Source organism: Devosia sp., assembly GCF_028290625.1.
In the GTDB taxonomy this organism is placed as follows: Bacteria; Pseudomonadota; Alphaproteobacteria; order Rhizobiales; family Devosiaceae; genus Devosia.
In genome coordinates this window covers 56,107-112,780 of record NZ_JAQGJM010000014.1, presented here as the reverse complement: position 1 = coordinate 112,780, position 56,674 = coordinate 56,107, and the positions used below count along the sequence as shown (strand labels likewise).

54 protein-coding genes and 3 tRNA genes (1 of these 57 cut by a window edge) are annotated in these 56,674 nt (G+C 62.7%); 31 read left to right on the top strand and 26 right to left on the bottom strand.

Going from position 1 to position 56,674, the window contains the following annotated elements; translation table 11 throughout:
* Positions 1-1,294: the 5' portion of a hypothetical protein gene (locus JWR51_RS08075; protein ID WP_299746082.1), read on the bottom strand. 509 nt of this gene lie to the left of the window's left edge; 1,294 of the gene's 1,803 nt are visible here — the first part of the coding sequence; the start codon lies at positions 1,292-1,294; its stop codon lies beyond the left edge, outside the window.
* Positions 1,295-1,488: 194 nt separating this feature from the next.
* Between JWR51_RS08075 and JWR51_RS08070 the strand changes: the two genes are divergently transcribed.
* Positions 1,489-2,265, top strand: coding sequence for an LCCL domain-containing protein (locus JWR51_RS08070; RefSeq protein WP_299746079.1), 777 nt, complete (start codon positions 1,489-1,491; stop codon positions 2,263-2,265).
* A 12-nt stretch (positions 2,266-2,277) separates the two neighbouring features.
* Here the strand turns inward: JWR51_RS08070 and JWR51_RS08065 are convergent, their stop codons facing one another.
* Positions 2,278-3,249, bottom strand: a complete 972-nt coding sequence (locus JWR51_RS08065) for a hypothetical protein (protein WP_299746076.1) — start codon at positions 3,247-3,249, stop codon at positions 2,278-2,280.
* 218 nt (positions 3,250-3,467) lie between these two features.
* Between JWR51_RS08065 and JWR51_RS08060 the strand changes: the two genes are divergently transcribed.
* From JWR51_RS08060 to JWR51_RS08045, 4 genes are all read left to right on the top strand, one after another.
* The gene (locus JWR51_RS08060; RefSeq protein WP_299746074.1) at positions 3,468-4,052 is read left to right on the top strand and encodes a nitroreductase; all 585 of its coding nucleotides are present in this window, start codon (positions 3,468-3,470) and stop codon (positions 4,050-4,052) included.
* Between the two features lie 51 nt (positions 4,053-4,103).
* On the top strand, positions 4,104-4,352 hold the full coding sequence (locus JWR51_RS08055; RefSeq protein ID WP_299746071.1) for a DUF2188 domain-containing protein: 249 nt from the start codon (positions 4,104-4,106) through the stop codon (positions 4,350-4,352).
* A gap of 67 nt (positions 4,353-4,419) precedes the next feature.
* The gene (locus JWR51_RS08050; RefSeq protein ID WP_299746068.1) at positions 4,420-5,226 is read left to right on the top strand and encodes a transglycosylase SLT domain-containing protein; all 807 of its coding nucleotides are present in this window, start codon (positions 4,420-4,422) and stop codon (positions 5,224-5,226) included.
* Positions 5,227-5,609: 383 nt separating this feature from the next.
* Complete coding sequence (locus JWR51_RS08045; protein WP_299746066.1) at positions 5,610-6,809, top strand: DUF2336 domain-containing protein; 1,200 nt, start codon at positions 5,610-5,612, stop codon at positions 6,807-6,809.
* Here JWR51_RS08045 and JWR51_RS08040 read toward each other — a convergent pair.
* Entirely contained in the window at positions 6,806-7,582 is a 777-nt protein-coding gene (locus JWR51_RS08040) for an NAD kinase (protein ID WP_299746064.1), read from the bottom strand. The two genes, JWR51_RS08045 and JWR51_RS08040, sit on opposite strands and share 4 nt — an antisense overlap.
* A 397-nt stretch (positions 7,583-7,979) precedes the next feature.
* Here JWR51_RS08040 and JWR51_RS08035 point away from each other — a divergent pair, with 397 nt between their 5' ends.
* From JWR51_RS08035 to JWR51_RS07990, 10 genes are all read left to right on the top strand, one after another.
* Positions 7,980-8,549 (top strand): sugar transferase, encoded by a 570-nt coding sequence (locus JWR51_RS08035; RefSeq protein ID WP_299746062.1) that lies wholly within the window; start codon positions 7,980-7,982, stop codon positions 8,547-8,549.
* Positions 8,550-8,589: 40 nt separating this feature from the next.
* The gene (locus JWR51_RS08030; protein ID WP_299746060.1) at positions 8,590-9,933 is read left to right on the top strand and encodes a UDP-glucose/GDP-mannose dehydrogenase family protein; all 1,344 of its coding nucleotides are present in this window, start codon (positions 8,590-8,592) and stop codon (positions 9,931-9,933) included.
* Positions 9,934-10,014: 81 nt separating this feature from the next.
* On the top strand, positions 10,015-11,004 hold the full coding sequence (locus JWR51_RS08025) for a UDP-glucuronic acid decarboxylase family protein (RefSeq protein ID WP_299746057.1): 990 nt from the start codon (positions 10,015-10,017) through the stop codon (positions 11,002-11,004).
* A complete protein-coding gene (gene gmd, locus JWR51_RS08020) occupies positions 11,001-12,074 on the top strand; it encodes a GDP-mannose 4,6-dehydratase (protein ID WP_299746054.1) in 1,074 nt (357 codons plus the stop codon). The genes JWR51_RS08025 and gmd overlap by 4 nt, the downstream gene beginning before the upstream one ends.
* Positions 12,074-13,018 carry a GDP-L-fucose synthase gene (locus JWR51_RS08015; protein WP_299746216.1) on the top strand — a complete coding sequence of 315 codons (945 nt, stop codon included), beginning with the start codon at positions 12,074-12,076 and terminating at the stop codon, positions 13,016-13,018. Before gmd ends, JWR51_RS08015 begins: the two co-directional genes overlap by 1 nt.
* Positions 13,018-13,980, top strand: coding sequence for an NAD-dependent epimerase/dehydratase family protein (locus JWR51_RS08010; RefSeq protein ID WP_299746051.1), 963 nt, complete (start codon positions 13,018-13,020; stop codon positions 13,978-13,980). The genes JWR51_RS08015 and JWR51_RS08010 overlap by 1 nt, the downstream gene beginning before the upstream one ends.
* A gap of 19 nt (positions 13,981-13,999) precedes the next feature.
* On the top strand, positions 14,000-15,259 hold the full coding sequence (locus JWR51_RS08005; RefSeq protein WP_299746048.1) for a glycosyltransferase family 4 protein: 1,260 nt from the start codon (positions 14,000-14,002) through the stop codon (positions 15,257-15,259).
* Entirely contained in the window at positions 15,256-16,014 is a 759-nt protein-coding gene (locus JWR51_RS08000) for a glycosyltransferase family 2 protein (protein ID WP_299746045.1), read from the top strand. The genes JWR51_RS08005 and JWR51_RS08000 overlap by 4 nt, the downstream gene beginning before the upstream one ends.
* Entirely contained in the window at positions 16,011-17,306 is a 1,296-nt protein-coding gene (locus JWR51_RS07995; protein ID WP_299746042.1) for a hypothetical protein, read from the top strand. The genes JWR51_RS08000 and JWR51_RS07995 overlap by 4 nt, the downstream gene beginning before the upstream one ends.
* Positions 17,307-17,316: 10 nt before the next feature.
* Positions 17,317-18,489 (top strand): hypothetical protein, encoded by a 1,173-nt coding sequence (locus JWR51_RS07990; RefSeq protein WP_299746040.1) that lies wholly within the window; start codon positions 17,317-17,319, stop codon positions 18,487-18,489.
* Here JWR51_RS07990 and JWR51_RS07985 read toward each other — a convergent pair.
* The 4 genes from JWR51_RS07985 to JWR51_RS07970 form a co-directional block, all read right to left on the bottom strand.
* Positions 18,486-19,430 carry a hypothetical protein gene (locus JWR51_RS07985; RefSeq protein WP_299746038.1) on the bottom strand — a complete coding sequence of 315 codons (945 nt, stop codon included), beginning with the start codon at positions 19,428-19,430 and terminating at the stop codon, positions 18,486-18,488. The genes JWR51_RS07990 and JWR51_RS07985 overlap by 4 nt on opposite strands.
* Before the next feature lie 17 nt (positions 19,431-19,447).
* On the bottom strand, positions 19,448-19,711 hold the full coding sequence (locus tag JWR51_RS07980) for a hypothetical protein (protein ID WP_299746037.1): 264 nt from the start codon (positions 19,709-19,711) through the stop codon (positions 19,448-19,450).
* Between the two features lie 111 nt (positions 19,712-19,822).
* Entirely contained in the window at positions 19,823-21,883 is a 2,061-nt protein-coding gene (locus JWR51_RS07975; protein ID WP_299746035.1) for a Wzz/FepE/Etk N-terminal domain-containing protein, read from the bottom strand.
* A gap of 92 nt (positions 21,884-21,975) precedes the next feature.
* The gene (locus JWR51_RS07970) at positions 21,976-22,761 is read right to left on the bottom strand and encodes a metallophosphoesterase family protein (RefSeq protein ID WP_299746033.1); all 786 of its coding nucleotides are present in this window, start codon (positions 22,759-22,761) and stop codon (positions 21,976-21,978) included.
* Between the two features lie 71 nt (positions 22,762-22,832).
* Here JWR51_RS07970 and JWR51_RS07965 point away from each other — a divergent pair.
* A tRNA-Thr gene (locus tag JWR51_RS07965) sits at positions 22,833-22,908 on the top strand.
* A 36-nt stretch (positions 22,909-22,944) separates the two neighbouring features.
* Here JWR51_RS07965 and JWR51_RS07960 read toward each other — a convergent pair.
* The 6 genes from JWR51_RS07960 to JWR51_RS07935 are packed head-to-tail and all read right to left on the bottom strand — an operon-like array spanning position 22,945 to position 29,046.
* Entirely contained in the window at positions 22,945-23,646 is a 702-nt protein-coding gene (locus JWR51_RS07960) for a GntR family transcriptional regulator (RefSeq protein ID WP_299746031.1), read from the bottom strand.
* 11 nt (positions 23,647-23,657) lie between these two features.
* Positions 23,658-24,533 (bottom strand): isocitrate lyase/phosphoenolpyruvate mutase family protein, encoded by an 876-nt coding sequence (locus JWR51_RS07955; RefSeq protein ID WP_299746029.1) that lies wholly within the window; start codon positions 24,531-24,533, stop codon positions 23,658-23,660.
* Between the two features lie 4 nt (positions 24,534-24,537).
* Entirely contained in the window at positions 24,538-26,061 is a 1,524-nt protein-coding gene (locus tag JWR51_RS07950; RefSeq protein ID WP_299746027.1) for an MmgE/PrpD family protein, read from the bottom strand.
* A 55-nt stretch (positions 26,062-26,116) separates the two neighbouring features.
* The gene (locus tag JWR51_RS07945; RefSeq protein WP_299746025.1) at positions 26,117-27,604 is read right to left on the bottom strand and encodes a tripartite tricarboxylate transporter permease; all 1,488 of its coding nucleotides are present in this window, start codon (positions 27,602-27,604) and stop codon (positions 26,117-26,119) included.
* Between the two features lies 1 nt (position 27,605).
* Entirely contained in the window at positions 27,606-28,136 is a 531-nt protein-coding gene (locus JWR51_RS07940; protein WP_299746023.1) for a tripartite tricarboxylate transporter TctB family protein, read from the bottom strand.
* Positions 28,126-29,046: a tripartite tricarboxylate transporter substrate-binding protein gene (locus JWR51_RS07935; protein WP_299746214.1), complete on the bottom strand. Its 921-nt coding sequence runs from the start codon at positions 29,044-29,046 to the stop codon at positions 28,126-28,128. Before JWR51_RS07935 ends, JWR51_RS07940 begins: the two co-directional genes overlap by 11 nt.
* 727 nt (positions 29,047-29,773) lie before the next feature.
* On the opposite strand from JWR51_RS07935, the gene cysD reads away from it, so the two are divergent.
* Both cysD and cysN read left to right on the top strand, forming a co-directional pair.
* Entirely contained in the window at positions 29,774-30,682 is a 909-nt protein-coding gene (gene cysD / locus JWR51_RS07930) for a sulfate adenylyltransferase subunit CysD (RefSeq protein WP_299746020.1), read from the top strand.
* A gap of 13 nt (positions 30,683-30,695) precedes the next feature.
* Entirely contained in the window at positions 30,696-32,576 is a 1,881-nt protein-coding gene (gene cysN, locus JWR51_RS07925) for a sulfate adenylyltransferase subunit CysN (RefSeq protein ID WP_299746017.1), read from the top strand.
* A 137-nt stretch (positions 32,577-32,713) separates the two neighbouring features.
* Here cysN and JWR51_RS07920 read toward each other — a convergent pair whose 3' ends face one another.
* On the bottom strand, positions 32,714-34,141 hold the full coding sequence (locus JWR51_RS07920) for a mannose-1-phosphate guanylyltransferase/mannose-6-phosphate isomerase (protein WP_299746013.1): 1,428 nt from the start codon (positions 34,139-34,141) through the stop codon (positions 32,714-32,716).
* Between the two features lie 130 nt (positions 34,142-34,271).
* Positions 34,272-35,522: an ROK family protein gene (locus tag JWR51_RS07915; RefSeq protein ID WP_299746010.1), complete on the bottom strand. Its 1,251-nt coding sequence runs from the start codon at positions 35,520-35,522 to the stop codon at positions 34,272-34,274.
* A 206-nt stretch (positions 35,523-35,728) separates the two neighbouring features.
* On the opposite strand from JWR51_RS07915, the gene xylF reads away from it, so the two are divergent.
* The 11 genes from xylF to JWR51_RS07860 all read left to right on the top strand — a co-directional run bounded on the left by xylF (position 35,729) and on the right by JWR51_RS07860 (position 44,448).
* On the top strand, positions 35,729-36,772 hold the full coding sequence (gene xylF / locus JWR51_RS07910) for a D-xylose ABC transporter substrate-binding protein (protein WP_299746007.1): 1,044 nt from the start codon (positions 35,729-35,731) through the stop codon (positions 36,770-36,772).
* 76 nt (positions 36,773-36,848) lie between these two features.
* Complete coding sequence (locus JWR51_RS07905) at positions 36,849-38,168, top strand: sugar ABC transporter permease (RefSeq protein WP_299746005.1); 1,320 nt, start codon at positions 36,849-36,851, stop codon at positions 38,166-38,168.
* 13 nt (positions 38,169-38,181) lie between these two features.
* The gene (locus tag JWR51_RS07900; protein WP_299746003.1) at positions 38,182-38,964 is read left to right on the top strand and encodes an ATP-binding cassette domain-containing protein; all 783 of its coding nucleotides are present in this window, start codon (positions 38,182-38,184) and stop codon (positions 38,962-38,964) included.
* 115 nt (positions 38,965-39,079) lie between these two features.
* Complete coding sequence (locus JWR51_RS07895; protein WP_299746000.1) at positions 39,080-39,745, top strand: DUF1345 domain-containing protein; 666 nt, start codon at positions 39,080-39,082, stop codon at positions 39,743-39,745.
* 1 nt (position 39,746) lies between these two features.
* Positions 39,747-40,178 (top strand): hypothetical protein, encoded by a 432-nt coding sequence (locus JWR51_RS07890; protein ID WP_299745998.1) that lies wholly within the window; start codon positions 39,747-39,749, stop codon positions 40,176-40,178.
* A gap of 114 nt (positions 40,179-40,292) precedes the next feature.
* Entirely contained in the window at positions 40,293-41,420 is a 1,128-nt protein-coding gene (locus JWR51_RS07885; RefSeq protein ID WP_299745996.1) for an S-(hydroxymethyl)glutathione dehydrogenase/class III alcohol dehydrogenase, read from the top strand.
* Between the two features lie 3 nt (positions 41,421-41,423).
* The gene (locus tag JWR51_RS07880; protein ID WP_299745994.1) at positions 41,424-41,966 is read left to right on the top strand and encodes an MOSC domain-containing protein; all 543 of its coding nucleotides are present in this window, start codon (positions 41,424-41,426) and stop codon (positions 41,964-41,966) included.
* 57 nt (positions 41,967-42,023) lie between these two features.
* The gene (locus tag JWR51_RS07875) at positions 42,024-42,518 is read left to right on the top strand and encodes an antitoxin Xre/MbcA/ParS toxin-binding domain-containing protein (protein WP_299745992.1); all 495 of its coding nucleotides are present in this window, start codon (positions 42,024-42,026) and stop codon (positions 42,516-42,518) included.
* Entirely contained in the window at positions 42,515-43,024 is a 510-nt protein-coding gene (locus JWR51_RS07870) for an RES domain-containing protein (protein ID WP_299745990.1), read from the top strand. Before JWR51_RS07875 ends, JWR51_RS07870 begins: the two co-directional genes overlap by 4 nt.
* A gap of 9 nt (positions 43,025-43,033) precedes the next feature.
* Complete coding sequence (locus JWR51_RS07865; RefSeq protein WP_299745988.1) at positions 43,034-43,513, top strand: YaiI/YqxD family protein; 480 nt, start codon at positions 43,034-43,036, stop codon at positions 43,511-43,513.
* A 59-nt stretch (positions 43,514-43,572) separates the two neighbouring features.
* On the top strand, positions 43,573-44,448 hold the full coding sequence (locus tag JWR51_RS07860; RefSeq protein WP_299745986.1) for a polysaccharide deacetylase family protein: 876 nt from the start codon (positions 43,573-43,575) through the stop codon (positions 44,446-44,448).
* Here JWR51_RS07860 and JWR51_RS07855 read toward each other — a convergent pair.
* The gene (locus JWR51_RS07855) at positions 44,445-44,834 is read right to left on the bottom strand and encodes a hypothetical protein (RefSeq protein WP_299745984.1); all 390 of its coding nucleotides are present in this window, start codon (positions 44,832-44,834) and stop codon (positions 44,445-44,447) included. The genes JWR51_RS07860 and JWR51_RS07855 overlap by 4 nt on opposite strands.
* On the bottom strand, positions 44,834-45,586 hold the full coding sequence (gene rlmB / locus JWR51_RS07850; RefSeq protein WP_299745982.1) for a 23S rRNA (guanosine(2251)-2'-O)-methyltransferase RlmB: 753 nt from the start codon (positions 45,584-45,586) through the stop codon (positions 44,834-44,836). Before rlmB ends, JWR51_RS07855 begins: the two co-directional genes overlap by 1 nt.
* A 182-nt stretch (positions 45,587-45,768) precedes the next feature.
* Here rlmB and JWR51_RS07845 point away from each other — a divergent pair.
* Both JWR51_RS07845 and JWR51_RS07840 read left to right on the top strand, forming a co-directional pair.
* A tRNA-Tyr gene (locus JWR51_RS07845) sits at positions 45,769-45,853 on the top strand.
* Between the two features lie 87 nt (positions 45,854-45,940).
* Positions 45,941-46,014 (top strand) — tRNA-Gly (locus tag JWR51_RS07840).
* A 259-nt stretch (positions 46,015-46,273) separates the two neighbouring features.
* Here the strand turns inward: JWR51_RS07840 and JWR51_RS07835 are convergent.
* From JWR51_RS07835 to JWR51_RS07795, 9 genes are all read right to left on the bottom strand, one after another.
* A complete protein-coding gene (locus JWR51_RS07835; RefSeq protein ID WP_299745980.1) occupies positions 46,274-47,542 on the bottom strand; it encodes an MFS transporter in 1,269 nt (422 codons plus the stop codon).
* A 61-nt stretch (positions 47,543-47,603) separates the two neighbouring features.
* A complete protein-coding gene (locus JWR51_RS07830) occupies positions 47,604-48,326 on the bottom strand; it encodes an isochorismatase family protein (protein WP_299745978.1) in 723 nt (240 codons plus the stop codon).
* Between the two features lie 49 nt (positions 48,327-48,375).
* Positions 48,376-49,137 carry an isochorismatase family protein gene (locus JWR51_RS07825; RefSeq protein WP_299745976.1) on the bottom strand — a complete coding sequence of 254 codons (762 nt, stop codon included), beginning with the start codon at positions 49,135-49,137 and terminating at the stop codon, positions 48,376-48,378.
* The gene (locus JWR51_RS07820) at positions 49,134-50,408 is read right to left on the bottom strand and encodes an MFS transporter (protein ID WP_299745974.1); all 1,275 of its coding nucleotides are present in this window, start codon (positions 50,406-50,408) and stop codon (positions 49,134-49,136) included. Before JWR51_RS07820 ends, JWR51_RS07825 begins: the two co-directional genes overlap by 4 nt.
* A complete protein-coding gene (locus JWR51_RS07815; protein ID WP_299745972.1) occupies positions 50,398-52,392 on the bottom strand; it encodes an ABC transporter ATP-binding protein in 1,995 nt (664 codons plus the stop codon). The genes JWR51_RS07820 and JWR51_RS07815 overlap by 11 nt, the downstream gene beginning before the upstream one ends.
* Before the next feature lie 24 nt (positions 52,393-52,416).
* Positions 52,417-53,304 carry an ABC transporter permease gene (locus JWR51_RS07810; protein WP_299745970.1) on the bottom strand — a complete coding sequence of 296 codons (888 nt, stop codon included), beginning with the start codon at positions 53,302-53,304 and terminating at the stop codon, positions 52,417-52,419.
* A 15-nt stretch (positions 53,305-53,319) separates the two neighbouring features.
* The gene (locus JWR51_RS07805; protein WP_299745968.1) at positions 53,320-54,267 is read right to left on the bottom strand and encodes an ABC transporter permease; all 948 of its coding nucleotides are present in this window, start codon (positions 54,265-54,267) and stop codon (positions 53,320-53,322) included.
* A 20-nt stretch (positions 54,268-54,287) separates the two neighbouring features.
* Positions 54,288-55,826, bottom strand: coding sequence for an ABC transporter substrate-binding protein (locus JWR51_RS07800; RefSeq protein ID WP_299745966.1), 1,539 nt, complete (start codon positions 55,824-55,826; stop codon positions 54,288-54,290).
* A gap of 98 nt (positions 55,827-55,924) precedes the next feature.
* Positions 55,925-56,635 carry an isochorismatase family protein gene (locus JWR51_RS07795; RefSeq protein WP_299745964.1) on the bottom strand — a complete coding sequence of 237 codons (711 nt, stop codon included), beginning with the start codon at positions 56,633-56,635 and terminating at the stop codon, positions 55,925-55,927.
* Positions 56,636-56,674: the final 39 nt, after the last annotated feature.

Here is a 56,674-nt window from a genome sequence, read left to right as displayed (position 1 = left end):
CGACATCGATCGAGGTGATGCCCAGGTCGATCAACTGCTGGAACTGCTCGTCACCGGAATCCTTGGGCACATCGACGACGATGCTGTCGCCGGTGGTCGAAATGTTGGTGGGAATGCCGTTGAGATAGTCGCTCAGCGACAGATCGAAGGCGCCGATATCGGCCTTGACGCGCTGGTCGGCGGCGTCGGGATTAGGAATGTCCATCTTGAAGCCGTCGAACGAGAACCCGGCAAAAGCGGGGATCAGCGAGCGGGCATTGGCATCGAGCCAGGCTTGGTCGATGGCTTCGGGCGCGGCTTCGACGGTGGCGATCGGGCCGCTGAGGTCCATCGCCTTGAAGGCGATATTGCTCATGCTCATTTCACCATCGCCTTCGACGGCGATGCGGAAATCCTGCATGGCGATGGCGGGATAGGTGCCGGGAGCCATGCCATCCATGGTCATGCCGCCCATGGCGAAGTCCAATGGCGTGCCGTTCTCGTCGGTGCCCTTACAATCGAAGCCGCCGAAGGTGACCGGGGAGGATTCAAAGGCGGTGAAGATATCGGCATAGATGTGCAGTGCCTTGCCAATGGTCTCGGGCGAGGGGGTCTCGCCTTCGGCTTCCATTGTCTGGGACATGGCCATGATGTCGGCAAATGAGAATTTCAGCGGGCGGCCCTTGAATTCGGCCGTTTCGATCGCGCCCACATTGCAGGCGACGTCCTTGACGGCCAACGAGCCGCCTGCGGACTTGAAATCGCTGTAGAGGGTGGTGAGCTCGGTCTGGCCGGCGGCGTCGACCAGGCCATAGACGGCGAGCATGCCGCCGATATCGAAATTGGTGGCCGAGACGGCGCCGAAGCTGCCCGACACATCTTCATCGGCGGTCAGTTCAGCACCACCGAGCGACACGCTGGCGGCAACGCCATCCTCGACGTTGTCGAGAGCGACGTCCTTGAAGGTGACTGTCCCGGACTTGTCGGTGCCATCCACGGTGGACGTGAAGCTGAGGATGATCTCGGGAATGGTGATGCTGGTGGCGGTGAGGCCGGCCAGCGCATCGGCGTTCTCGACCAGGTCGCCGCTGAAAATGGCGCGCAGCGTGGTGTCGTCGACATTGGACCCCACGGCGTTGACACTGGGGATTTCGACGGTGAATTCGGGAGGCGTGGTGACGACCGGCGTGCTCTGCTCTGCGGGCGCCTTGATCTTTTCCTTGGCGATTGCGGTCCCGGTTGGCAGGGCCACGGTCAGCAGGCAGGCAGCGGCAAAAGCAGCCAGTTTGGGGCGAGACAGGATATCAAAGGTCACGGCTAACTCTCCGGGCTTGTTCGGTGCGCAATTTGTGCCATCGCGCGGTTACCAGCAATAGGCAAAGAGCGTCGTCGCGCATAGGGTTGGTCAAATGTTAAGGCGCCGTGGCTGGGCGCGCGCAAATGCTTGTCAGTCGAGCGGCGGTAAGCAATATAACGGGCACCAGACGAGACGACCGGGGCTTGATAATTTTGGCGACCAAAGTTCAGCACACCATAGTGACCGGCGCGTTTATAGCGTTGCTTTGCGTCAGTTCTGCGTCGGCCGAGTCAAACCAGCCCTCGACCGCCAAGCTCGGCACGCCGCAGGTGGCTATTACGGGCGCCGTAATCGAGGCCGATCCGGGGAGCCTGTTCAACTATGCGGGCGAGGTCGGCCAGACCTTGAAATTCAACGTTGTCGGCAGCGATGCTGGCGCGATCTGGGGCGACGGCACCTATACCAGTGACTCCGCCCTGGCTGTCGCCGCAGTGCATGCCGGGGCCTTGAAGGTGGGGCAGGCGGGCGTGGTCACCGTGGAAATCGTGCCGGGGCTCGATAGTTACGCCGGGGTCGCGCGCAATGGCGTGGTGAGCATCAGCTATGGTCCCTGGCAGGTCAGCTACCGCATTGTCGGGGCGGAGGCGACCAGTGCGGCGCAGGTGCAGCGGGCGCCGGAAAACCTGACTGTGTATCGCGGGCAGAACGGCACTTTGCTGGAATTCGAAGTCACGGGATCGACGACGGAGTCCGTCTGGGGCGACGACATCTATACCGACGATTCCTCGATAGCCGCGGCAGCGGTGCATGCCGGCGCGCTGCAGCCGGGGCAAACCGGCATCGTCGTCATCGAGGTCATGCCGGGGCAGGCCAGCTATAGCGGCTCGCAAGCCAATGGCGTGGCCTCGCGCAACTACGGCCCGTGGGATGGCAGTTTCAAGTTCGTGTTGAACGTCGATGCCAAAGTTCAGAGCAAGCTCAGCAACTAGGGCGCGACAGCCCTAGTGCGCCGTCGTCAGCACTTCGATTTCCTGGCTGGAGCCGGCCTGGACTTCGAAGTCGCGGTTGACGACCGTTTCGCCCTGCTTGGCCAGGACGGTGTATTCACCTTCGGCCAGCACGGTCGCGGGGAAGGCGCCGAGATCGGTGAAGACGGTGGTGCCGTCGGCGGTCTTGACTGTCCATTCGACGTCGGCAATCGCCTCGCCGCCGACCTCGGAGGCCAGCTTGAAGGTGACTTGGCTGGCCTTCTGGTAGAGCGTCGCGTCGGTGAGCTGGCCGGGCTCGACCCGCAGATCGGCCCGCACGATCGCGTTCACGTCGCCAAAATGGGAAACGATGTGGTAGGTGCCGGCATTGAGGGTGACGATCTCGTTGGGCCGCAGGCCTTCGGCCACAATGGTGCGGTTGGCTTCGTCGCCGGCAGTGAGAATGTCGAATTTCAGCAGGTTGGCGGGTATGGCGATATCGCCGGTGATCGCCGAATTGAGGCGCAGCGCGCCGGCGCCGATGACGAAGCTCTTTTCATTGGCGCCTTCGGTGACTGTCAGCGTATCGCTGGCTTGGGCACGGCCATAGGCGACATGCACGACGTATTCGCCGGGCGGCAACTCCACTGAGGCGATCGCTTCGTCGGACTTGGCCACCAAAGCCAGTTCGCCGCTGGCATCGGGCGTGGTGCCGAAAATGCGCCAGACCAGGCCTTCGGGAATGGTGGTGCCGTCTTCGGTGATGCGGGCCGTCAGCGAGACGGGTTGTGGCACCGTGGTCAGGGCGCTGATGGCCTCGGTGGCGGGGGTCTGCGTATCAGCAGGCACCGGTGGTGGAGGCGTCTCATCGCGATTGGGGCGCGGACGCGGCATGGGGGGCATTTCGGCGGCGGCGTCCTGCGCGAATGCCGGAGGCGCTATAGCCGCAGGCGCTAATGGCGCCAGCAAGAGCAGCAAGAGGGCAAAGACTAGTCCCGAACGCATATGTTTTCCCGGCCCCGGTAGGTACGCCCAAAATTGGCGTCGTGTGTGGAGAGTCGCGACGCAATAGGCGGCGATTGGGGAAAAGCTGTGTCATAGACGCTGACACTTTGGAACAGCCCTGTGCGCCAGCGCAGACGATTTTATGTGAATAGCCACTGGGGACTATCGTGATCGCGGCAGTCTGATTATTGGATGGCCTCAGTGAGAAGGAGATGATGATGCCGGCCAATGCAGCGATGCGCGATTATCTGATGAGCCGCAGGTCGGTAGGGCAGGCTTTTCTCAAGGAGCCAGGGCCCAATGCCGAGGAGCTGGAGCAGATCCTGACCATCGGTACGCGCGTGCCCGATCATGGCAAGCTCAATCCGTGGCGGCTGGTGCTTTACACCGGCGATGACCGGGCGCTGATCGGCGAAAAGCTGGCGGCAATGGCCAAGGCGAAGAACCCCAATCTGGAGGAGGCGGAGCTGGAGCGCGAGCTGATGCGGTTCCTGCCGCCGCCGCTGACCATCGGCGTGCTGTCGTCGCCCAAGGCCCATCCGACGGTGCCGGAATGGGAGCAGTTCCTGTCGGCCGGCAATGTGGCCTTCAATCTGGTCAATGCGGCCTTCGCGCTGGGCTACGCGGCCAATTGGGTGAGCCGGTGGTATTCGATGGACGCCGAAGCCGCCCGCATGCTGGGCGCGCGCGAGGGCGAGCGGTTTGTGGCCTTCGTGCAGATCGGCACGCCGAGCGCGGTGATCGAGGACCGGCCGCGGCCGAAACTGGACTCTATCGTATCGCGTTGGCAATCGCCGGAGTAGGATGCAACATCACGCTGGCGTCTGCGTTATGCCGGCGCAAGGGAGGCATTCATGGTTGCAGATCATTTCATCGTCGCGCGCTGCGATAGTCACTGGAAAGTGAGCTTTCACGGCTCCGACCAGAGCCCGTTTGAAACCAAGGAAGACGCCATCGTGGCGGCGGTCGCGGAAGCAAAGCTGCAATCGGCAAGGGGCCGTGAGGTTGAGGTGCTGGTGCAGGACATCGACTCGACGTTCCATAGCGCGTGGCGGTCGGGTGCCGATGACGATAGTGACGAGGAACTGGCGACGCGCGAATAGAAAGTTAACGCACGGTTAACTGATGTTAGTGTTTCATTAACCGAAACGATTCTTTCGAGACGGATTAATGGGCGTCCAGCCAATCGCGATACCGCAAAGTCTTGCCTATGTCCTGACTTCGGCGGGCGATCGCAACGGCGTGGACTTTAACTACCTGCTGCAAACCGCGATCCGCGAGAGCAGCCTTAATCCGCAGGCGAAGGCGCAGACCTCTTCCGCTACCGGTCTGTTCCAGTTTCTCGACACGACCTGGCTGCAGACCATGAAGGAGCAGGGGCCGCGGCTGGGCTACGGGCAATATGCCGACCAGATCGAAAAGACCGCCAATGGCTATACGGTGCGCGACCCCGATGCCCGGGCGCAAATCCTCAAGCTGCGCGAGGACCCCCAGATTGCCTCCGATCTGGCGGCGGCGTTCACCAAATCGAATGGCGACTATCTGAGCGCCAAATTCGGCCGGCAGCCGAGCGCCGGGGAGCTTTATATCGCGCATTTCCTGGGCGCACAGGGGGCGGAGCGGATGTTCAACGCGGGGCTACAAAACCCCGACCAGATCGCCGCCGACCTGTTTCCCCGCCAGGCGCAGGCCAACCGGACCATTTTTTACGACGAGGGACAGCCGCGCACGATCCGGCAGGTCTATCGCGCGCTGGTCGCCAAGCACGAGGGCGGGCCGTCGGCGGGCTTTGCGGCCCAGCAGTTAGCGAGCCAGCCGGTCGCCAGCGCTGCGCCCGTGGTGGCGTCGCGCTTCTCGCCGGCCAATATGTCGTTCACAGGCCTGTTCAAGAATGAGGAGCAGATCGGACCGGAATCGCCGCTGAACCCGGTCGGGGCGGGTGGTAGCGCGTTTTTCACGCAGCTTTACGCAAAATAGGAACGCGAGCCTCAATAAGGCGTTTACCCATGATCGAGGAAATTGAATAGGGCGCGAATAGTTTGAGTAAAGACGAAACCAAGTGAGCGAATTGACGGCCTGTTAAAGGTGTTCACGCAGTAATCGCCGTGTCCGTCCAGCTCTGAGGAGAGTGCCATGCGTCGTGCTTTTGCCGTAGCTGATCGATTGATCTCACTGCCAAGGGGATGGCCTGTCCTCGGGCTGGCATTGGCATCCTGGGTTCTGCTGGTTCTGGCAATCCAGATCGTGTCGAGCGTCTTCCACTATGTGGCGGCAAGCCTCTAGGCGATCACCTAAAATCATCGTGAACCGTTCCTTAAACCTTCGCGGCTAATTTCATCTCCGGGTATCCGGAGAGTAAAATGGTTGCGTACAAGGACTTCGTCCGGCTGTCTCAATCCAGCGATAGCGAAGAACGCGGTAGCGCTGCGCACCTTGCGGCCATGGCCTATCTCAACCATCAGGGTCCGGCCGACGAGCAGGCGGCTTTGTATGCCTCGCTGATCAATTTCCTCGATGATCCCTCGGTCAAGGTGCGGGCGGCGCTGGCCTATGGCCTGCTGCATGCCGACATCGCGCCGCGTCCGATCATGCTGGCGCTGCTGCATGACAGCTCGATCATTTCGCGCGCCGTGCTACAATATTCACCAGTGCTGATCGATGCCGACATTATGGGGCTCGTGCGCGGTTTCGATCTGTCGATGCTGGTGGCGGTCTGCCAGCGCGTTCGGATCAGCGAGCGCCTCGCGGCCGCGCTGATCGGGCGGCAGGAACGGCCGGTGACGTTGCGGCTGCTCAAGCGGGCGGATGTGCCGGTGGGCGCCGGGTTGTTGCAGATGCTCGCGCAAAGCGATGGACATGACGCTGAAATGCGCGGGGCGCTGCTCGGCCGCCGTGACCTGCCGGCGGCTATCCGCGCCTTGCTGGTGCAGAAAGTCGCCGTGGCGCTGGGCAATGCCCGCATCGTCAAAGGCGCGCTGGCCAGCGACCGGCTCGAGCGCCTGCTGCGCAATAGCGGCGATACCGCGCTATCGTCGATCGGCGAGCGCGAGGCGGTCAAGGCGCAAACAGGTTTTGCCGCCGGGCTGATCGGGGCCGACCAGTTGAATACGCGGTTGCTGCTGCATGCGGTGGTGACGGGGCATGTGATGTTCTTCGCCGATTGCCTGGCCGAACTGGGCCAGACGCCGCGCGACAAGGTGTTTTCCCTGCTCGAGAGCGGCAGCCGGCCGGCGCTCAATGCGCTGCTGGTGCGTTGCGGGCTGGGCGAGGGGATGCGCAACCTGTTCGCCAAGCTGGTGATGCATGCCCGCGCCGCGGACCTTGCCGATGATGCGGCCGCCCGCCACTATGTCGTGACGGCGTTGACCGAGGAATTGATCGTCGACCACGGCGGCGTCATTCCCGAGGAGCTGGAAGAGGCTTTCGCCTATCTCAGCGAGCAGAATGTGCAACTGGCCCGCAAGGCAGCGCGCGGCGTGATGGCGGCGTTCGCGGGGATTGCCAATGCGCCGATGGCCCTGCCGATGCTGGACGAGCGGCTGGCGCTGCCGGCGGCTTAATAGCGGAATTGCTCGCTGAGCACGCGTTCTTCCAGGCTGGTGCCGGGATCGAACAACAGCGTCACGCCATGCGAGCGATCTTCGCGCACGGTGACCTCCAGCACATTCTGGAACTCGATATTGTCGGCCACGGCGCTGACCGGGCGCTTGGGCGCTTCGCGCGTGATGAACTTGACCACGGCGCGATTGCCCAGGATGGCGCCGCGCCAGCGGCGGGGGCGGAACGGCGAGATCGGTGTCAGCGCCAGTAGCGGCGCCTCGATCGGCAGGATCGGGCCATGGGCCGACAGGTTGTAGGCGGTGGAGCCCGCGGGCGTGGAGAGCAGCACGCCGTCGCAGATCAGCTCCTCCAGGCGGGTCTCGCCATCGATGACGATCTGGATTTTGGCGGCCTGGTAGGTGGAGCGGAACAGCGACACCTCATTGAGCGCCAGAGCGGTCTGCGAGCGGCCGGTGGTATCGACCACCTGCATCGAGAGCGGATAGATCCGCGTCTGCTGCGCCGCCGCCAGGCGTTCGCCCAGGTCATCCTCGGAGAAGGCGTTCATCATGAAGCCCACCGAGCCGAAATTCATGCCATAGACCGGCACGCTGGTGCGCATGACGCGGTGCAAGGTCTGCAGCATCAGGCCGTCGCCGCCCAGGGCAACGACCACCTCGGCGGACTCGAAGGCGATATTGCCATAGCGCTGCTGCAGGCGCTGGGCCGCGACATCGGCCTCCGGCGTGCCATTGGTGACGAAACTGATGCGCTCGGTGGGTCGGCTGGCCACGGCATTCCCCAAAAAGACTCTAGAGCCTGATGCGGCGACTGCTATCACGCGGGCCGCCAGCGTGCCAGCGGGCAGGGGCAACGACACCGGCCGGTGGTAATTTGCACCGCGCCTGATTTGCTATTGGCATTTCTTAATATCTTGGTAACGTACGTAGAGAGACGGAAGTAATCACGCTGAAGCTGGGCAGGAGCGGGCGGCGATGCAAGTTTTGTCGTCCTATAATACTGCGCGTAAGAACGTCGATCTGACGTTGGGCGCGGCAGATTTCAGCTTTTCCTCGACTTCAACTACGGCTCGGAACCCACATCTGGTCGCAGTGCGTTATGCGAGCGGATTGTCGCTGAAATTTTCTGGCGGCGTGCCGGCTGCCGCGCAGCCGACTAGGTCGCGGACAGTGCAGATCGTGCTCAAGCGCGGCATGGATGTGGTTTTGGCGGTATTTGCCTTGGTGATACTGGCGCCAGCGCTGGTTTTGCTTGGGATCGCCATCTGCCTGACCAGCAGGGGGCCGGCGCTGTTCTGTCAGGACCGCGACGGGCTGAATGGCACGGTCATTTCAGTTTATAAATTTCGCTCCATGTATGTCGACCGCAGCGATGCCGCGGTCACGCCAGTCGGCCGGTTTATCCGCCGGACCAGTATCGACGAGCTACCGCAATTGTTGAACGTGATCCGGGGGGACATGAGCCTGATCGGGCCGCGTCCACACCCGGTGGGATTGCGGGCCGCCGGCGGCTCCTATGAAGTGCTGGTGCCCTACTACTGTGCACGTCATGTCATGAAGCCGGGGATTTCGGGTTGGGCGCAGGCCAACGGCCTGCGGGGGTCGACCGAGGATGCCGCGGCGGCCGAGGCGCGCATCGAGCACGACATCGCCTATATTCAGAATTTCAACATCCTGCTGGATATCCGGATCATGATCCGGACGGTTCTGCGCGAATTCGTCACGGGAACGGGCTATTAATCGATCCTGAGACGTCAACGCTCAGTGGGAGGTCAGTCAGATGCGCATCGCTGTTGTTGGTTCAGGGTATGTCGGCCTGGTAAGCGGCGCGTGCTTTGCCGATTTTGGCCATTCGGTCGCCTGCGTCGACCTGGATGAGAGCAAGATTGCGGCTTTGCAGGCCGGCGAAATTCCGATTTTCGAGCCGGGGCTCAACTCTTTGGTGGTCGATAATGCCAGGGCCGGCCGCCTGACTTTCTCGACCAATATTGATGAAGCGGTCGCGGGGGCCGAGGTCGTTTTCATCGCCGTGGGCACGCCGTCGCGGCGCGGGGATGGCCATGCCGACCTGTCCTATGTGTATGACGCGGCGCGCACGATCGGCCGGTCGATCAAGCAGTTCACGGTCGTGGTGACCAAGTCCACCGTGCCGGTGGGCACCGGCGATGAGGTAGAGCGGCTGATCCGTGAGGTCAATCCCGAGGCCGATTTCGCGGTCGTGTCCAACCCGGAGTTCCTGCGCGAGGGCGCAGCGATCCAGGATTTCAAACATCCAGACCGCATCGTGGTGGGGCTGGACAATGATCGCGCCAAGCAGGTGATGAAGGAAGTCTACCGGCCGCTGTTTCTCAACCAGTCGCCGCTGTTCTTCGTGACGCGGCGGACGGCGGAGCTGATCAAATATGCCGGGAATGCGTTCCTCGCCATGAAGATCACCTTCATCAACGAGATGGCCGATCTTTGCGAAGCGGTGGACGCCAATGTGCAGGATGTGGCGCGCGGCATTGGCCTCGACAACCGGATCGGCTCGAAATTTCTCAATGCCGGGCCTGGCTATGGCGGTTCGTGCTTTCCCAAGGATACGCTGGCGCTGGTCAAGACTGCCCGCGACCATGGCAGCCCGATCAATCTGATCGAGACCACGGTCGCCATCAATGATAACCGCAAGCGGGCGATGGCCCGCAAGGTCATCGCGGCCTGTGGCGGCAGCGTGCGCGGCAAGACCATCGCGATCCTCGGGCTGACCTTCAAGCCCAATACCGACGACACGCGCGACTCTCCGGCGATCACCATCATCCAGGCGCTGCAGGACGGTGGCGCGATCATCCGCGCCTTCGATCCCGAAGGCATGAAACCGGCCGCCAAGCTGCTGGACAATGTGCAGTTCGGCACCGACGCTTACGACGTTGCCAAGGGGGCGCATGCAACGGTGATCGTGACCGAATGGAACCAGTTCCGCTCGCTCGATCTGGCCCATTTGAGCACCATCATGGCCGAGCCGGTGCTGGTGGATTTGCGCAACATCTACAATCGGGCCGATGCGGTGGCGCATGGGCTGATCTATTCGAGCATCGGCCGACCGGAAGGCGCGGCGGCGGGGCACTTGGCGGAAGCGGCGGAATAAGCCGATACGTCGAGGATTTCGAGGCGACTGAGTATAGGCGCCGCCTCCGGCGGCGCTGTCGAGTATGAGTGGGGGCTCATGATGGGGAAGCGGATACTCGTGACTGGGGGCGCCGGATTTATCGGCTCCCATCTCTGCGACCGGCTGGTTCGGGGCGGCAATGACGTGCTGTGCGTCGACAATTTCCTGACCGGTAGCCAGGCCAATGTGGTGCACCTGCTCGACAGCCGGCATTTCGAGGTCATGCGTCATGATGTGACCACGCCGCTCGATGTGGAAGTCGATCAGATCTACAATCTGGCCTGTCCCGCCTCGCCGTTGCATTACCAGGCTGATCCGGTGCGGACGACCAAGACCAGCGTTTTGGGCGCGATCAACCTGCTCGATCTGGCCAGGCAGTTGGGTGTGCCGATCCTGCAGGCTTCGACGTCGGAGGTCTATGGCGATCCCGAAGTGCATCCGCAGCCCGAAAGCTATCTGGGCCACGTCAACGCCATCGGTCTGCGCGCCTGCTACGACGAGGGCAAGCGGTGTGCCGAAGCACTATTTTTCGATTATCACCGGCAGCACCAGGTGCAGATCAAGGTCATCCGCATCTTCAATACCTACGGCCCCAACATGCATCCCGAAGATGGACGGGCGGTGTCCAATTTCATCGTGCAGGCGCTGCGCGGCGAGGACATCACGGTTTATGGCGATGGCCACCAGACGCGGTCGTTCTGCTACATCGACGACTTGGTGAAGGCCATGGTCACGATGATGAATACCGATGGATCGGTGACCGGACCGATCAATATCGGCAATCCCGACGAAATCCATATCGCGCAATTGGCCAAGCTGGTGATCGAGATGACCCGGTCGCGCTCCAAACTGGTCCACAAGGCCCTGCCGGTCGATGACCCACGACAGCGCAGGCCCGATATCGCGCTGGCGCGCGAGGTTTTGGGATGGGAGCCGAGCGTGCACTTGCGCGCCGGACTGGCCCGGACCATCCGCTATTTCGATGAACTGCTGCAGGTCGACGGCACCGTCAAGGCGCGTGTTCTTGCCGGCATCGGGACAGGACTTTGAGTTCGCCCAAGGTTGCGCTGATCACCGGCGTCACGGGACAGGACGGCGCCTACTTGTCGCAACTGCTGCTGGACAAGGGGTATATTGTCCACGGCGTGAAGCGTCGGTCTTCGTCGTTCAACACCGGGCGCATCGAGCACATTTATCAGGACCCGCACGAAGCCGACCCGCGCTTCGTGCTGCATTATGGCGATATGAGCGACGCTACCAACCTGATCCGCATCGTGCAGGAAACCCAGCCGGACGAAATTTACAATCTGGCGGCGCAAAGCCATGTCCAGGTGTCGTTCGAGACGCCCGAATATACGGCCAATGTCGATGGCCTGGGGACGCTGCGCCTGCTTGAGGCGATCCGCATTCTCGGTCTAGGGCGGAAATGCAAATTCTACCAGGCCTCGACGTCCGAGCTTTATGGCCAGGCTCGGGAGGTGCCGCAGCGCGAAACCACGCCGTTCTATCCGCGGTCGCCCTATGGGGTGGCCAAGCTCTATGCCTATTGGATCGTGGTCAACTACCGCGAAGCCTATGGGCTCCATGCCTCTAACGGCATCCTGTTCAACCATGAAAGCCCGTTGCGCGGCGAGACTTTCGTCACCCGCAAGATCACGCGAGCGGCCGCCGCCATCCATTTGGGGGTCCAGGATAAATTGTATCTCGGCAATCTCGATGCGCAGCGCGATTGGGGCCATGCGCGGGACTATGTGCGCGGCATGTGGCTGATGCTGCAGCAGGAGAAGGCGGACGATTACGTGCTGGCCACCGGCCGGACCACTTCGGTGCGCCAATTCGCCGAATTGGCATTCGAAGATGTTGGTATTGCGGTGGAATGGACGGGCCAGGGGGTCGATGAAAAGGGCCGAGACACGAGGACTGGCCGGGTCGTGATCGAAGTCGATCCGCGCTATTTCCGGCCCACCGAGGCGGATCTGCTGCTCGGCGACCCCGCTAAGGCCTATGAGAAATTGGGCTGGACGCACGAAATATCGGTGCGCGCGCTGATCGCCGAAATGGTGCGCGAAGATCTCAGGGGCATGCAAACTGCGCCCGCTATGGCGCGAGAGGACGCGTGATGTATGCGCTGTCCGGCAAGAAGGTCTGGGTGGCGGGCCATGGGGGCATGGTGGGCGGCGCCACGGTGCGGCGCCTGCGGTCCGAAGGGGTGCAGTTGATCACGGCCGATCGGCGCGAGGTCGACCTCAGGCGCCAGTCGGAAACCGAGGCGTTCGTCGCCAGAACCCGGCCCGATGCCATTGTGCTGGCGGCGGCCAAGGTCGGCGGCATTCTGGCCAATGACAGCTTTCCGGCCGATTTCCTCTATGACAACCTGATGATCGAGGCCAATGTCATCCATGCGGCCCATTCGAGCGGCGTGGAAAAACTGCTGTTGCTGGGGTCGTCCTGCATTTATCCGCGGCTGGCGCCCCAGCCGATCCCGGAAGATGCGCTGCTGAGCGGGCCGCTGGAGCCGACCAATGAATGGTACGCGATCGCAAAGATCGCCGGGATCAGACTGGTCCAATCCTACCGCAAGCAGCATGGCCATGATTTCGTCTCGGCTATGCCCACCAACCTTTATGGCCCCGGCGACAACTTCGATCTGAGGTCCGGCCATGTGCTGCCGGCCCTGATCCGCAAGGCGCATGAGGCCAAGCTCCGGGGCGACACGGAAATCACAGTGTGGGGCACGGGAACGCCGCGCCGCGAATTCCTGCATGTCGATGATTGCGCCGATGCGCTGGTGTTTTTGCTGAAGAATTATTCGGAGTTCGAGCACATCAATGTGGGGTCGGGCACGGAGATCAGCATCCTGGACCTGACGCGGATCGTCTGCCGCGTGGTCGGTTTTACCGGCACGATTGTGCAAGATCTGTCCAAGCCGGACGGCACACCGCGCAAGCTGATGAGCAGCGACAAGCTGCGCGCCATGGGTTGGACGCCGCGCATTGGATTGGAGCAGGGGATTGCCGACACCTATCGTTGGTTCCTCGACCATGCGATTCTGGAATCGGCGTGATGGGCAAAACGGCGGTCATCACCGGTGGCTGTGGGTTTTTCGGGACGCATCTGATGCGGGCGCTAACCTCCGATCCGGCCTATGAGCGCATTATTCTGGCCGACATAAACCAGCCGCGTGAGTTGTCGGCAAAGGCCGAATATGTCCGCGTCGATGTCTGCGAGGAGATCGATCTACCGGTGTCCGGCGAGGTCGAGGTCTACAATTTTGCCGCCGTGCATACGACGCCAGGGCATGAGGATTGGGAATATTACTGGACCAACGTGGCGGGGGCCACCAACGCTTGCCGGTTCGCCACACGGGTCGGCGCGCGGCGCGTGGTTTTTGCCAGCACCATGTCGGTCTATGGACCGCAGGAAGTGCAGGTTGATGAGGCCACGGTGCCGAGGCCGGTCAACGCCTATGGCCGCTCCAAGCTGCTGGCGGAGCATATCCATCGCGATTGGCAGGCTGGCGACGCTGCCAACCGGCTGCTGATTGTGCGGCCGGCCGTGATTTTTGGCGAGGGTGAACGGGGCAATTTCAGTCGGCTGGCCGGGCTGTTGCGGCGGGGCCTGTTCGTCTACCCGGGCCGAACCGACACGATCAAGGCCTGCGCTCCGGTGGAAGATTTTCCGCGCAGCGTCGCCTTCATGAGCGCGTTCGACGAGCCCGTCCTCACCTATATCTACGCCTACCCGGAGCGCACGACGACCGAGATGATCAACCGGAGTTTCGCGGTGGCCGGCGGCTTCAAGGCGCCGAGCCTGGTCATTCCCGCCGGCCTGATGATGGCCGGGGCGCTTGCCTTTGAGGTGCTGGCAAAAATCGGGCTCAGAACCTCGATCAACCGCGTCCGCATGGGCAAACTGCTGCATTCGACCAACGTGTATCCCCGTCAATTGCTCGATCGCGGGTGGACGTTCCGCTATTCACTGACCGAGGCCTTGGCACGCTGGAAAACCATCAGCGATTTCAATTGATGATGGAGCTCGGCCGCGCATGAAGCTCCTGCTGCATGATTATAGCGGCCACGCGTTCACCGCCCAGTTGGGGCGGGCATTGGCCTGCCGGGGCATCGAGGTCGTCTATGCCTCGTTCGAGGGGTTCGAGACGCCCAAGGGGCGAGTGGCCGGCATGACGGATGATCCGGCCAGTTTTCGCGCGGTGCAGGTCAGCATTTCCGGAAAATTCGACAAGGACAATCTGCTGAAACGGCATCGTCAGCAGCTCGAATACGCGCGGCGAATACGCGAGCTTGTATTGGCTGAGCGGCCGGATGTGGTGCTGTCTGCCAATGCGCCAATCGAGGTCCAGGAGCACGTGATGGTCGCGTGCCGGTTGCTCGGCGCGGCGTTCGTATTCTGGGTGCAGGACATTCATGCCGAGGCGATCGAGCGGATCATCGGGAAGGCGAATGGCGTTCTGGGCTGGCTGGTGGGAGCCTATTATCGGGGCAAGGAAGCGCGGCTGCTGCGGAATAGCGACGCGGTGGTGGTGATTGCAGAGGCGTTCCGCGAGGTGCTGGCCGGTCCGCGCTGGGGCCTGGACGTTGCGGACATGGTGGTTATCGAGAATTGGGCCAATATCGCCGACATGCCGGTGGCGTCGCGCGACAATGCCTGGGTCCGCCAGAACATGCGGGAAGGGCGACGCGTGGTCTATTCCGGAACGCTGGCCCGCAAGCACAATCCAGACCTGCTGCTGGAGCTGGCGCGCCAACTGGATGCCGATGTGTATCTGTTCGCCCAGGGATCGGGAGCCGATATCGTGCGCGATACCGCGGCGGCGGAGGGACTGGACAATGTCATCGTCAGGCCCTGGGTTTCGGTCGACGATTTGCCGAGCATGCTGGCAGGCGCCGATATCGTGGTGGCGATCATCGAGGCGGAGGCGGGCGTATTCTCCGTGCCGTCCAAGGTGTTGAGCTATCTGGCGGCGGGAAAACCCATATTGGCATCGATTCCGCTGGAGAATCTGGCGGCGGTCAACATGATGCGGGAGGGGGCTGGGTTGGTTGCGGCGCCGGGTGACAAGGCGGCGCTGATACGGCATGGGCACACCTTGTTGGAGCAACCGGAGCTGCGGGCGAGGATGGGGCAGGCCGGTCGGGCCTATGCGGAAAAGGCATTCGATATCGAGGCGATCGCGGCCCGTTTCGAACACATCCTGCGCCGCGCCGCGCGCTCATCCAAACTGGAGACCGTGCCGGTTGAGGCCGGCGAGACGATTTCTGATCTTGGGATCGGAGAGCGGGTGTGAGATTTTCGATCGTCACCATCGTCTGGAACAATCTAGACGGGTTGCGGAAGACAGCGCAGAGTCTGCGGGGACAGCAGCGCGATCTGTTTGAGTGGATCGTCGTGGACGGCGGATCGACCGATGGCACGCTTGAGGCGCTCGGTGAATTCTCCGGCCTGATCGATCATTTCCAATCGGAGCCCGATCGTGGGATTTACGATGCCATGAACAAGGGCATTGCCCGGGCCAGCGGGCTATATGTGTTGTTTCTCAATGGCGACGATATCCTGTTGCCCGATGTTTTGGCGCGAACCGAGCAGCGGCTTTCCGACGGGCCTGGCTATAGCCTGATTTTCGGGGAAGTAGCGCTTCTGTTCAGCAATGGCCGGATCCGGCATCGCAAGGTGCTGCCGCCCGAAATCCATCTTTGGCACCGCATGCCCACCTCGCATCAGGCGACGTTCATCAGCCTGGCCGAGCACCGGCTCATTCCGCACGACCTGAGCTATCGCGTCAGCTCGGACTATTACACGATTGCCAAAATCTACCAGAACCGGCGCAACGAAGTCCTGCTGCTGGACTATGAGGTGGCACAGACGCCGATCGGCGGGGCATCGTTCACCGCCCGGCATCCGATGCGCATGCTGCGCGACCATTACCGAATTCAGACTGATGTGCTGAATGTGCCAGTCTTCGTCAAATGGGCAAGCCTTGTGCGCAAGGCGGCGACCATCGGTGCCATCAGGATAATCCAGATCTTGCCGGGGCGGGCATGATGGGCGAGGGGCGGACCGGACAGTTGGCGGATGTGCTGACGCCGGTGTTCGCCCTGGGCTGTCTATTTGCCAATTTCACCTTGGCGTATCCGGGCGGTTACCCGCTGAACGGGTCATTCTTTGCTCTGGCGGCGTCGGCCATGCTGACGCTTGTCATCGTGGGCCGAGTGCCGCAATCGCCGCTGCTGGCGACGGCGATCGTGGTCGCTATCGTGGCGATAAAGGCAATTGGGACCGAAGATGTTGTCGAGTCGGCGAAGTCCGGCGTGCAGATCATCGCCGCGGCTCTATGCCTTTGCGTCTTCAGCGTGCGGCGCGGCAACTTGGTGCATCGAGAAGGCTTCAGCGTGCTGTTCGGCCGGCTGATGACGCTGCATGCCGTGCTGCTGATCGCGCAATGCATTGCGCTCAACGTCTTTGGGTCGTTCGCCCTGCAAAACCCATTCGGACCGTTCTCGGCCATCGGGCCGGTGGGGGAGCTTGATACGCTGCCCGGACCCTATCTGCCCTACGAGGACGGGGTCATGCGCCCCAACGGGCTTTATTCCGAACCCTCAGTAGCTGCGGCTTACACCGTCTTTGCGCTGGCTTGCGTGCTGTCGGCGACGACACTTCGCAGCGGGCAGAAAGTCGTCATGTCGGTGGTTCTGGCGGCGGGGGCCTTTGCCACCTTTGCCTTGACGGGCTGGGCCATGCTGGGCGGCGTGCTGGTCTGTTTCATGCTGTTTGGCGCAGGCAGCATGAAATCGAGCCACAGGTTGGGCCTGTACGCACTGGCACTGCTGGCGATGGTTGCAGCAGCTATTGTGGGCGGTTCCTATCTCATGGACCGGCTCCAGGGCGCGGACGAGATCGGCGGGTCGATCTATATCCGGTTCACCGGCCCGTTCATGCTGATCGGCGAGGTGCTAGGCAATGGCCTGCTGGGCCTGCCCATCAATGATCCGACTTTCCTGCTCACGCGGAATTATCTCGTCGATTTTGCGGGTCGCCAGTTCTCGACGCTGGACAATTTCTATGTCTGGCTGATCGTCTATTTCGGACTGGCGGGACTGGGCTTCTTTCTCTGGTGCCTGTTGCAGCTGTGGGGGGCGCTCCGGAAGAAGGGCAATCTTGCTTTGCCGCTCGTGGCGATGGCGCTGTTCGCGGCCGCCACGGGGGCTGGATACAATGGCGTGTTCATCCTGCCGCTGGCCGTGGCCTTGTCGATTGTTCGATCGGGGCAGGCGCGGGCCTTGGCCGAACAAACCGCAAGCGGAGCCGCCATCCCGATTAGTCTGGCGGCGCAATGACCGGTCCATTGTGAGGCGCTTTGTCTTCAGCCTGCTGTTCGGCGGCGGCGCCTTTGCGAGCCTGATGCTGATCTCGGCCGAAATCGGCATGCTGCGCAGCGAGGGCAGCGTCGGGCCGTTCCTAGTCTTCTACTCGGCCGTTTATATTTTGGGGCAGGTGGCCTCGCTGGCCGGATACCAGCGCGGGCCGTATCTGGTTGCGCAAAATCTCGATGCCTCGGGACGATTGAAGTCGCGCGCCGGCGTCGAGGCAGTTCTGTGGCTGGTGATCGTCCTGGGTGTGCTGCTGGCCTATCTGGGCGGGGACTCCAGCATCGCGGCCTTTGGGGCCGGCGCGAGCCTTGTCGGCGTCCAGTTTGTTGTCAGCGGCGTGGCCAATGGGCTCGGCCGTTTCGTCATGTCGCGCCTGAATTTCGTAATCGTGCCGAATGCCATTTTCATCATGGCGATGCCGTTCGTCGCGATGGACACGATGCGGTTGTATGGATTTTGCCTGGCGGCAGGGGCAGGGCTGGGCTTGATCGCTCTCCGGTCCGTCGGCTGGCGCAGGGCGTCCGCTCCCGTCGTGGTCGGTCAGCCGGTCAGGGTGCTGGATTTCGCGTCATTGGCCGTGACGATCCTGGTGAGCAGCATTTCCCAGATCGATTTGTGGGTCGTCAGCCTATTCGTAAGCGGCCAGGAGCTGTCGTATTATGCGTTTGCCAGTCGAATGACGGTGGTTCTGACCTTCCCAGTCATTGCCTATATCAACTCCATTCAGCCGGTCCTCGCCAGCTTCGTGGCCGCCAGGGACCGGGCCGCCGTTCAACGCATTTTTGGACGCTCCTATGGCGCCGTCAGGTTGATGGTCGTCGGCCTTGGCCTGGCGGCGCCGATATTTGCCAGTGTGTGGGGCTATGTGGTGTTCGGCGCCTTTGAATGGCGCATCGCTGTGGTCGCGGCGGCGGCTTCCCTCGGATACACGCTGTCCGCGCTGGTGCCGCCGTTCGAGGCCTTGAGCTATGCCCGAGGTCGCGAGGGGAGATATTTGGCGCATGTTGTGGCCGGTATCGCCGTGCAGGCGGTTGCTGGCGTTTTCCTGGTTGCGACCGGCCTGTTTTATCTGCTGCCGGTGGTGGGCGGCCTCGTTCTCGGGGCGATCCGCTATCGGATGCGCGGAGAACTCGACCACCCCAACCACTAGCTGGCGATCACCAGTCGCATTCCGCTGGCGCTGGAGTCTTCCAGATCGTAACTGCCACTTTGGCCCTCGACGTTCTGTGTACTGGCATCGTCAAAGGCGAGCGCGAGGCTATATGTGCCGCCGGGCAGGGACAGGGACGCGGCATCGGCCGCGCGGGTCGCGGCGGCGCCCGAGGTGATGATCGGGCTCGATGCAACGGCTTCCTTCGCCAATTGTGGCGCGTAGATGCGCAGGGTGACATCCAACAGTTCGCCCGGCGACAGATTGAACATCAGCGCGCGCATATCGAGGCCAATCGTTCCCGGGCTGCTTGTCCACCAGGTAGCCGCAACGCGGGCACGCGCTTCCAGATGCTCCGGACGATCAGCCGTAGCGTAGGCGATGGTGGTGCCAATCTCCTCCACATTGAGAAATGCACCCGTGATCGCCGGCCAGGTGCCGGCGATCTTCTTGTAAAAACAACTGGCAGTCCATTGCTCGCCGATCCCGGCGGCAATCGCCGCGGCGCAGACGAGGCGAGGGTACTGATTGCCCCCAGTGCTGTTTTCGTGCTGCAGGCGCAGTTCGATAAAGGGCAGGCCGGCTTCGGTGCCGGTGGCGGTGATCTCGGCGGTGGCGAAGTCGGCGATGGTCCAGCCGGTGGGCAGCGTACCGCCCGCGCCGATGACGCCGACGGCAGCGCCGGCCATTGCGGCGTTTGGTACGCGATTGGTCCCGGCCGGTTCGAGCAGCAGGCCATGATCGGTCAGGGCTGGAACATCGATGGCGAAGCTGTGCCAGGCGCCACTGCTGTCCTGGGCCAGTTTCGGCGTACTTCTGGTGAAGGCGAGCGCCGTTGCCCGATCCACGGCAACGCCGCCGCGCATGTAGCGGTCATTGACGAAATCGGCGACGTAGCCGGCGTCGGCCGGCCACCAGGGATAGCTAGGGCGCCCCGTCATCAGGGTGAGGCCAAGCATCATAGCAGGCCGACCAGCGCGGTGGCGGTGGTACCCGTTGCCTTGACGCGGCGCACGCGGATGGGAATGATCGAGCCGGTCTGCAGGCCCGCTAGGGTCAATTCCACGCCCGAGGCGAGCACCGCGACGACGCTGCCACCGTTGCCGACATAGATGGCGCGCGTGGTTTCGCTCAGATCGGTCGTGTCATTGGGGGTGATGGGAAAGCCGGTCTCGGCTGGTGCTTCCAGGCCGCCGGCATGGTTGGCGTAACGATCGGGCATTGGGTCCTCGCTCAGATGGTTCGAGCCGGATTATGCCGCGCCGCCAAAGGAGGAGGACAAGCTGGGCAGGGTGGATAAGCCGCCCTTCCCACGCATTGCGATCGCAGGCGGTCAGGCCCGCGAAAAATAGGAGCCGTAGCGCTTGGCATAGCTCGGGGCCGAGCTGTCCTGCTGGTTGAGCACGGCGAGGATTTCGGCGCCGTGGGACTTGGCGGCGCCCAGGCTGGCCAGGGCCTTGCGTGCCTCGGTTTGCGGCGTAGAGGCGTAACGCACGACGAACACGATCACGTCGGCATGCTGGGCAATATAAAGGCTGTCGACGACCGGCCCGATCGGCGGAGTATCCAGCACCACGATATCGAAACTGCGCCGCGCCGCGCTGACCAACTGCACAAAGGCCATGCTGGCGATCAACTGATCGGTGGGAAGGCTGCTGCGGTGGGCGCCGGCAATCACCGTCGCCGGGCTGAGCGGGTCCTTTGAGGTGATGGTCTGGATATTGATCGCATCGCCAGCCTCGGCGGTGAGATAGTCAAGGAAGCCGACCGATGGTTCGATCCCGAGTTGGCGATGCACGCTGGGCTTGCGCAGGTCGCAATCGATCAGCAGGGTCGATTTTCCGGACAGGGCATAACTGCGCGCCAGCGCCAGGGCGGTGGTGGTCTTGCCTTCGTCGGGAGCAGTCGAGGAGACCATGATGACGATCCCCTGTCCCAGCACCGTGCCGGTCTTGGCCGCGCGATCGACCGAGGCCCGAACCCGACGGACCGATTCTGAAAACACCGAAATCGGCGCGTTGACCATCAGCTCGGCAAAGCTGGTCTGGTCCGAACGTACGGTTTTCAGCCGGGGCAGGGACGAGGCGACCTTGACGCGCAGCACGGATTCCGCCTGCTCTTCGCTGCTGAATCCGCCGATGACATTTTCGTAGAGAAACGCCAGGCCGACGCCGATGCTCAGCGCCGCAAGGGCGCTGAGCGGCAGGATCAATTGCGGATTGGGAAATGAGGGGCTCGCCGGCACCAGAGCGGGCGAGACCACGCGGCTATCGGCCACCTGCAGGTCGGCCTGCGCGCTCTGGTCCTGGGCCCGCGCCAGCAGCGTCTCGTATTGCGCCCGGGCAATGCTGGCGTTTTGCTGGGATTCATAGATTTGCGTCAGCACGCCGGGCGGCAGGTCACTGTTGAGGACCGCGGTGCGAAGAGTGTCGCGAAGCTGATTTCCGTTGTTCTGTCCCTCGGCGATCGTTGCCTGCAGGGCCGTCAGTTCGGAGGTCGCCGCATCGTGCAATTGGGCATCGATGCCGTCGATTTCCCCATGCTGCTGGGCGAGCGCCTTGAGCGCATCGGATGCCAGGGAGGTTGGAAGCTCGCCCCAACTGCCCGTGTCGAGGCTGCGCCGGACGATATCGGCGGTCAGGGTATTTTGTGTGCCGGCATTTTTGATTGTTTCGATCTGGTTGGCCAGGGTGGCGAGCTGGCTATCGCCGGATTGGCCGGCGAGGCGATCGATGTTGTCGTAAATGAAGGTATCGAAGGAGTTTTCGGACGCCACGATTGCCTGGCGCGCCTGCTCGATCCGCGCCTGCAGAATGTCGCGCGATGCCAGGGTGCCGGCCACCTTGGAGGCGATCTGGTCCTCGATATAGGCTTGGGTGATAGCGTTGGCCAAGTCGGCAGCGCGTGTCGGGTTTTCCGAACGGGCCTGTACCGCGATCACATAGGTCAGGCCGCGGCGCTGGGCGCTGACAGCGGCGCGCAGCCTGTTCAGCACTTCACCCAGAGCCTGCCCATCCATTGGTGCTTCAGTGTCGGGCCGGAGCAGCGCCAGCAGGCGCGTTGTCCATCCGGGGCCCGCCCCGAACTCGCTGTCGGAGACCAGTCGCCGGTCCTCGATGACCTTCATCAGCACCGTATCGGAGCGAACGAGTTCGACTTCGCTCTCGACCCGGGCACTGTCGGAACCGCTGTTGCGAACCTGGTTCTCCGGCTCAAGCAGATCCTTGCGGCTGGGATCGACCATGATCAGCGCGGTGGCGGTATAGATGGGCGTCAGCGCTAATGTCGCCAGGCCCGCAGCGGTGACGATGGCCAGGGTGGTAATCGCAATCAGTCGAAATTGCCGGCGCAACAAGCCAAAAATGGCCCTGATATCGATTTCGCCATTGTCCATGAAGACCCGCCGCAATCCGATCGCATTGCATTGAGCCTAGCTACAAATCACCGGATTACAGAGTCTTGTCGAACGCAATTCTTCCAATTTTATCAATTGCCGACTTGAAGTATTTCTGGGTCGCCATGTTGCGTCAATCTGACTGAAGTCAAGACGCCGGTCATGGCTGCGCCGGTGTCGATGCCGATGCGCCAGGGCGATAGGGTAGGGGTCGCGGCAGGGGTGTGACCATGCACGACGACGATCCCGGGCTCGAATGGGGCATCGTCGCCGGGGCGGAGCCAGAGCAGGTCGCGTTCGCTCTGCTGCTCCAGCGGCACGCCGTGCCGCAGCCCGGCATGGACGAACACCATGTTGCTAACCCGCAGATAGACGGGCAGGCCGCGCATGAAGTCCACATGCCGTCTCGGCACGTGGTTGTCGAGGATCTGGCGGCGTTGCTCCACGGTTTGGGCGTCAAAGTAGCCGCTTTGCTCATCGATGGCGTAGGATAGCAGCGTCTGGTGGCCGCCAAACCGAAGCCAGTCCGATCCAGAGAGCGGCTCTTCGAGAAAAGCCAGCATCATGGTCTCATGATTGCCGGCGAGGCAGATGCGCCGATATCCGGGTGGCACGGGCGACATCAGGTGATCGAGCACTCCGGCGCTGTCTGGGCCACGATCCACATAGTCGCCCAGCATGACGATCCACTTGTCGCCCTCGAACATGGCGCCATCGGCGTAAATGGCCTGTTCGAGGCCCTTGAGTTCGGCAAGGCACCCATGAACGTCGCCGATCGCATAGATGACGGAGGGCCATTCGGGGGTGGTCAGGCGCTGGCGGTCAGGCGCTGCGGGCTTGGGCGTGCCGAACAATGAACGCATAAGCGATTGCAGCATGGTATCAGTCCGTTTCGAGGCCTCACCCACTATTGCCCCGCACGGCGCGCAATGCTAGATGCGGTCGCGTCGCCGGTATAGCTCAGTTGGTAGAGCACCTGATTTGTAATCAGGGGGTCGCGGGTTCGAACCCTGCTGCCGGCACCATGTTTTTCCAGAAATTCGCGACCACCCGCACCACGATCAGGTCTGAGCCAGCACTTCGCTGCTGGTCTCGATGCCGGTTCGGGCCGATGCGACGTGGCGGCGCATGAGCATTTCGGCGAGTTCGGCGTCGCCGTCGGCGATGGCGTCCACGATGCGCACGTGTTCGATCAGTGCGCGCTTGGCACGGCCGGGGACGATGCGGTGCTTCATGCGGAACAGACGGAACAGCGTGTAGTATTCCCCGCACAGCAGATCGAACAGATGCTGGCTGCGGGCCATTCGGGCGATCATGAAATGGAAGTCCGAATTCGCCGTGGCCTGCCAATAGAGCATGGCATCAGGCTCGGCGAGGGCTTGGGTGTGCTTGGCCAGCATGGTGCGCAGCTCGGTGATTTCCTCGACCGTTGCGTTGCGGGCGGCCTCGCGGGCGGCCAGGCCTTCGAGCACTTCGCGAATGCGGAATAGCTCTGCCGCCAGGGCGCTTGTCGGCACGATGACGCGGACGCCCTGACGCGGCAGGCGAGTGACGAGCTTGCGACCTTCCAGCTGGCGTATGGCCTCGCGCAGTGGCCCGCGGCTCACTCCATAGCGTTTGGCGAGACGCGGTTCGCTCAGCTTGCTGCCGGCGGGGAATTCGCCGGTGACGATGGCCTCGCTCAACTGTTCGAACAAGGAATCTGAGAGCGAAGTGCTCTCGTTGTCGTTGTCAGGTTCGGTTTGATCCATCAGTTCAGTCACCAGGGCATCCTTCAGCTATCGGCGTAGCGCTTCTCAAGTTCATCGAACAACGGCTTGTTGACCAGGCGTTGCCGCTCCTTGAAGCTGGCGACGGGGCCGGCTTCGTCAAGCGCGCCATCGCTCTTGAGTTGGCCCAGGGCCGCCTGCATGCCATAAATCGCGCCTTGCAGGGCGACATTTGCGTAGAGCACCAGCGAAAATCCCATTCTGTCGAGTTCTTCGAGCGCCAAGATCGGCGTGCGTCCGCCCACGACAAGATTGACCAATTGGGGCGTGCCCTTGAGCTGAGCTGGAATGTTGCGGATTTCCTCCAAGCTTTCAGGGGCTTCAACGAAGGTGATATCTGCGCCGTCCTCGATGAAGGCCTGCGCGCGCTCGATGGCGGCGGCGAAGCCCTGGGTGGCGCGCGCATCGGTGCGGGCGATGATCAGCAGGTTTGGGTCCTGCCGCGCGTCGACCGCCGCTTTGATGCGGCTGCGAGCCTCGCCAATGTCGACCACGTCCTTGCCCGAAAAATGACCACAGCGCTTGGGGTTAACCTGGTCTTCAAGCTGAATGGCGCTGGCGCCAGCGCGCTCCAGCGTGCGGATAGTATGGCGGACATTGAGAGCATTGCCGAAGCCGGTATCGGCATCGACCACGATCGGCAGATCGGTGGTGTCACGGATGGTGGCGGTGTGCTGGGCGATCTCGGGCAGGCTGATGAAGCCGAGGTCAGGCATGCCGAGGTAGGTGTTGGTGAGGCCGGCGCCGGAGAGGTAGATGGCCTCGAACCCCAGATCGGCGATGATGCGGGCCGCCAGCGCGTTGGCGGCGCCGGGCATCAGCACCGCGCCACCCTTTTCCAGGCGAGTGCGAAAGGCCTTGTTGATCTCGTGATTGAGCATGGGTCTACTCCAGGCCAGAATCGAAAATGCCCTGGCCGGTTGGCCGGTCAGGCGTAACGGCGCCGGCCGGGAGCGCCGGCAGCAGGGCCTCGAGGCCTTTGGTGTCGAGGTTTTTGAACCCCTTGGCGGCGGCGAGGAATGCCTGGCGTTCGGCTTCGTCCAGCATGCCGCGGGTCAGGGTTTCGAACTTGCTGGCATAGTCCGGCCAGGTCCAGGGGTGGGCGCCATTGGGATGCGCATCGGCCACGGCGCGTTCGCCCACAATGGTGCGGCCGTCGTTCATGGTGATGGTGATCTTGCCGCCAAAGGCGCGCTTGGCCGGATCGGGATCGAGATAGCGCGTGGTCCATTCGGGGTCTTCCACCGTCCGGACCTTGTGCCACAGGGCAACGGTCGAAGGCGTTCTGGCGCGCTCGCGGGTATAGCTATCGACGTGGTGCCATTTGCGGTCTTCCAGCGCCACGGCCAGAATATACATGATCGAATGGTCGAGCGTTTCGCGGCTGGCCTCCGGATCGCTCTTTTGCGGATCGTTGGCGCCGGTGCCGATGACATTGTGGGTGTGATGGCTGGTTTCGAGCAGGATATCGCGGACCTGGCTCAGATTATCGATTTGTCCTGACAGCTCGATGGCCATGTCGATCAGCGCCTGCGCCTGATATTCAGCGGAATGGGCCTTGGTATAGGTCTCCAGGATGCCGCGCGGGCTCTCACCGGGGGCGGGCAAGTAGACGTCGTAGCGGCTGTCGGCCCCGCCCAGCATCCAGGCCAAAACCGATTCTTCGCCCTCATAGATCGGGGAAGGGGACGCTTCGCCGCGCATGGCGCGGTCGATACATTCGATGGCCAGCTTGCCGGAGAAGCCGGGCACATAGGCCTTCCACGAGCTGATCTCGCCCTTGCGCGATTGCCGGGTGGAAAACGACAGATGCACGGCCTGGTTGACGGCCTGGAAAATGGTTTCGGCCGGCAGGCCCAAGAGTGCGCCGATGCCGGCAGTGGTTGCCGGCGCCAGATGCGCCACGTGGTCCTTCTTGTATTTGTGCAGCGAGATCGCCTTGACCAGCGCGACATGGACTTCATAGCTGACGGCAATGCCGCGCGCCAAGGCCGCGCCGTCCAAGCCCATCTGCTGGGCAACCGCGATCAACGGTGAGATGGCGTCGCCGGGATGGGAATAATCGGCGGCCAGGAACGTGTCGTGGAAATCCAGCTCGCGCACCGCCGTGGCATTGGCCCAGGCGGCCCATTCGGCATCGACCCGCGTGCCGACGCCAAGGCCATAAAGCGTGGCCCCCGCCTTGCGCGGATGCGCCAGCGCCATGGCGCGGGCGGCGGCGACAGGGGCGCGATTGATGGCGGCCAGCCCGACGCTGGCATTGTCGACGATGCGGCAGGCGATCATTTCCACCACGTCGGCGTCGAGCGGGCCGCAATCGGCGGCGAAGCTGGCAATGTGCCAGGCCAATTGCTGCTCGCGCGGCAGATTGGCGGCTGAGGGGTGAACCTGGACGGTATGCTTATTCATTGCAGAACGAACTTTCTTGGAACTTCAGGAATGCCGGTCCAGCGGACCGGCTGGATCACGCATTGGCCTTCAGGCGCTTGAGCACGAAAGGCACCAACAGAAACAGGACGGCGATTGTGAGCATGATGGCCGACAGGGGCGTCGAGGCCAGCACCAGTGGATTGCCCTGGGCGGCGGCCAGGGCCGTGCGCAGCTGCACCTCGGCCATCGGCCCCAGGATCAGCCCGATCAGCACCGGCGCGATGGGGAAATCGTAGACCCGCATGACGTAGCCAACGATGCCGATGGTCACCATGACGATCAGGTCGATGACCTGTCCCGACAGCCCCCAAATGCCGATCATGGCGAACACCAGGATGCCGGCATAGAGCTGCGGGCGCGGGATCAGCAGCAGCTTCACCCAGATGCCCACCAGCGGCAGGTTGAGCACTAGCAGCATGACATTGCCGATATAGAGCGAGGCGATCAGGCCCCAGATCAGCTCGGGGTTGGAGGTGAACAGGAACGGCCCCGGCTGCAGCCCGTAGTTCTGGAATGCGGCCAACAGCACGGCGGCGGTCGCCGAGGTGGGCAGGCCCAGCGTCAGCAAGGGCACCAGCATGCCGGCCGCTGCGGCATTGTTGGCCGCCTCGGGACCGGCGACGCCTTCAATGGCGCCGTGGCCGAATTGTTCGCTGTGCTTGGAGAGCTTTTTCTCCAGGGTATAGGACAGCATGGTGGGGATTTCCGAGCCGCCGGCGGGCAGCGCCCCCATAGGGAAACCCAAAGCGGTGCCGCGCAACCACGGCTTCCATGAGCGCTTCCAGTCCTCCTTGGTCATCCAGGCCTGGCCCTTGAGGGTGATTACGTCGCCCACGCCGGGGCGATAGCGGCTGGCGACGTAGAGGATCTCCCCGACTGCGAAGAGCGACACCAGTACGACCGTCAGATGGATGCCGTCGAACAGGCCAGAGACCCCGAAGGTCAGGCGTGCCGCGCCGGTCATCTTGTCGATGCCGACCACGCCAAGCCCCAGTCCGAGGAACAGCGCGATAAAGCCGCGCACCCGCGAGGTGCCCATCACCACTGCCACCGAGGTGAAGGCGAGGATGATCAGCGCGAAATAGTCGGCGGGCTTAAAATAGAAGGCGATTTCGGCGATGAATGGGGCGGCAAAGGTCAGCAGGATCGTGGCGATGGTGCCGGCGACGAAGGAGCCGATGGCCGCGGTCGCCAGGGCCGCGGCGCCACGACCGGCGCGGGCCATCTTGTTGCCCTCCAGCGCCGTCATCATCGAGCCGGCTTCGCCGGGCGTATTAATCAGGATCGAGGTCGTCGAGCCGCCGTACATGGCGCCATAGAGCACGCCGGCGAACATGATGAAGGCAGAGGTCGGGGCCACGGAGATCGTCACCGGCAGCAGCAGCGCGATGGTCAGCGCCGGGCCAATGCCGGGCAGCACGCCGATGGCGGTGCCGAGCACCGAGCCGAGCAGCGCCCACATCAGGTTGGTGGGCTGAAGCGCCACCGAGAAGCCTTGCAGCAGCAGTTCAAAGGATTGCATGTCAGAACCCCGCAAACGGCAGGAAGCCACCGAGCTGCAGCCCGAGGCGGGTGAACAGGAACCAGGCCGCAGAGCCCAAGACGGCGCCATAGACCAGGTCGAGCAATGGCTTGCGCGAGGCAAAGGCCCGCGCCACCAGGGTGAACGAGAGCATGGCCGTGATCGGCAGGCCCAACGGGTTCATGGTGAAAATCGGCAGGATGACGGCAACCAGCGCGGTGCCCAGCGCCACAGGATTGGCCTTCTCGTCACCAGTGGCGTCTTCGGCGTCCTGGGCCTCGAATTGTTCGCCCCGCGCGATCTGTACCAGCAGCATCACGCCCAGGATGACAAGGCCGCCCCCCGCGATGGTGACAAACAGGCCCGGGCCGATGCCGGCATAGCGCGCGCCTTGCGCCAGGGTGGAGGTGCCGTAAAGGCAGACGCACCCCAGGGCGATGACGCATAGCCCCAGCCACCAGGGGCGAGGGGCGGCGCGTGCGCCGTCCCCCGTCCCGGTCTGTGGCAGACTGGTCTCTGGATTATTCGACAAGTCCGGCGTCCTTCAGGACAGTGCCGATCCGTGTGGTTTCGTCGGCGATGAAGGTGCCGAATTCGGCGCCGCCGAGGTAATTCTGGGCCCAGCCCTGGGTTTCCAGCACCTTGTGCCACTGGTCGCTGTCGTTCAGCTTTTTGAAGTTCTCGACCCACGTCTGGTAGTTATCTTCTGGCATGTCGGGCGAACCCAGCACACCGCGCCAGTTGCCGATCTCGACGTCAAAGCCGGCTTCCTTGAAGGTCGGCACATCGACGCTGGCCTGCCGCTCGGCGGCCGTGATGCCCAGGATGCGGATGCGGCCCTGTTCGGCGAACTGGGTGAATTCGGAAACGCCCGAGAAGCCTGCCGCCAGCGTGCCATTGATGATGCCGGTCACGGTTTCGGCGCCGCTGGCCTGCGGGATGTAGTTGAGGGCGTGCACATCGACGCCGCCGGCCTGGGCCAGCAGAGCCAGAGCGATCTGATCGACGCCGCCGGCCGAACCGCCGCCAACCGCGACTGCGCCGGGATCAGCCTTGAGCGCTGCCACGAAGTCGGCCAGCGTCTGGTAGGGCGAGTCAGCCTTGACCGCGATCACGTCATATTCCGTCGTGAGGCGGGCGATAGGGCGGAAATCGGCGAGCACGATGGGCGACTTGTTCATGTCGATCGCGCCGACCGTGATGGCGCCGAAGATTGCCAGCGCATCGGCCTTGCCGGTCTGCGCATTCTGGAACTCGGCCAGGCCGATCGTGCCGCCCGCGCCGCCGGTATTGGTGAAGTTGACGCCGCCAGTATAGATGCCGGCATCGATCATGGCCTGCATCGCCTGGCGGCCGGTGCCGTCCCAACCGCCGCCGGGATTGGCCGGCAGCATGACACTGACCTGGGCATGGGCTGTGCCGGTCGCCAGCGCGGCGAACATCGCCAACGGCAGCAGTTTTTTTCAAATTCATTTTTGTCTCCTCCTTGAGCATTGCGCAGGTTGAGCGGCCTAGGTGTTCCTTAGCCCCTTGCCTGAATCGATCTTTGACAAGTCCGTCCCAGCATTATTGTCGACAGAATTGGCCAAAGACTAAGCACATGTGATCAAACTGATGTCAATGGCTGTAATTTTGTTGACAGAAGTGGTTCGGGCATAACGCGGCTCGGTGTCAGGGCGAACAATGCGCAGCTAATGGGCTGGGGTGGTCACAATCCGGGAATGGCGTCGGAGCAGGAGGGCGCAAGGGGACCACTGCTGCCGCCGCAATCGCGCGTGTCTTGGTTGATCGAGCCTGCTCCAGAAACGCAAGGGGCCGGGAGCTAAGCTGCCGCCCCGCCTGTGCAAGTGCGTTCCGCATGCAACGGACTTCTCGTCCACAGCCACTTCAAGGCGGCGGGCCAGTAACTTGATTTAGTTTGTAAAGTTTTTACGGCGCGAAACTTTTTTTCTAACCGAGGTCCGAACCGCGTTGGCGGGTCACTCCCGTGCGGAGCTGCGTGGATAATTCGGCCACGTTCGTGCCTCGGCATGGTGCATTATTCTGAACGCCTCGTAGGCGCGGACCCGGAGGCCAGTTTCGCCTTGCTCGCCGGGCCTTGCGCGCATAACCACCAAGGTTGAAGCCGCGCGTGACCAACGGGCGAAAAATTCAGCCGGGGATGGCCAATTGACGTCCGACAAAATGACCCACTTGCGCGCGCTTGAGGCCGAGAGCATCGAAATCATGCGCGAGGTCGCTGCCAGTTTCGAGCGGCCGGTGATGATGTATTCGATCGGCAAGGATTCCAGCGTGCTGCTGCACCTGGCGCGCAAGGCGTTCTTTCCCAGCAAGATCCCGTTTCCGCTGCTGCACATCAATACAACGTGGAAATTCCACGAGATGATCGCCTTCCGTGACCGGATGGCGGAGCAATATGGGTTCGACCTGATCAGCCACACCAATCCCGAGGGATTGGCGCAGGGCATCAACCCGTTCGATCATGGCTCGTCGCGCTTCACCGATATCATGAAGACACAGGCGCTGCGGCAGGCACTCAATGCCGGGCGCTATGATGCGGCCATTGGCGGCGCCCGGCGCGACGAAGAGAAGAGCCGCGCCAAGGAGCGGGTGTTTTCCCACCGCAATGCCCAGCACGCCTGGGACCCCAAGAACCAGCGGCCAGAGCTTTGGCGGGTGTTCAATACCCGCCTGAACCCCGGCGAGAGCATGCGGGTCTTCCCGATCTCGAATTGGACCGAGCTGGATATCTGGACTTACATCTATTCGGAAAACATCGAGATCCCGTCGCTGTATTTCGCCCGCAGCCGGCCGGTGGTCCAGCGCTCGGGCACACTGATCATGATCGATGATGATCGCTTCCGCTTCGAACCTGGCGAAAAGCCACATGACGATGTCGTGCGCTTCCGCACGCTGGGCGATTATCCGCTGACTGGCGCCATTCGCTCGACGGCCGACGATCTGCCCTCGATCATCATGGAAATGCAGGCTAGCCGAACCTCGGAACGCGAGGGGCGGCTGATCGACAGCGACTCCGTGGGGTCGATGGAGAAGAAGAAGCAGGAAGGCTATTTCTGAGATGACGCTCTCGATGGCAACTCCCGATACCGATATCGACCTGTGGCTCAGCCAGCAGACGGACAAGTCGCTGCTGCGGTTTTTGACCTGCGGCAGCGTCGACGACGGCAAATCCACGCTGATCGGCCGCCTGCTTTATGACAGCCAGTTGATCCTCGACGATCAATTGGCCAGCCTCAAGAAGGAGAGCCGCAACCGCACCACGGGCGATGAAGGCATCGATTTTTCGCTGTTGGTGGATGGGCTGGCGGCCGAGCGGGAGCAGGGCATCACCATCGACGTTGCGTATCGGTTTTTCTCCACCGACAAACGCAAATTCATCGTCGCCGATACGCCGGGCCACGAGCAATATACCCGCAACATGGCGACCGGCGCCTCCAATGCCGAGCTGGCGCTGGTGCTGATCGATGCGCGCAAGGGCGTGCTGACGCAGACGCGGCGCCACAGTTTCATCCTGTCGCTGATCGGCGTGAAGCATGTCGTGCTTGTGATCAACAAGATCGATCTGGTGGACTACGACCAGGCGGTGTTCGACCGCATCGAGGCCGAGTATCGCGCCTTCGCGGCGCCGCTGGGCTTCAAGACGCTGGCTGCCATCCCGGTGTCGGCGCTGCGCGGCGACAATATGCTGGCGCAGAGCAAGCATACGCCTTGGTACAATGGTCCGTCGCTGGTGCCGTATCTCGAGACCATCGATGTCAGCGAAGATCTGTCGGCGCAGCCGATGCGGTTTCCAGTGCAATGGGTCAATCGGCCGAACCTCGATTTCCGCGGGTTTTCCGGCACTGTTGCGTCGGGCCGGGTTGCTGTCGGCGAAGAGCTGCTGATTGCTGCATCGCGCAAGCCGGCCAAGGTCGCACGTATCGTCACGATGGATGGCGATTTGGACCACGCAATTGCCGGGCAGGCGGTGACGCTGGTGCTGGATCGCGAAGTCGATATCTCGCGTGGTGATGTGCTGACCCATCCGGGCGAGACGCCGGAATTCTCAAACCAGTTCCAGGCACGCGTGGTCTGGATGAGCGAAGAATCGGCGTTTCCGGGGCGCTCTTATCTGCTCAAGATCGGCTCGCAGACGGTTCCGGCGACGATTACCGATCTAAAATTCCGCACCAACGTCAACACGTTGGAGCAGACGGCGGCGACCAAGCTTGACCTCAACGAGGTCGGTACGCTGACCATCGCCACCGACAAGCCGATTGCCTTCGATCCTTATGCGTCCAATGCTTTGACCGGTGGGTTCATCCTGATTGACCGGCTGTCCAACGCCACGCTGGGCGCCGGCACGATCGAATTCGGCCTGCGCCGGGCGCAGAACCTGACCTACCAGTCATTCGACGTGAACCGGCAGGTGCGCGGCACGATGAAGGGCCAGCAGCCGCAGGTGGTGTGGTTTACCGGCCTGTCCGGCTCGGGCAAGTCGAGCATTGCCAACCTGATCGAGAAGCGCCTGACCGCCGAGGGCCGCCACGCCTATATCCTGGATGGCGATAATGTGCGGCATGGGCTCAACAAGGATCTGGGCTTCACCGAGGCCGCCCGGGTGGAAAATGTCCGCCGGGTCGCCGAGGTGGCACGGCTGATGGCCGACGCGGGACTAGTGGTGCTGGTGTCGTTCATTTCGCCGTTCGCCAAGGAACGGCAATTGGCGCGCGAGATCGCGGGGGATATCCCGTTCACGGAAATCTATGTCGATACACCGCTCGAAGTGTGCGAAGCGCGCGATCCCAAGGGGCTCTATGCGCGGGCGCGGGCCGGGGAAATCAAGAATTTCACCGGCATCGATTCCCCGTTCGAGCCGCCCAAGACGCCCGATATCGTGCTGCATGGCGCGATCAGCACGCCGGAAGAACTGGCCGAGCAGCTTTATGCTAAGCTGGTGATCGCGCCCTGATATTTCTTCAGCTCTCCTTGGAGAGGTCGGCGCGCAGCGGCGGGTGAGGGGCCTTTGGCAAACTCCTCACCCAGTTAAGGCCCCCTCACCCGACCCAAGGGGGTCGACCTCTCCCCCAAAGGGAGAGGTGAGGAAGTTCAGGCCCGGCCGAACTCATCCTCGATGCGGATGATGTCGTCTTCGCCCAGATATGAGCCGGTCTGGACTTCGATCAGTTCCAGCTCGATCTTGCCGGGATTGGCCAGGCGGTGGGTGCAGCCGAGCGGCAGGTAGATCGACTGGTTTTCGCTCAGCATGGTGACCTTGCCGTCGAGCGTCACCTCCGCGGTACCGCGCACGACCACCCAGTGCTCGGAGCGGTGGTGGTGCTTTTGCAGGCTGAGCTTCTTGCCCGGCTTGACGAACAGGCGCTTGACTTGGAAGCGCTCGCCGCTGACCACGGAGGAATAGCCGCCCCAGGGACGATAGGCGGTCTTGTGAATTTCGGTCAGCGCTGCGGTGTCGGCCTTGCCGCGCAGCACCTTGACCATGGCGCCGACTTTCTGCGCCTCGGAAAGCTTGCCGATATAGATGGCGTCGTCACTTGCGATCACCGCGATATCGTCGAGTCCGTCGATGGCGACGTGGGCGTGATCCGTCATCACCAGTGAGCGGCTGACATTGTTGAGCGTGACGGCGCCGCTGGTAACGTTCTCGGCCGCGTCCTTGCTGCCGACTTTCCAGACCGCGTCCCAACTGCCGAGATCCGACCAGTGGAAGCTGACCGGCACCACGAGGGCGTCGGCGGTCTTTTCGAAGATGGCATAGTCGACCGAGATATTGGGTGCCTGTGCAAAGGCGGCCTCATCCAGGCGCACGAAATCCAGATCGATCTTGGCGTGCAAAACCGCCTCATTGGCGGCGGTGTAGGTGTCTGGCGAAAACGTCTCGCATTCCGCGAGAAATTTGCTGGCGCCGAGCATGAACATGCCGGAATTCCAGAGGAAGCCGCCGCTGGCCAGCATGTCTTCGGCGGTCTCACGATTGGGCTTTTCGACGAAACGATCAACGGCGTTGACGCCGTCGCCGACGCTCTGGCCGGTCTTGATGTAGCCATAGCCGGTTTCCGGCATGGTGGGCACGATGCCGAAGGTCACGAGCTTGCCGGCCCGGGCAGCCTCGGCGGCGCGCTGGGCGGAGATGGCATAGCCCTCGTCGACCAGAACGTCATGGTCGGACGGCAGCACATGCAAGATGGCATCGGCGCCGAAATTGGTCATCGCGTAGGCGGCAGCTGCGGCGATGGCGACGGCGGTGTTGCGAGCCACCGGCTCGAGCAACACGCCGCCGAGTTCGCAGCCAATTTCCAGCGCCTGCTCGGCGACGAGGAACCGGTATTCGGCATTGGTGACGATGATGGGCTTGTCGTAGACCGAACGATCGCTGACGCGCTGCAACGTCGCCTGGAACAGGCTAGTCGGGCCGGTCAGCGGCAGGAACTGCTTGGGCCGAGCGGCCCGCGACATCGGCCATAACCGCGTACCCTGGCCACCGGCAAGCACCACAGGCACAATCAATTTCGTCATGGAGGCTCCGGGAAGGCTAGGGTCGATACCAACAGATGTTCGCGGCTTCTATATTACGTCCACGGTGGTTTCGTGGCAGAAATTTGTGCGCAGCTGAAAAGCCTTAACAGCTACCGGCAATGAAGGTTGCCTAGCCGGCCGAGCGCTCGGTGCCGCGCGACGACGTCGGCAGCGCGGCGAACTCGGCCTGGTCGATCTCGTTGAGGGCCTTCATCATCAGGCCGCGGAAAATCGGCTCCTTTTCGTCGCGATGGGCAACGATGGCGGGGAGGCCGTTGACGCGACAGACCAGCGCGCCGGCCAGTGCGGTTTCGATTTCGGTGCGCATCAGTTCGAACGACCGGGCGCCCGGTCCGACGATCAGGATATGGGAGGGGTCGAACACCGCCATCATGCGGCTGAGCCCGAAGCCGATGGCGCGACCGGCGATGTTGAAGGCGTGGGTGGCGCTGCGGTCGCCGGCTTCGGCGCGCTGGATCAGGTCGTCATATTGTTGCGGCGGCACCGATGGGGCAGGGGTGGTGGTCTCGGGCACCGAATAGGCGGTGCGCAACACGCCGTAGTCGGAGGCATAGGCCTCGATACAGCCACGCATGCCGCAGCGGCACAGCGCGCCATTGGGCGTGTGGTTCATATGCCCGAACTCGGTGGTGCCCTCGCTGCCGCGACCGAGAATTTCGCCCGGAAAGGTCATGCCCATGGCAACGGTCGACCCGACAAACACCGTAGCGACGCTGGCGTCATGCAGGTCCGGATTGAGCCAGCGCGTGCCCTCGGCGAGCAACCGGCCGCGCTTGTAAAGCGTCACCGGCAGATCGAATGCGTCCGCCAGGCTATCGGCGAATGGCGTGCCCGCCAGATGGGCGATGGGCGACCATTTGAGGCTGCGTCCATCGCGATCGAGAATGCCCTGCACAGAAATGGCGATCCGCCGCAGAGTCTTGGCTTCGAGGGGATTGCGCGTGCGCAGATACTCGATCCGTTCGCGCAGGAATTCGCCCGGCGCAATGGTGGCGAACAGAGTGGGCGCCAGCGGCAGGTCGATACGGTCCACCAGCGTACCACCATAATCCACCAGCGACAGGCGGGCGCGGCTGACTTCGATTTCGAACAGTGCGGCATAGGCGGCGGTGCGGTTGAAGCCCATCCTGACGGCGGGGCGGCCACGCGTCTTGGCATCGGAGTTTGGCGTTTCCGCCAGTTCGGTAACGATGTGCTGGGCCAGCAGATCCTGGGTGATCGCGGTCATGCTGGCATGGCTGAGGCCTGTCTGCGAGGCCAGAACGGTGCGCGAGAGGGGGCCATGAACGCGCAGGGCGCTCAGGACCAGGCCACGGTTTTGCCGCCGGACGCTGTCGCTATCGCTGACAAATCGCGTCAAGCGGCTTTCCCCATCAGAACTTATCCCCTTGGCTATCGATAGCGTACTCAGTCGATTATTTCGAGTATCGAAATGATGTTGACAGACGTACGTACCTCATGCGAATTGTTTTTTCGAGCATTGAAAATAATGCTCAGGGCGCTGGAGGGGCCCCGCTGGGCTATTCGCCAGCAATCGGGCGGGAAACCGCCAAATGGGAGGACATCATGAACAAATTTCTCGCGGTCTTGCTCTGCACGACCGTCATTTCCAGTGCTGCCGGCGCCGCTCTGGCGCAGGACAAGCTGACCGTTGGCGTGTCTTGGAATAACTTCCAGGAAGAACGCTGGAAGACCGACGAAGCGGCGATCAAGGCCGTGCTCGACGCCGCTGGCGCGACCTATATTTCGGCTGACGCCCAGTCGTCCGCCGGCAAGCAGTTGACCGATATCGAAAGCCTGATCAGCCAGGGCGCCGATGCCATCATCGTGCTGGCACAAGATAGCGATGCCGTCGGTCCCGCCGTCGCGGCCGCTGTCGCTGAAGGCATTCCGGTGGTCGGCTATGACCGCCTGATCGAGAACCCGGACGCTTTCTACCTGACCTTCGACAACAAGGAAGTCGGGCGCATGCAGGCTCAGGGCGTGTTCGCCGTGCAGCCGACCGGCAACTATGTCTTCATCAAGGGCAACGGTGCCGATCCCAATGCTGACTTCCTGTTCGAAGGCCAGATGGAAGTCTTGAAGGCCGCCATCGACTCCGGCGCTATCAAGAATGTTGGCGAAGCCTATACGGATAACTGGAACCCCGAAGTCGCCCAGGCGAACATGGAACAGTTCCTGACCGCCAATAACAACGAAGTCGACGCCGTCGTCGCCTCCAATGACGGCACCGCAGGCGGCGCCATCGCGGCGTTGACCGCTCAGGGCCTGGCTGGTTCCGTGCCGGTTTCGGGCCAGGACGGCGATCATGCCGCCCTCAACCGTATCGCGCTCGGCACCCAGACCGTATCGGTCTGGAAAGACGCTCGCGAACTGGGCAAGAAGGCCGCTGAAGTGGCGCTTGAGCTTGCTGGCGGCACGGCGCTTGACGCTGTCACCGGCGGCACCAAGTTCTCGGGCGGGCCAAAGGGCGTCGAGATGAACTCGTTCTTCATCGCTCCCGTCGCCATCACCAAGGACAACCTCAACGTCGTCATCGACGCCGGTTGGGTGACCAAGGATGTCGTGTGCCAGGGCGTCGCTGCCGGCACTGTTGCAGCCTGCAACTAAGAACGCGCTATAATCTGATCGAACTGGCGGTGCCGTGGCCTCAGCCGCGGCACCGCTGTAAATGGGGGACTCTATGATGGCTCATCAGCCTGCGGTTTCAACTGCCGCGCATCCAAGCCGGCACGTCACTAATCCGCTGCAGCGCTTTCTGGCTGCCACCGAGCTCGATACGCGCCTGCTCGGCATGGTGGGGGCCCTGGCCATTATCTGGATCGGCTTTCACATTTTTTCGGGCGGGCTATTCCTGACGCCGCGCAACCTGTGGAACCTGTCGGTGCAGACCGCCTCCGTGGCGGTAATGGTGACCGGCATGGTGCTGATCATCGTCACCCGTAATATCGACCTGTCGGTCGGCTCTATCCTCGGCCTTGTCGGCATGGTGATGGGTGTGATGCAGACCGATATCCTGCCCAACCAGCTCGGGTTGGGCCTCGGTCATCCCATGATCTGGGTGCTGTCGCTGGCCGCCGGCCTGATCGTCGGCGTCGGCATCGGCGCCCTGCAAGGCGTCATCATCGCCTACCTCAAAGTGCCGGCCTTCATCGTTACGCTGGGTGGCTACCTGGTGTGGCGCGGCGCCGCGTGGTGGGTCACCATGGGCCGCACCGTGGCGCCGATGGATGTGCGATTCCAGTTGATGGGCGGCGGTCCTGCCGGCTCGATCGGGTTCTTCTGGAGCTGGGTGGTCGCGGCCATCGCCTGCGTCGCCATTCTCGTGGGCCTCTATTTCGGGCGCAAGCAGCGCCTGCGCTTCAATTTTCCGCTGCGGCCGATCTGGGCTGAAATCTCGCTCGGCGTCATCGGCTGTGGCCTCGCCATTGCGGCTGTCTGGGTGGCCAATGCCTATCCCTGGCCGCGCCGCATCGCCGAGAATTTCGCTGCCGCCAATGGCATCACCATTCCTGAAGGCGGGCTGTTCATCTCGCACGGCATCGCCATTCCGGTGCTGATCGCGGTCGGCGTCGGCGTGGTGATGACCTTCATCTCCATGCGCACCCGCTTCGGTCGCTATGTCTTCGCCATGGGTGGCAATCCCGAGGCGGCGGAACTGGCGGGCATCAATACCCGCTGGGTGACCGTCAAGATTTTCATGCTGATGGGCGGGCTTTGTGCCATCGCCGCGGCAATCTCGTCGGCCCGCCTCAACGCCGCGACCAATGCCCTGGGCACGCTCGACGAGCTCTACGTCATCGCTGCGGCAGTCATCGGCGGCACCTCGTTGGCCGGCGGCGTTGGCACTATTGCCGGCGCGCTGCTCGGCGCCCTGGTCATGCAATCGCTGCAATCCGGCATGGTGCTGATGGGCATGGATAGCCCGCTGCAATCCATCGTCGTTGGCATCGTCCTCGTCTTCGCGGTGTGGCTCGACACGCTGTACCGTCGTAACAAGAATTAGGGAGTCCTTGATCATGCTGGACACCAGAACGCCGCTCGTCGAAATGGACGATATCTCGATCTCCTTCGGTGGCATTCGAGCCGTCGATCGGGCCTCGATCGATCTTTATCCCGGTGAAGTCGTGGGCCTGTTGGGCCATAACGGCGCCGGCAAGTCGACGCTGATCAAGATCCTGTCAGGCGCCTACAAGCGCGATACCGGCTCGATCCGCATCAACGGCAAGGACGCCACGATCAACAACCCGCGCGATGCCAAGGGCTATGGGATCGAAACGATCTACCAGCAGCTCGCCGTGGCAGACAATGTGGACGCGGCCGCCAATCTGTTCCTCGGGCGTGAACTGGTCACCTCCATCGGCACGCTCGACGATGCGGCAATGGAGTCCAAGGCGCGCGAAGTGATGGGGCGGCTCAATCCCAATTTCCGCCGCTTCAAGGAGCCGGTGAAGGCATTGTCCGGTGGGCAGCGGCAGTCGGTCGCCATCGCCCGCGCTATCCTGTTCAATGCCCGCATCCTGATTATGGACGAGCCCACGGCGGCGCTCGGCCCGCAGGAAACCGCCCAGGTCGGCGACCTGATCAAGCAGCTCAAGGCCGACGGCATCGGCATTTTCCTGATCAGCCACGATATCCACGACGTGTTCGACCTCGCCGACCGCGTGGTGGTGATGAAGAACGGCCAGGTGGTGGGCAGCGCCCGCACCGAGGATGTCACCAAGGATGAAGTCCTGGGCATGATCATCCTGGGCAAGGTTCCGCCCGGCGCTACGGCGGGGCCGGGCGCGCTCGAGGACTGACCGTCGGCATCGCCAGTCTGCTGCGAAAAGCGGTATCCAGGGTTCGGTAGCGCGTTCAAAGGTTTGACGGCCCGACGGAAGGGGCTATCCTCATCTGAACATGGTGAGGACTGGCATGGTCTTGGGGCGCTATCGGCGGCATAAGGCGTTCTATATCGGGCTAGCCGCGGGCTTCGTGGCGCTGGTGGCAACGTTCTTTGTCCTACCAGCGCAGGCAATAGTATGGGGGGCGAACGCGTTCTTCATCGCCTATCTGGCGGTGAGCCTGGCGCTTTTCCCGCGGGCCAGCGCGGCCTTTCTCAAAAGCCACGCGGACGAGGAGGATGCGCCGGTCTGGATCATCTTCGTGGTGACAGCGGGGGTGATTGTCGCGTCGGTGATCTCGCTGTTCCAATTGTTGAACGCCGACGGACCGGGCGACGCGTTCCGGCTGATCGTGACGGCGGTTTCGGTGCCGCTGGGCTGGTTCACCATTCACGCGATGGTGGCTCATCATTATGCCTACGAATATTACGACGTGCCTGAGGCCAGCCCGGGCGGAAAACGGGACAAGAAGGCCGTGGTCGGCGGGCTCGACTTTCCCACCGGCGAGGAGCCGGACGGCGGCAGCTTCCTCTATTTTTCCTATGTCATCGGCATGACCGCGCAGGTCGCAGACGTCTCGGTGACCTCGCGAGCGATGCAGCGGATCGTGCTGTTTCACGGCATTTTTTCGTTCTTCTTCAACACGGTCATCCTGGCAGCGACGGTCAATGTGGCCGTCACACTCGGCGGAGTCTGAAATGAAGCTACCTATTATCGGACTGATGCTCGGATTGATCGCTGCGCAACCAGCGATTGCCGCGCCGCTGGCTCTATTGCAGCCTGCCGCCCGGCTGGATGCCGAAACGCTCGAAGCCGCGCGCTTCGATTGGAAGTCTGCCGGGCTTGGCTATGTCGGCGTCTGGGCCCATGACGCCGCCAGCTGTGCCCTGATCGACACCGCTCCCTATGACGGTTTCCGCATCATCACGCCAACCGCGATCGCGTCCTACGCATCCACCTGCAGCATCGAGCGGTCGGAAAAGACCAGCGACGGCTTCGCGCTTAGCGGCATCTGCGAGGGCGAGGGGGAGCGCAATCCGACAGTGACGCAGATACGCATCATCGACGACGAAACCATCAACCAAGACGACGCAGACGGCGATCTGGTGCGCTGCCACTTGCCGGATTGATTCCGGTAAGGCTGGCAAGTGGTTGAGGCTGGGTAGCATTCTGTCTCCCGCCTGGCGTTGTTTGTCCTGCTGCGCCATGCCAAAACGAACACCAGTGATTTGAGGAGCCGCACTATGAAGTCCCGCGCCGCCGTCGCCTTTCAGGCTGGAAAACCGCTTGAAATCGTTGAAGTCGACCTGGACGGCCCCCGCGCCGGCGAGGTGCTGATCGAAATCAAGGCGACCGGCATCTGCCATACCGACGATTTCACCCTGTCCGGCGCCGATCCGGAGGGCCTGTTCCCGGCCATTCTGGGCCATGAGGGCGCAGGCGTCGTGGTCGAGGTTGGCGCGGGCGTTACCAGCCTCAAGGTGGGTGACCACGTTATTCCGCTTTATACGCCAGAGTGCCGCGAATGCTATTCCTGCCGCTCGGGCAAGACGAATTTGTGCACCGCGATCCGCTCGACCCAAGGGCAGGGGCTGATGCCCGATGGCACCTCGCGCTTCTCCTACAAGGGCCAGCCGCTGTTCCACTACATGGGCTGCTCGACCTTCTCCAACTATACGGTCTTGCCCGAAATCGCCGTCGCCAAGATCGACGCCAAGGCCGCCTTCGAGAAGGTTTGCTATGTCGGTTGCGGCGTCACCACCGGCATCGGTGCGGTCATCAACACCGCCAAGGTCGAAATCGGCGCCACCGCCGTAGTGTTCGGTCTGGGCGGCATCGGCCTCAACGTCATCCAGGGCCTGCGACTGGCCGGCGCCGACATGATCATCGGCGTCGACCTGAACAATTCCAAAAAGGCCTGGGGCGAGCGCTTCGGCATGACCCACTTCGTCAATCCCAAAGAGATCGACGGCGATATCGTCCCCCACATCGTCAGTATGACGAAACGCCGGGGCGACCTGATCGGCGGGGCCGATTACACCTTCGATTGCACCGGCAATACCACGGTGATGCGCCAGGCGCTCGAATGCAGCCATCGCGGTTGGGGCAAGTCGGTGGTGATTGGCGTAGCCGCGGCCGGACAGGAAATCTCCACCCGCCCGTTCCAGCTCGTCACCGGCCGCACCTGGATGGGCACCGCCTTCGGCGGCGCCAAGGGTCGGACCGACGTGCCGAAAATCGTCGACTGGTACATGGCCGGCAAGATCGAGATCGACCCCATGATCACCCACACCCTGCGCCTCGAGGACATCAACAAGGGGTTCGAGCTGATGCGCGCCGGCGAAAGCATCCGCAGCGTCGTGGTGTTCTAGTTCATGAGCGGGCGCGTCGTTTCAGTCAGCCTGTCCGCGCGGCATAACTTCAGCAAAGACCGCGTTCAATCGGTTCGGCTGCTGCAGGGCCTCGGCATTGAAGGCGATGCGCATGCCGGCGTCACGGTCCAGCATCGCTCGCGTGTCGCGGTGGACCCAAGCCAGCCCAACCTGCGGCAGGTGCACCTGATTCACGCCGAACTGTTTGATGAGCTGACCGGGAAGGGGTTTGCGGTGGTGCCGGGAGATCTTGGCGAGAATATCGCCACGGCTGGTATCGACTTGCTCGCCCTGCCGCGCGGCACCGTATTGCGATTGGGCGCGGAGGCGGTGGTTCAAGTCACGGGCCTCCGCAACCCCTGCAGCCAGATCGAGGCGTTCCAACCGGGCCTGCTGGCCAATGTGATTGGCAAGGACGACACGGGCGAGATCGTGCGCAAGGCCGGTATCATGAGCATCGTCCTGGCCGGCGGCGTCGTGCACGAAGGCGATGTCATTGCCGTTGAATTTCCCGCACTCCCGTATCTCCCGCTGGAACGGGTCTGAGGTTGCATTCCCTTCCGTCACGTGTCATATATTTTACGACACGTGACGGAGGCGACGATGACCCAAATTGCGATAGCTGGTTTTGATGAGGCGCAGACTCCCTTCGAGGCGGGCGATGTCAGTCACGTCGCTGCGCTGCTGGGCGGGCGCCGGGTGCTCAAGCATACCTTGAGCGGTCCCTTGGACGCCCATGAAATGCTGTTGGCCGGCCTGCCCGGCGAGGCATTGACCCATCTGGAACGCAGCCTCAAATTTCTCGATGCGGCCGCCTTTGAAAAGGCCATTGGCATGAGCGTGCGCACCGTGCAGCGCCGCAAGGCGGATCCGAGCCAAGCGTTGAACACCGAACAAAGCAACCGGACCTGGAAGTTCGCCGAAATTCTGGCCAAGGCCAGCGGGGTCTTTGGTGGTCAGCGACACGCCGAGGAATGGCTCAGCGAGCCGGCAATCGGCTTGGATGGCCGTAAACCCATCGACCTGTTGGCCACAGCAGCAGGCACCGAACTCGTCGAGGTCTATCTCGGTCAAATCGAATATGGGGTCTATGTGTGAGCGCACCGCTGCCCGCCCTTCTGGGTGGAACCGAGCTGGTCGCGTGGCGCCTCGACGCCCAACAATTCGCAGCTACCTGGGACAGCGGGGAGGGCGCTTACAGGTACGGCGGGCGCTGGAGCAGCGTCGGCGTACGGGCGGTGTACTGCGCGCTCGACGCGTCAACGACCATTCTGGAAGTGGCGGTGCATCGTGGCTTCAAGCGCATGGACACGATAGCCCATAGCTTGACCTCGCTACGGATTATCGATCCCGCTGACGTGCACGTCGTTGATGCCGAAAGCCTACCCAATTCCAATTGGCTGCGCACCGGCATGCCGAGCGCCGGGCAACAATCGTTCGGCGATGCTCTGTTGCGAACCCACAAATTCGTGGCCGTTCCCAGCGTCGTTTCGCCCAATAGCTGGAACCTATTGTTCGTGGCTTCCACGGCCGATGGCCGGTACACCTTGCGTTCGCAAGAGGGCTTTGCCCTCGATACCAGACTTAATCCGCCCCTGGCCTGATCGAGACCCATGCCCAATCCTCAAATTTACGTCGATGCCGATGCCTGTCCCGTCAAGGACGAGGCGCTGCGCGTGGTCGAGCGGCACGGGCTGGTGCTCATCTTTGTCAGCAATGGTGGCATAAGGCCGTCGCGCGATCCGATGGTGCGCGTCGTCGTGGTGCCGCAGGGCGCCGACGCTGCCGATGACTGGATTGTCGAGCAGGCGCAGGCCAATGACATCGTCCTGACCGCCGACATTCCTCTGGCTGGGCGGGCGCTCGCCGGCGGCGCGCACGTGCTCGGCTTTACCGGCAAGCCCTTCACCCAGGCCTCGATCGGCATGGCGCTGGCCATGCGCGAACTCAACCAGCACCTGCGCGAAACCGGCGAAAGCAAGGGCTACAATGCCAGCTTTCGGCCGGCCGATCGTTCGGCCTTTCTCAGCGCTCTCGATACACTGGTGGTGAAAGCAAAGCTCGCCGCCGGCCCGGAAACGTCCGGCCGCTGACGCAAAATTAACCATAATCGCAAAAACTGGCTCTGTGGTGATGGTGCAGAGTTCAGGTCGTGTTGCTTTCGCGTTTTGTCATTGTCGCCGCCCTGGCGAGTGTGCTGCTTGGGGGATGTGCCAAGCCACCGAGTTCGCGCCTGGAATTTGCGGCCTCGGCCCCAGAAATAACCGGCAGTGTTCCCCAGTTGGTCCCGGCAAGCTATCCGCAGGCCATGCCCGACCGATTGTTTTCGCGTGGCCCGTTGAGTGGGCGCACGCTGACCGTCGCATCCACCGCCGATATCGTCCTGCACCCCGGCGAAGTCATCCTGACCTTCGATGACGGTCCGCGCGCCGGGCGGACCGATGCAATTCTCGACATTCTCGATCGCTACAACGTCAGGGCCAGCTTCCTGATGTTGGGCCGCGCCGCCGATGCGCATCCCGAACTGGTGCGGGCGGTGGCGGCGCATGGCCATACGATCGGCAGCCACAGCTATGACCATGCCGACCTGTCCAAGCTGACCGGCCAGGCGGCGCTGGACGACGTGCTCAGGGGCGAGAGGGCGATTTCGCGGGCGCTGGCCGGCAGCGGCGCGACGCTATCGCCGTTCTTCCGCTTTCCCTACCTGGCACAGACCGGATTCCTTCGTACCAATATGGCGCAGAACGACATGGTGGTGCTGGACGTCAATATCGACAGCAAGGACTACTATTCCGAGAACCCCGACCAGATCATCGCTCGCACACTGCAGCGGCTGGAGGCGCGTGGCAGCGGCATCATCCTGTTCCACGATATCCATGCGCGCACTGTCGCGCTGCTGCCGGAGTTCCTCGCGCAACTGGGTGAGCATGGTTATTCGGTGGTCCGGCTGGTGCCGCGCGATCCAGGCGTGTTCGGCCGCGATGTCATCACCGCCGAAGCGCCGGTGACGGGGCCGCTGCGCTTCTAGTCCTCGGACTCTTCGACGTCGGTAAGATAGACCGAGACTTCGATATCGATGTCGTGGCCGGCGACGGCGGCGACCATGTGGGCGGGCAGGCGGGTCGACATCGCCTCGCCCTCTTCGGGGAAGTCGAAGGCAATATCGAGCACGGCTTTGCCGATTCGACGATCTGCAAGCATGGCCGCAACGGCCGGCCCGCAATGCTCCGCCAGTTCCAGCACCGCGCGGACCGGATTGTCCACGTCCACGTCGATCTGGGCGTAGGAGCTATCCGCGTCATCCTCGGGCTCGAAGCGGCTGGTCAGGCGCTTGAGCGCCCCATCAAGCTCCAGTTGTCCCACTCGGACGCCCGACAGGCGCAGGGCGATGGCGAAGGGTTCGAAGAGCGACATCAGGAACGTCCGGCAGTGGCCGCGAACAAGGCGATGGCGGCGGCGTTGGAGACATTGAGCGATTTGATCGGGCCGGGCATATCGAGCTTGACCATCTCGTCGCAGAGTTCGCGGGTGCGCTGGCGCAGGCCCTTGCCCTCGGCGCCCATGACGATCGCCAGCGGCACGTCGCCGCTGCGGGGCTTGAGCTGGTGTTCGCTTTCCGAATCAAAGCCCAGCACTAACATGCCGCGCTTCTTGAGAGTTTCGATGGCGTCCCCGAGGTTTTTTACCTCGATCATCGGCACCAGATCCAGAGCGCCGGAGGCGGATTTGGCCATCACGCCGGTCTCTCGCGGTGAGTGGCGTGCCGTGGTGATCACCGCATCGGCGCCGAAAGCGCAGGCGGTGCGCAGAATCGCGCCGACATTGTGCGGGTCGGTGATCTGGTCGAGCACCACAACCAGGCGTAAGGGATTGATATCATTGAGTCCGAACCGGCTGACGGGGTCGACCTCAAGGGCCGCGCCCTGGTGCACGGCGTCGTCGCCGAGCAGGCGGTCGAGTTCCTTGGGCGTGGTCTCCTTGACGGAAACCTTGCCGATCTCGCCGGTTTCCTTGAGCCTGTTCAAGGCGTTAGGCGTGACCAGCAGCACTTTCTTGGTGCGGTTGGGATTATCCAATGCGGCGCGCACGGTGTGCAGGCCGTAAAGATAGACCGGACCGTCATCGGGATCGTAGCGTGGCTTGGCGGGAAATTTGTTGAAGCTCATAGGGCAGGGGTAGCGCCTTTGGGCGGGGCCAGCAAGCCGCTCCGGGTGCCTATATGAACAAGCATGCTGGATTTCTTGCGGGCAAGTTGCAACAGCAGTTGACACTCCTGTCACAGATCACCATAAACCGCCCGACGACGCGCCCAGGCGCTTCGTTATCCCGCTCGTGCGACGTAGTCAGTGGAGGGGTGGGAGAGTGGTTAAATCCGGCAGACTGTAAATCTGCTCGCTTAGCGTACACTGGTTCGAATCCAGTCCCCTCCACCATTTCGCTGTTTCAGATGCCGCCTGGCATTGCCTTGGCCCGGCATTGAAACTAGCATCGGGCAATAGTCTCGTGGCTCGGGCCATCGGGCGGGTATAGCTCAGTGGTAGAGCAGCAGCCTTCCAAGCTGAATATGCGGGTTCGATTCCCGCTACCCGCTCCAGCTCTACTCTTTGAGCCCATTGGGCCGTTCATTCTCGTTTCACGGCCTCAGTTTTGACCTAGCTTGGTCGACTCTCCGTTCTGCAGGCCGCGTCGGTCCAAACATGGACGAGCGTCGTTTCAACATCGAATGGCGGGCCATTTTTCGGGCCGCATTGAGAACGGTTGTCCCTTCGGCTTCGGAGATTGGCCAGCCGGTGAGTCCCAGAGGAGTGGGCGGTTTCCAGCGCCGCGGTCATTCCCCTCAGCCGGCGGGATGATCATACTCGCAGGTTGCGTAGCTTGGGCATCTGCAGCCAGAGGACGACTGCGAAGACAACGACCACCAGCGCCATCGATGCCATCGCCAGCCGTGGGCCTAAGCCTGCCGCCAATAGCGCCATGGCGGCTGTACCCATCGGCATCAGGCCGCGGGTCATGAACAGCGATGACATGACCCGGCCGCGATAGGCGTCATCGACGGTGAGTTGCAGGATGGTGTTGTTGGACGAGTTATAGGCGATATGCATGGCGCCGGCGGTGAACAGCACCGGGATCGCCCAGTAGATGTTAGGCGCCGCCGCGAACAGAATGAGCGAAACGGCGAATGCGCCCATGAATTTCAGCATGGTGGAGCCGCGTCGCGCATCGCGCTGGATGCGGCTGGCCAGGAGGCCGCCGCAGATCGATCCGGCCGCCGCCAGCGCCGTCATGATGCCCAGCCCGCTGGGGCCGGTGTGAAACACCTGCGCTGCGAACACCGTCAAAAACTGGATATAGGGCTGGCAGAAGAAGGTTGGCACCAGCGCGACCAGAACCAACATCAGCATGATCGGCTCGCGGCCCATATAGACAAAGCCGCCGACCAGGCTGTCGAGAAAGGATTCTTCCTTACGCTCAACCTTTTGCGGCGGCATCTTGAGCAGCAGCAGCATGACCATGACTACGGTGAAGCTCAGTGCATTGGCGATGAAACAGGCGGTAATGCCGAAGGCCGAGATGATCGCGGCTGAAGAGAGCGGCCCGATGATCTTGGCCATGTTGAGGGTGATCGAATTCAGCGATACGGCGCTGGCCACGGCCTCGCGCGGCACCAGATGGTAGACCAGCGAATGCCGCGCCGGCAGGTTGAAGGACACGATCGTTCCCCGGCAGGTCGCCAGCGCGACGATCAGCCAGATCGAGGAGTCAAAGAACGCCACGACGCAGGCCAGCCCGATCGCAACCAGCATCGCCAAGGCCTGCGTGCAGATCAGCATGGTGCGCCGGTCGATCCGGTCGGCGACCACGCCGCCGAACATGGCGAATAGCATGATCGGCAGCCCGCGCCCCAGATTGACCAGGCCCAGCATCAGCGGGTCATTGGTGGTGGAGATCACCAGCCAGTTCAACGCCACCTGGTCCAGCCAGTCGCCGGTGAAGGAAATCGCGTTGCCATACCAGAACAGCCGGTAGTTCCGATAGCGGAGAGCCGCGAACGTGCCGAGCTTGGGTTTAGGGTCGAGCGGTTGCTCGGCGGGAGCGGCCGCGATCGTATCGGAAATGGTCATGGGGATTATTGTTTTCGCGGTGAAAGGATGTCGACAGCCGCTGATGCGGGATGGGCGCGGCCTATTCGGCCGCCACCCTATTTTCAATCATGCCATCCAGATGGGCAATGACTTCGCCGACATGCATCACATCGGCATATTTATGGTGCAGGTCGAACAGGTTCATCTTGTGGACCAGCTCATGCCGGTCGAAGCTGCACTCCTCGACCAGGCTGACATGCAGCCCGCTGGAATAGCCGTCGACGCAACTTGCCCGCACACAGCCGCTGGTGCTTTCGCCGCAGACGATCAGGCTTTGTACCCCCAGCAGGTTCAGGTGCGAAGTCAGCGGTGTGCCCTGAAAAATGCTGGCGCGCTGCTTGCGGATGACGACATCGCCATCCTGTGGTGCGAAGTCCGCCCAGATTTCGTAATCATCGGCAAAGCGCTGGGCGGTCGAGGCTTTTTTGCGCCTCGTGGCGCCGCCACCCTGGGGAGCAGCGAAGGGGCGGTTGTCCGAGGTGCAGTAGAAAATCGGGATACCGGCGGCGCGCGATGCCGCGATCAGTTGCTTGGTGGGCTCGATCGCGTTGTGAGCGTAGATGCCGCAGGAGCTGGGATATTGACCCAGAAGCGTTTCCGGCTGCACCGGCCCGCCACGATAGGCGACATTGTAAAGGTCGATCAGCACCAGTGCCGGGCGCGGGCCGACAAAGGTGTCGCGCCGATAGGGGGCATATATGCGCAGCAGATCCTCGGGCACGACATCGGCCCAGGCATGGTCCTCGAAACGGTCGGCGTTCATGGCTTTCTCCAGTGGGAAAAGCCCCGCCCGCATGGGGCGGGGCGGATGATCATTCGGCGGCGATGCGGGTGGCCATGCCCTGGCCCGAGGGCAGGTCGAACATGCCCTGGCTCAGCGTATTGAGGTAGTCAACCACCTCGGTGCTGGGGCGGACATTGGCGTATTTGGCGTGCATATCGCACAGGTTAATGGCGTGGCTCGCCTGGGTGCGGTCGAAGCAGCCGTCCTCGACCACGGTGATGCGGAAGTTTTCCGCGAAGGCGTCCAGCACCGTGGCGCGCACGCAGCCCGACGTGGTGGTGCCGGTGACGATCAGGCTGTCGCAGCCCAGAAGCTGCAGGTAGGACTGCAGCGGCGTGCCGGCAAAGCCGGAGGGCTTGAGCTTGCGCACGACGATGTCGCGCGGGCCGGGGGCTATGGCATCGACGATATCGTTACCGTCGCGGGCGCTGGCATCCAGCACGGGGACCGGCGGGCGGCCGGCTGCCTTGAAGCGCCACGATCCGGCATCCCAGTTGTCGGCGCGGCGGCTGCCGGTGGTGTAGATCACCGGAATGCCCTTGTCGCGGGACACGCCGATCAGCTTTTGCAGCACCGGCATCGCCTCCCAGGCATCCTCACCGCAGGAGGTGCGCCAGGTCTTGATGCTCTCGAGGATCGGCTTGGGTTCTTCATCGCAAAAGGCATAGTTGACGTCGATGATCAGCAGGGCCGGGCGCTTGCCCCAATCGGCCAGGGCGCCGAAGCCGGTGGCGGCGAACACCGCCTTGTCGCGCTCGGTCAGGTATTTGTCCCAGATGCGTTCGCTCATGTCAGGTCATCCTTTTTGGCTTGGGGTTGTTGTTCGGGCTGCGGATTGACGGCCTCCGCGGCGGTGGTGCGCACCCGGTGGGCGGCGTAGGCGGAAAAACCGAACATGGTGACGACCAGCACCGCGCCGCCGGCGAAAAAGGCTGCGGTCAGGCCGATGAAATGCCCAAGGATGCCGAACACCGCCGGGCTCACCGTCTGCGAGAAGCGGTTGGCCAGCAGCCGCAGTCCCATCAGCTTGCCACGCTGGTTTTCGCCTACGGCATCGACCATGATCATCAGGCTGACCGGCAGGTTGATGCCCGTGGCGGCGCCGAGCACGAAGATCAGCAGGTACATCAGCACGATATTGGGGGCGGCCAGCGGCGTCAGCACCACGCAGAACGAGGCGATCAATCCGGCACCGGTCAGGATGTGTTCCAGCGTGAAGCGCCGGATCAGGCCGTCGACGACGACGCGACTGACCATTCCGGCCAATCCCTGCCAGGACAGCAGGAGGGCGATCTGCAGGGGCGCATAGCCGAATTGATTCAAATAGAGCGGCAGGAAGCCCATATAGAGCGCCTGGATATACATGATGATGAAGGTGCCGATCAGCCCGAACTGGACCGAGCGATCCGCGGTGAGTTCGATCCCCCGCTTGTAGCTGGCGGTAAATCCCTTCGGCGACAGGATGCCTCCGATCTCGCCCTTCGCCGGCACCGGATGGGGATAGCGGCGGCTGAGCCAGGCCAGCACCAGCATGAACAGCGCCGTGCTGACGGAAGCGGCGATGAAGGTGAACCGGTAGCCTTCGAGCGGCACGGCGAAGCGCGAGGAAATCAGCCCGCCGATCAGCGGTCCGAGCATGCCGCCGCCCGACATCCACATGGAATAGGTGGTGATGGCCTTGTTGCGCGTCTCGCGATCGCCGGTGGAGACCAGCACCTGCAGGGCCGAGGCCATGATGATAATGCAGCCGCCCATGAAGAGCTGCGATATGGTCAGCGGCAAGACGCTCGTGGCAAACACCGTATTGACCAGCGACACCAGCAGCATGAGCGAGCCCCATTGCAGCATCTTCATCGGGCCGATGCTGTCGATGAGTTGGCCCGACGGCATGGCGATGACGATCGGCAGCAGCGCCCGCAAGGTGACGATCAGGCCGATTTCCAGCGTCGACGCGCCCAGTTCGGAGGCGTAGAGCGTGAAAAACGGGTTCGCCATGCCGGTGATGGTGAAGAAGAGCCCGCCGCCCGCAATGCCGAAGCGGCGGAATGTGTTAGTTGGCATAATGGCACGCCGTGTCTCGAGTGGGTGAAAGGGCCCGCAGGGCCGGTTTTTCGGCGCGGCAATAGTCGGTGGCTTTGGGGCAGCGCGATGCGAAAGCGCAGCCAAGCGGCAGGTTGAGAGGGCTGGGCAATTCACCCGAGAGCGGCTTTTTGGTCCGGGCCTCTTCGGCGACCGGATCGGGAATGGGGACGGCCGCGATCAGCGCCTGGGTATAGGGATGGGTGGGATTGCGGAACACCTCGTCGGTCAGGCCGTATTCCACCACTTCGCCCAGATACATCACCGCGATGCGGTCCGAGATGTAGCTGACGGTGAGCAGGTCGTGCGAGATGAAGACAAAGCTGACCCGGAGCTGATGCTTGAGGTCGACCATCAGGTTGATGATCTGGGCCCGCACGGAGACGTCCAGCGCCGAAGTCGGCTCGTCCGCCACCACGACCGAAGGCTTCAGCGCCAGGGCCCGGGCAATGGCCACGCGCTGGCGCTGCCCGCCGGAAAGCTGGCTGGGATAGCGCTGCATATAGCCCTCGTCCAGCCCCACCTGCGTCAGCAATTCGCGGATGCGATCGCCGCGTTCGGCACGGGTGCCCCAGCCGGTCACGACCAGGGGTTCGCCGATGATGTCGCTGAGTTTCATCTTCGGGTTGAACGAGGATGCCGGATCCTGGAACACCATCTGCGCCATGCCCTCGACATAGATATCGCCCGAGGTGGCGGGGTCGAGGCCCAGCAGCAGCCGCGCTACGGTGCTTTTGCCGCAGCCGGATTCCCCCACTACGCCCAGGGTTTCGCCCTTGCGGATGCTCAGCGAAATGCCGTTGACGGCCCGCACGGTTGGCGGCACGCGCCAGGGCAGCACGCTGCGCCCGACGAAATGCTTGTGCAGGTTGAAGATTTCCACCACGACCGGGTCTTCGGTATTGGACACCATGGATGGCACCAGTTCGGCATTGAGATGCCGCGCCGTTCCCAGCCCTTCGGGCCGCCAGCAGGCCGCAGTGTGGCCGGGGCCGCGGGACGACAGCTTGGGGGCCGTTTCGAAGCACTGCTTGTGGGCCGCCGCACAGCGCTCCTTGAAGGCGCAACCGACCACCGGCACTTTCATATCGGGCGGAAAGCCCGGAATTTGGGCGAGGCGCCGGCGTTCAGGCTGGTCGACCGGCGGGATCGTATCCAGCAGGCTTTGCGTATAGGGGTGGCTCGGATGGGCAAAGATGTCCTTGACCGGGCCGAATTCCACTAGCTTGCCGGCATACATCACCCCCACCTTGTGGGCGAAGCGCGCCACGAGGCCGAGGTCGTGGGTGATGAAGATCATTGCCGTGCCGGTTTCCTCGGTCAGCTCGCGCAATAGCTCGACGATCTGGGCCTGAATGGTCACGTCCAGCGCTGTCGTCGGCTCGTCGGCGATGACCAGTTGCGGCTTGCACGACAGCGCCATCGCGATCATCACGCGCTGCCGCATGCCGCCGCTCATTTCGAACGGATAGCCGTCGATGCGGCGGGCGGCGTCGGGAATGCCAACGCGGTCGAGCCAACTGATGGCCTCGGCAAGCGCCTTCTCCCGGGAAATGCGCAAATGGCGCATGATCGGGGGCACCATCTGGTTGGAAATCTTCATCACCGGATCGAGCGAGGACATCGGGTCCTGGAAGATGGTGCCGACTTCGCCGCCGCGGATCTGGTTGAGCTGCCGTTCGCTCATCTGGTTGAGGTCGCGGCCATCGAGGTTGATCTGGCCCGAGACCACCTTGCCCGGATAGGCCAGCAGGCGCAGCAGCGACATGGCCATGGCGCTCTTGCCGGAGCCGGATTCCCCGACGATGGCGACCCGCTCGCCGCGGCCGATTTGGAACGAGACCCCGTTGACCGCCTTGACGGTGCCGGTATCGGTCAGGAAATGCGTGTGCAGGTCGCGAACGTCCAGCAGGCTGGTTTGGGCCGCACTGGCGAGTTTGCGTTCAAGGGGGCTAAGGGCGTTCATGGCTAGCTCCGAAAATGAGGGCGGTCACTTGTGGGAACGCGGGTCAAGAACCTGGCGGATGCCGTCCGACAGGAAATGCAAGCTGATGGCGATCAGCAGGATCACCGCGCCGGGGAGCGTGGAAATCCACCAGGCCTGTTCGAGATAGGATTGTCCGTCGCGGATCAGGTTACCCAGCGAGGGCGCCGGCGGCATGATGCCCAGTCCCAGGAAGCTCAGGCCCGCTTCGACCAGAATGGCATTGGCCGCGGCGATGGAGGCAGCAACTAGTAAAGGCGCCACCGTGTTGGGGATGATGTGCCGGGTCATCAGCCAGAGCTGGGAGGCTTTGACGGTGCGCGCGGCGTCGATATAGGCCCTAGTGCGCAGGCTCAGGACCAGCGAACGCTGCAGGCGGATGAAGCGCGGCACGTCCGACAGCGAAATCGCCAGCACCACCGGCACCATTCCGGTGCCCAGCACCGACACCAGTCCGATCGCCAGGAGGAGCGAGGGGAAGGCGAGGAAAATGTCGGTGATGGTCATCATCACACGGTCGATGATGCCACCGAAAAAGCCTGCCAGCGTGCCCATGACCAGGCCGAGCACCAGCGCCAGCGCCGCCACGGCAAAACCCACGAACACCGAGATCTGCACGCCGGCGAGGGTCCGGCTGACCAGGTCACGCCCCATCTTGTCGGTGCCGAACAGATGCTGGAACGAGGGCGGCTGCATCATCTCGCGCAGGTTGGTTTGCAACGGCCCCTGGATGGGCAGAAGTGGGCGGAACACGGTCAGGAACAGGATCGGACCGAGGATCGCCAGCGCCAGTTGTATCCGGCGGTTGCCAAGGGCGCGGACGATGCCGTTCTGATGCAGCCAGGCTAGGTCGAACGGGCGGCGCGAGGGTAAAACTATGGCTTCTTGGGTCATGTCCATGGCTCCGGATCAGAACTGCACGCGGGGGTCGAACACGCGGTAGATGAGGTCGGTGGCGAAGTTGATGACCACGAAAATCATCGCGTAAAACAGGATCAGCGTTTGCACCATCTGGTAGTCACGGCTGTTGATGCCGCCCACCAGGAGGTTGCCGATGCCGGGCAGGGTGAAGATGAACTCGACGATGACGGTGCCGTTCAGCAGGTTGCCGAAGCTCAGGCCCACCACGGTCACGATCGGCAGGGCGGCGTTCTTGAGCGCGTGACGGAACAGCACCCGCAGTTCGGACCAGCCCATGGAACGGGCGGTGCGCACATAGTCTTCGTTCAGCACTTCCAGCACCGAGGTGCGAGTGATGCGCGCCATGGTGGCGATCTGCGCCATCGACAGCACCACGATCGGCAGGGTGACACGGCGGAGCAGTTGGCCCGGATCGTCGAGCGAAACCATGCCGCTGGCGGGAAACCAGCCGAGCACCAGCGAGAATACCAGCAGGCAGACCAGCGAGGTCCAGAACGACGGCATCAGGTCCAGCACCATGGCGGCGCCGGTGATGATGTTGTCCAGCGCGCGGTTGCCCTTGTGAGCCATGTAGGCAGCCAGCGTGCCCAGCGGTATAGAGATGAGAACGGTGAGCAGGATCGTGCCGACAGCGATGGTCACCGTCACCGGCAAAGCACCAAGGATGAGCTGCACGATGGGAAGCTTGGTGGTGACGGTGTTGCCAAAGTCGAGCATGGCAATGCTGCCGAGATATTTGAGATATTGGAGGAGAAGGGGCTCGGTCAGCCCCATCTGTTCGCGCATCTGGTCGAGCGCGGCGCCCGACAGGTTGTCCCCGGCCATGGCCGAGATAGGATCCCCGGGGATCATCCGCATGGTGAAGAACACCAGGGTGACGACGCCCAGAATTGTGACGAAAAGCTGGGCGAGGCGTTTGAAGCTATAGGTCAACATGGCCGGGGATCCTTTTTCGATTACTCGACGTCGACGCCCCAGAAATTGACCTGCGCCAGGTAGTTGATGACGACGCCGGTCACGTTCTGCTTGCTGGGCCAATAGACGTTGCTGGCCGTGGCGGGGATGTAGGCGAGGTCAGTCATGGCGGTGTCCTGAACCTTGGCGTAGAGCTCCAGCCGCTTTGCCGGATCAGCCTCGGCCCGCGCCGATTCCAGCGTGCTGGTCAGTTCAGGATTGTTGTAGCGGGCGCCGTTCAAGCCCTTGGGCGCGGTATTGTCCGGGTGCAGGTAGCTGAACAGGATCATGTCCGGATTGACTGCCGGCAGCAGCCGGCCGGACATCATGAAGTCACCCGCATTGCGGCGCTGGTTGTAGGTCGGCGTATCGACCAGCTCGAGCTCCATGTTGATGCCGACCTGGCTGAGATAGTCGATCTCGAATTGCTGCTGCTCAGTGACCCCTTGGGCCGAAGTGCCCAGCACCTTGAGCGTGAAGCCATCGGGATAGCCGGCCTCGGCCAGCAGTGCCTTGGCCTTTTCGGGGTCGTATTGGTATTTCGGTGCGGCCTCGGAATAGACGTCCATCCAGGGCAGCAGCAGCGAATAGGCCGGGGTCTGCAGTGTCGGGGAGATGGCTGCGGTAATCGAGGGATAGTCGATGGCATAGGCGATCGCCTGCCGCACCTTCACGTCTTTTAGGATCGGGTCCTCCAGGTTCAGCACCTTGAGCGACACCGCATAATTGTCGACGTGGTTCATCTTGAAACCCTCGTCCTTGAGGGTCTGCAACTGTTCTTCCTTGCTCTGGCGCATCAGCAGATCGATCTCGCCATTGCGCAGGGCGATGGCGGCGGTCGCATCATCCTTGATGATGTTGAAGTCCAGCGTCGCAATGGGAGCGGGGCCCTTGTAATAGCCCTCGTGCCGCTTCAGCACGATCTGCGAGTTCACGTCGATGCTTTCGAGATAGTAGGGGCCGGTGCCGACCGGCTGCCAGCGCACCTGATCGCCAGCCGCCTCGATCGCCTCTTTCTTGACGATCTGGCCCTGGTGGTAGTTCGCTACGGTATGCAGGAACCCGCCATTGGCCGCCTTGAGCTTGATGACGACCGTGTACGGATCTGGGGCTTCCATGCTCTCGATCCCGGTCAGCTCCGAGATGTAGGGCGAAGCGGTTTTCGGATCGAGGACGCGGTTGAAGCTGTAGAGCACGTCGGCGGCGGTGAATTCGCCATAGTCCTTCTGCCACTGCACGCCATGGCGCAGGTGGAAGGTCCAGGTGATATTGTCAGGGGTCTCCCAGGACTCGGCCAGGTCGGGAATGATTTTGCCGGTGGCGCTGTCATAACTGGTCAGGCCACTGAAGATGTTGAAGGCGATATTTTCGTTCTCGATGCGGAAGATGGTGGCCGGATCAAAGCCTGCCGGATCATCGTAGAAGCGGACGATCAGGGTTTTGTCCTGAGCCCAGGCGGGTGAGGCGACAAGACTTGTGCCAAGCAGCGCGGCGCCGGCGAGAAATGCGGCGGAGAGCCAGGATCTGCGCGAAAATTTCATGGGTAGCTCCCTGAGCGCGGCTATCGGGGGGAGGAGGCCGCGACGATGAACGGAAGGAACCGCCTGCGCAAAGATCGCGCAGGCGCGCAATCGACAGGTTAGCCGGCTTTCAGCATCGGCTCGCTGACCGCCATGCTGGCCAGGTAGTTCTTGGCCATGTCGAGATCGACCACGTCGGCATATTTATGGTGCATGTCGTAGAGGTTGATGTAGTGCGAGGCCTCGGTGCGGTCGAAGACGCATTCCTTGACCACGCCCATGCGGAACCGTGCTGTGGCGCCATCAACCACCGATGCGCGCACGCAGCCTGAGGTGGTTTCGCCGCACACGATCAGCGTATCGATGCCTAGACTCTGCAGCTGGAAGGCAAGGGGCGTGCCCTGGAAGGCGGAGGGGGCGGCCTTTTCGATCACCAGCTCGCCGGGAAGTGGCTTGACCTCGTCGACGATCTGCCAGCCCCTCTCGATCATTTCCTGCGGCATTTTCGGCGCGCTGCGCTTGCGGCGACCCCAGGAGTTGACGCCGCTATGCAGGCCCTTGACGTGGATGACCGGCACGCCAGAGGCGCGCGCCACGGCCAGCAGTTCGGCGGTCTTGTCCACCGCGGCCCAGCCTTCGAGGCCGGTCGAGCTGGACCAGGTCTTCATGGATTCAAAAATGTCTTCGCGATCAAGGCCCAAGACCGAGTAGTAGATGTCGATCAGCAGGAGCGCTGGCTTGTCGCCAAAGCCGTTGAGCTCCTTCTTGCCCCACAATTGACTGTGCTTTTTGTCGCGCTCAGACAGATAGGGTTCCCATCCGTATTCCATTCGTCAAACCTCCGTGTTGCGGTTTCTGGTTCTGGCGTA

What these genes read in the sequence shown, in the direction of transcription:
- JWR51_RS08065 (WP_299746076.1), bottom strand. Translation starts at nt 3,249, where the DNA reads ATGCGTTCGGGACTAGTCTTTGCCCTCTTGCTGCTCTTGCTGGCGCCA.
- JWR51_RS08060 (WP_299746074.1), top strand. Translation starts at nt 3,468, where the DNA reads ATGCCGGCCAATGCAGCGATGCGCGATTATCTGATGAGCCGCAGGTCG.
- JWR51_RS08055 (WP_299746071.1), top strand. Translation starts at nt 4,104, where the DNA reads ATGGTTGCAGATCATTTCATCGTCGCGCGCTGCGATAGTCACTGGAAA.
- JWR51_RS08050 (WP_299746068.1), top strand. Translation starts at nt 4,420, where the DNA reads ATGGGCGTCCAGCCAATCGCGATACCGCAAAGTCTTGCCTATGTCCTG.
- JWR51_RS08045 (WP_299746066.1), top strand. Translation starts at nt 5,610, where the DNA reads ATGGTTGCGTACAAGGACTTCGTCCGGCTGTCTCAATCCAGCGATAGC.
- JWR51_RS08030 (WP_299746060.1), top strand. Translation starts at nt 8,590, where the DNA reads ATGCGCATCGCTGTTGTTGGTTCAGGGTATGTCGGCCTGGTAAGCGGC.
- JWR51_RS08025 (WP_299746057.1), top strand. Translation starts at nt 10,015, where the DNA reads ATGGGGAAGCGGATACTCGTGACTGGGGGCGCCGGATTTATCGGCTCC.
- JWR51_RS08015 (WP_299746216.1), top strand. Translation starts at nt 12,074, where the DNA reads ATGTATGCGCTGTCCGGCAAGAAGGTCTGGGTGGCGGGCCATGGGGGC.
- JWR51_RS08010 (WP_299746051.1), top strand. Translation starts at nt 13,018, where the DNA reads ATGGGCAAAACGGCGGTCATCACCGGTGGCTGTGGGTTTTTCGGGACG.
- JWR51_RS08005 (WP_299746048.1), top strand. Translation starts at nt 14,000, where the DNA reads ATGAAGCTCCTGCTGCATGATTATAGCGGCCACGCGTTCACCGCCCAG.
- JWR51_RS07995 (WP_299746042.1), top strand. Translation starts at nt 16,011, where the DNA reads ATGATGGGCGAGGGGCGGACCGGACAGTTGGCGGATGTGCTGACGCCG.
- JWR51_RS07985 (WP_299746038.1), bottom strand. Translation starts at nt 19,430, where the DNA reads ATGACGGGGCGCCCTAGCTATCCCTGGTGGCCGGCCGACGCCGGCTAC.
- JWR51_RS07980 (WP_299746037.1), bottom strand. Translation starts at nt 19,711, where the DNA reads ATGCCCGATCGTTACGCCAACCATGCCGGCGGCCTGGAAGCACCAGCC.
- JWR51_RS07975 (WP_299746035.1), bottom strand. Translation starts at nt 21,883, where the DNA reads ATGGACAATGGCGAAATCGATATCAGGGCCATTTTTGGCTTGTTGCGC.
- JWR51_RS07970 (WP_299746033.1), bottom strand. Translation starts at nt 22,761, where the DNA reads ATGCTGCAATCGCTTATGCGTTCATTGTTCGGCACGCCCAAGCCCGCA.
- JWR51_RS07955 (WP_299746029.1), bottom strand. Translation starts at nt 24,533, where the DNA reads ATGCTCAATCACGAGATCAACAAGGCCTTTCGCACTCGCCTGGAAAAG.
- JWR51_RS07950 (WP_299746027.1), bottom strand. Translation starts at nt 26,061, where the DNA reads ATGAATAAGCATACCGTCCAGGTTCACCCCTCAGCCGCCAATCTGCCG.
- JWR51_RS07945 (WP_299746025.1), bottom strand. Translation starts at nt 27,604, where the DNA reads ATGCAATCCTTTGAACTGCTGCTGCAAGGCTTCTCGGTGGCGCTTCAG.
- JWR51_RS07935 (WP_299746214.1), bottom strand. Translation starts at nt 29,046, where the DNA reads ATGTTCGCCGCGCTGGCGACCGGCACAGCCCATGCCCAGGTCAGTGTC.
- cysN (WP_299746017.1), top strand. Translation starts at nt 30,696, where the DNA reads ATGGCAACTCCCGATACCGATATCGACCTGTGGCTCAGCCAGCAGACG.
- JWR51_RS07920 (WP_299746013.1), bottom strand. Translation starts at nt 34,141, where the DNA reads ATGACGAAATTGATTGTGCCTGTGGTGCTTGCCGGTGGCCAGGGTACG.
- xylF (WP_299746007.1), top strand. Translation starts at nt 35,729, where the DNA reads ATGAACAAATTTCTCGCGGTCTTGCTCTGCACGACCGTCATTTCCAGT.
- JWR51_RS07905 (WP_299746005.1), top strand. Translation starts at nt 36,849, where the DNA reads ATGGCTCATCAGCCTGCGGTTTCAACTGCCGCGCATCCAAGCCGGCAC.
- JWR51_RS07900 (WP_299746003.1), top strand. Translation starts at nt 38,182, where the DNA reads ATGCTGGACACCAGAACGCCGCTCGTCGAAATGGACGATATCTCGATC.
- JWR51_RS07895 (WP_299746000.1), top strand. Translation starts at nt 39,080, where the DNA reads ATGGTCTTGGGGCGCTATCGGCGGCATAAGGCGTTCTATATCGGGCTA.
- JWR51_RS07890 (WP_299745998.1), top strand. Translation starts at nt 39,747, where the DNA reads ATGAAGCTACCTATTATCGGACTGATGCTCGGATTGATCGCTGCGCAA.
- JWR51_RS07885 (WP_299745996.1), top strand. Translation starts at nt 40,293, where the DNA reads ATGAAGTCCCGCGCCGCCGTCGCCTTTCAGGCTGGAAAACCGCTTGAA.
- JWR51_RS07880 (WP_299745994.1), top strand. Translation starts at nt 41,424, where the DNA reads ATGAGCGGGCGCGTCGTTTCAGTCAGCCTGTCCGCGCGGCATAACTTC.
- JWR51_RS07875 (WP_299745992.1), top strand. Translation starts at nt 42,024, where the DNA reads ATGACCCAAATTGCGATAGCTGGTTTTGATGAGGCGCAGACTCCCTTC.
- JWR51_RS07865 (WP_299745988.1), top strand. Translation starts at nt 43,034, where the DNA reads ATGCCCAATCCTCAAATTTACGTCGATGCCGATGCCTGTCCCGTCAAG.
- JWR51_RS07855 (WP_299745984.1), bottom strand. Translation starts at nt 44,834, where the DNA reads ATGTCGCTCTTCGAACCCTTCGCCATCGCCCTGCGCCTGTCGGGCGTC.
- rlmB (WP_299745982.1), bottom strand. Translation starts at nt 45,586, where the DNA reads ATGAGCTTCAACAAATTTCCCGCCAAGCCACGCTACGATCCCGATGAC.
- JWR51_RS07835 (WP_299745980.1), bottom strand. Translation starts at nt 47,542, where the DNA reads ATGACCATTTCCGATACGATCGCGGCCGCTCCCGCCGAGCAACCGCTC.
- JWR51_RS07830 (WP_299745978.1), bottom strand. Translation starts at nt 48,326, where the DNA reads ATGAACGCCGACCGTTTCGAGGACCATGCCTGGGCCGATGTCGTGCCC.
- JWR51_RS07825 (WP_299745976.1), bottom strand. Translation starts at nt 49,137, where the DNA reads ATGAGCGAACGCATCTGGGACAAATACCTGACCGAGCGCGACAAGGCG.
- JWR51_RS07820 (WP_299745974.1), bottom strand. Translation starts at nt 50,408, where the DNA reads ATGCCAACTAACACATTCCGCCGCTTCGGCATTGCGGGCGGCGGGCTC.
- JWR51_RS07815 (WP_299745972.1), bottom strand. Translation starts at nt 52,392, where the DNA reads ATGAACGCCCTTAGCCCCCTTGAACGCAAACTCGCCAGTGCGGCCCAA.
- JWR51_RS07810 (WP_299745970.1), bottom strand. Translation starts at nt 53,304, where the DNA reads ATGACCCAAGAAGCCATAGTTTTACCCTCGCGCCGCCCGTTCGACCTA.
- JWR51_RS07805 (WP_299745968.1), bottom strand. Translation starts at nt 54,267, where the DNA reads ATGTTGACCTATAGCTTCAAACGCCTCGCCCAGCTTTTCGTCACAATT.
- JWR51_RS07800 (WP_299745966.1), bottom strand. Translation starts at nt 55,826, where the DNA reads ATGAAATTTTCGCGCAGATCCTGGCTCTCCGCCGCATTTCTCGCCGGC.
- JWR51_RS07795 (WP_299745964.1), bottom strand. Translation starts at nt 56,635, where the DNA reads ATGGAATACGGATGGGAACCCTATCTGTCTGAGCGCGACAAAAAGCAC.